The 57,671-nt window shown below is 33.8% G+C and carries 44 protein-coding genes, 4 tRNA genes and 1 pseudogene (2 of these 49 cut by a window edge); 11 read left to right on the top strand and 38 right to left on the bottom strand.

Going from position 1 to position 57,671, the window contains the following annotated elements:
• Positions 1-1,363 carry the 5' portion of an APC family permease gene (locus tag AC5ZCW_RS15720; protein ID WP_281631401.1) on the bottom strand. The gene continues 50 nt to the left of window position 1, outside the view, so only the first 1,363 of its 1,413 coding nucleotides appear in the window; it begins with the start codon at positions 1,361-1,363; its stop codon lies beyond the left edge, outside the window.
• 335 nt (positions 1,364-1,698) lie between these two features.
• Between AC5ZCW_RS15720 and AC5ZCW_RS15715 the strand changes: the two genes are divergently transcribed.
• The 4 genes from AC5ZCW_RS15715 (at position 1,699) to AC5ZCW_RS15700 (ending at position 5,168) form a co-directional block, all read left to right on the top strand.
• On the top strand, positions 1,699-2,085 hold the full coding sequence (locus AC5ZCW_RS15715; RefSeq protein WP_496120781.1) for a DUF5958 family protein: 387 nt from the start codon (positions 1,699-1,701) through the stop codon (positions 2,083-2,085).
• A 105-nt stretch (positions 2,086-2,190) separates the two neighbouring features.
• A complete protein-coding gene (locus AC5ZCW_RS15710) occupies positions 2,191-2,949 on the top strand; it encodes a methyltransferase domain-containing protein (protein ID WP_496120780.1) in 759 nt (252 codons plus the stop codon).
• A 415-nt stretch (positions 2,950-3,364) separates the two neighbouring features.
• Positions 3,365-4,789, top strand: coding sequence for a sensor histidine kinase (locus AC5ZCW_RS15705; protein WP_496120779.1), 1,425 nt, complete (start codon positions 3,365-3,367; stop codon positions 4,787-4,789).
• Complete coding sequence (locus AC5ZCW_RS15700; protein ID WP_343542694.1) at positions 4,779-5,168, top strand: response regulator; 390 nt, start codon at positions 4,779-4,781, stop codon at positions 5,166-5,168. Before AC5ZCW_RS15705 ends, AC5ZCW_RS15700 begins: the two co-directional genes overlap by 11 nt.
• On the opposite strand, the gene AC5ZCW_RS15695 is transcribed toward AC5ZCW_RS15700, so the two are convergent.
• A complete protein-coding gene (locus AC5ZCW_RS15695) occupies positions 5,165-6,322 on the bottom strand; it encodes a C40 family peptidase (RefSeq protein ID WP_496120778.1) in 1,158 nt (385 codons plus the stop codon). The two genes, AC5ZCW_RS15700 and AC5ZCW_RS15695, sit on opposite strands and share 4 nt — an antisense overlap.
• A 245-nt stretch (positions 6,323-6,567) precedes the next feature.
• Here AC5ZCW_RS15695 and AC5ZCW_RS15690 point away from each other — a divergent pair, with 245 nt between their 5' ends.
• Entirely contained in the window at positions 6,568-7,947 is a 1,380-nt protein-coding gene (locus tag AC5ZCW_RS15690; RefSeq protein ID WP_496120777.1) for a Kelch repeat-containing protein, read from the top strand.
• A gap of 70 nt (positions 7,948-8,017) precedes the next feature.
• Here the strand turns inward: AC5ZCW_RS15690 and AC5ZCW_RS15685 are convergent, their stop codons facing one another.
• From AC5ZCW_RS15685 to AC5ZCW_RS15670, 4 genes are all read right to left on the bottom strand, one after another.
• Positions 8,018-10,282, bottom strand: coding sequence for an aconitate hydratase (locus tag AC5ZCW_RS15685; RefSeq protein WP_177210632.1), 2,265 nt, complete (start codon positions 10,280-10,282; stop codon positions 8,018-8,020).
• 128 nt (positions 10,283-10,410) lie between these two features.
• On the bottom strand, positions 10,411-13,182 hold the full coding sequence (locus AC5ZCW_RS15680) for a bifunctional aconitate hydratase 2/2-methylisocitrate dehydratase (protein ID WP_496120776.1): 2,772 nt from the start codon (positions 13,180-13,182) through the stop codon (positions 10,411-10,413).
• Positions 13,183-13,562: 380 nt separating this feature from the next.
• Positions 13,563-14,516, bottom strand: coding sequence for an AAA family ATPase (locus AC5ZCW_RS15675; RefSeq protein WP_496120775.1), 954 nt, complete (start codon positions 14,514-14,516; stop codon positions 13,563-13,565).
• A gap of 78 nt (positions 14,517-14,594) precedes the next feature.
• Positions 14,595-16,025, bottom strand: coding sequence for a peptidylprolyl isomerase (locus AC5ZCW_RS15670; protein ID WP_496120774.1), 1,431 nt, complete (start codon positions 16,023-16,025; stop codon positions 14,595-14,597).
• 485 nt (positions 16,026-16,510) lie between these two features.
• Between AC5ZCW_RS15670 and AC5ZCW_RS15665 the strand changes: the two are divergent.
• Both AC5ZCW_RS15665 and AC5ZCW_RS15660 read left to right on the top strand, forming a co-directional pair.
• Positions 16,511-16,788 (top strand): annotated as a pseudogene (locus tag AC5ZCW_RS15665) (alpha-amylase domain-containing protein); the annotation flags it as partial.
• A gap of 148 nt (positions 16,789-16,936) precedes the next feature.
• Positions 16,937-18,529, top strand: coding sequence for a peptide chain release factor 3 (locus tag AC5ZCW_RS15660; RefSeq protein WP_496120773.1), 1,593 nt, complete (start codon positions 16,937-16,939; stop codon positions 18,527-18,529).
• A gap of 90 nt (positions 18,530-18,619) precedes the next feature.
• On the opposite strand, the gene AC5ZCW_RS15655 is transcribed toward AC5ZCW_RS15660, so the two are convergent.
• From AC5ZCW_RS15655 to AC5ZCW_RS15560, 20 genes are all read right to left on the bottom strand, one after another.
• Positions 18,620-19,354 (bottom strand): hypothetical protein, encoded by a 735-nt coding sequence (locus AC5ZCW_RS15655; RefSeq protein ID WP_496120772.1) that lies wholly within the window; start codon positions 19,352-19,354, stop codon positions 18,620-18,622.
• 351 nt (positions 19,355-19,705) lie between these two features.
• On the bottom strand, positions 19,706-20,017 hold the full coding sequence (locus tag AC5ZCW_RS15650) for a DUF3467 domain-containing protein (RefSeq protein ID WP_055094614.1): 312 nt from the start codon (positions 20,015-20,017) through the stop codon (positions 19,706-19,708).
• 10 nt (positions 20,018-20,027) lie between these two features.
• Positions 20,028-24,335, bottom strand: coding sequence for a DNA-directed RNA polymerase subunit beta' (gene rpoC / locus AC5ZCW_RS15645; RefSeq protein ID WP_343542712.1), 4,308 nt, complete (start codon positions 24,333-24,335; stop codon positions 20,028-20,030).
• 260 nt (positions 24,336-24,595) lie between these two features.
• On the bottom strand, positions 24,596-28,408 hold the full coding sequence (gene rpoB / locus AC5ZCW_RS15640; protein WP_177210640.1) for a DNA-directed RNA polymerase subunit beta: 3,813 nt from the start codon (positions 28,406-28,408) through the stop codon (positions 24,596-24,598).
• 265 nt (positions 28,409-28,673) lie between these two features.
• Positions 28,674-29,045, bottom strand: a complete 372-nt coding sequence (gene rplL, locus AC5ZCW_RS15635) for a 50S ribosomal protein L7/L12 (protein WP_008466917.1) — start codon at positions 29,043-29,045, stop codon at positions 28,674-28,676.
• Positions 29,046-29,137: 92 nt separating this feature from the next.
• Positions 29,138-29,641, bottom strand: a complete 504-nt coding sequence (gene rplJ, locus AC5ZCW_RS15630) for a 50S ribosomal protein L10 (protein WP_111422296.1) — start codon at positions 29,639-29,641, stop codon at positions 29,138-29,140.
• A 22-nt stretch (positions 29,642-29,663) separates the two neighbouring features.
• Positions 29,664-30,353: a 50S ribosomal protein L1 gene (gene rplA / locus AC5ZCW_RS15625; protein WP_025572415.1), complete on the bottom strand. Its 690-nt coding sequence runs from the start codon at positions 30,351-30,353 to the stop codon at positions 29,664-29,666.
• Between the two features lie 13 nt (positions 30,354-30,366).
• Positions 30,367-30,804, bottom strand: coding sequence for a 50S ribosomal protein L11 (gene rplK, locus AC5ZCW_RS15620; protein WP_008466923.1), 438 nt, complete (start codon positions 30,802-30,804; stop codon positions 30,367-30,369).
• Positions 30,805-30,871: 67 nt separating this feature from the next.
• Positions 30,872-31,423, bottom strand: coding sequence for a transcription termination/antitermination protein NusG (nusG, locus tag AC5ZCW_RS15615; RefSeq protein ID WP_008466925.1), 552 nt, complete (start codon positions 31,421-31,423; stop codon positions 30,872-30,874).
• Positions 31,424-31,433: 10 nt separating this feature from the next.
• Positions 31,434-31,631, bottom strand: a complete 198-nt coding sequence (gene secE / locus AC5ZCW_RS15610) for a preprotein translocase subunit SecE (protein ID WP_008466927.1) — start codon at positions 31,629-31,631, stop codon at positions 31,434-31,436.
• A gap of 18 nt (positions 31,632-31,649) precedes the next feature.
• Positions 31,650-31,720: transfer RNA gene (locus AC5ZCW_RS15605), tRNA-Trp, on the bottom strand.
• 56 nt (positions 31,721-31,776) lie between these two features.
• Positions 31,777-32,964: an elongation factor Tu gene (gene tuf / locus AC5ZCW_RS15600; RefSeq protein WP_109192121.1), complete on the bottom strand. Its 1,188-nt coding sequence runs from the start codon at positions 32,962-32,964 to the stop codon at positions 31,777-31,779.
• Between the two features lie 55 nt (positions 32,965-33,019).
• A tRNA-Thr gene (locus AC5ZCW_RS15595) sits at positions 33,020-33,091 on the bottom strand.
• A gap of 91 nt (positions 33,092-33,182) precedes the next feature.
• Positions 33,183-33,263: transfer RNA gene (locus AC5ZCW_RS15590), tRNA-Tyr, on the bottom strand.
• Positions 33,264-33,323: 60 nt separating this feature from the next.
• A tRNA-Thr gene (locus AC5ZCW_RS15585) sits at positions 33,324-33,397 on the bottom strand.
• A 91-nt stretch (positions 33,398-33,488) separates the two neighbouring features.
• Entirely contained in the window at positions 33,489-33,791 is a 303-nt protein-coding gene (hpf, locus tag AC5ZCW_RS15580; RefSeq protein WP_179001097.1) for a ribosome hibernation-promoting factor, HPF/YfiA family, read from the bottom strand.
• 32 nt (positions 33,792-33,823) lie between these two features.
• Entirely contained in the window at positions 33,824-34,717 is an 894-nt protein-coding gene (locus AC5ZCW_RS15575; protein WP_496120771.1) for a tyrosine-type recombinase/integrase, read from the bottom strand.
• Positions 34,718-34,807: 90 nt separating this feature from the next.
• Positions 34,808-35,002 carry a 30S ribosomal protein S21 gene (gene rpsU, locus AC5ZCW_RS15570; RefSeq protein WP_026730435.1) on the bottom strand — a complete coding sequence of 65 codons (195 nt, stop codon included), beginning with the start codon at positions 35,000-35,002 and terminating at the stop codon, positions 34,808-34,810.
• 146 nt (positions 35,003-35,148) lie between these two features.
• Positions 35,149-36,288: an acyl-CoA dehydrogenase family protein gene (locus AC5ZCW_RS15565; RefSeq protein ID WP_496120770.1), complete on the bottom strand. Its 1,140-nt coding sequence runs from the start codon at positions 36,286-36,288 to the stop codon at positions 35,149-35,151.
• A gap of 15 nt (positions 36,289-36,303) precedes the next feature.
• Positions 36,304-37,191 carry a helix-hairpin-helix domain-containing protein gene (locus AC5ZCW_RS15560; RefSeq protein WP_496120769.1) on the bottom strand — a complete coding sequence of 296 codons (888 nt, stop codon included), beginning with the start codon at positions 37,189-37,191 and terminating at the stop codon, positions 36,304-36,306.
• 263 nt (positions 37,192-37,454) lie between these two features.
• Between AC5ZCW_RS15560 and AC5ZCW_RS15555 the strand changes: the two genes are divergently transcribed.
• On the top strand, positions 37,455-38,921 hold the full coding sequence (locus tag AC5ZCW_RS15555) for an APC family permease (RefSeq protein ID WP_343542722.1): 1,467 nt from the start codon (positions 37,455-37,457) through the stop codon (positions 38,919-38,921).
• 49 nt (positions 38,922-38,970) lie between these two features.
• On the opposite strand, the gene AC5ZCW_RS15550 is transcribed toward AC5ZCW_RS15555, so the two are convergent.
• The 7 genes from AC5ZCW_RS15550 to AC5ZCW_RS15520 form a co-directional block, all read right to left on the bottom strand.
• Positions 38,971-39,198 carry a PspC family transcriptional regulator gene (locus tag AC5ZCW_RS15550; RefSeq protein WP_008466940.1) on the bottom strand — a complete coding sequence of 76 codons (228 nt, stop codon included), beginning with the start codon at positions 39,196-39,198 and terminating at the stop codon, positions 38,971-38,973.
• 86 nt (positions 39,199-39,284) lie between these two features.
• Positions 39,285-40,556, bottom strand: coding sequence for a DUF2851 family protein (locus AC5ZCW_RS15545; protein WP_496120768.1), 1,272 nt, complete (start codon positions 40,554-40,556; stop codon positions 39,285-39,287).
• A gap of 76 nt (positions 40,557-40,632) precedes the next feature.
• A complete protein-coding gene (locus AC5ZCW_RS15540; RefSeq protein WP_496120767.1) occupies positions 40,633-41,115 on the bottom strand; it encodes a 3'-5' exonuclease in 483 nt (160 codons plus the stop codon).
• A 78-nt stretch (positions 41,116-41,193) separates the two neighbouring features.
• Positions 41,194-42,555 carry a pyridoxal-phosphate dependent enzyme gene (locus AC5ZCW_RS15535; RefSeq protein WP_281631384.1) on the bottom strand — a complete coding sequence of 454 codons (1,362 nt, stop codon included), beginning with the start codon at positions 42,553-42,555 and terminating at the stop codon, positions 41,194-41,196.
• Between the two features lie 48 nt (positions 42,556-42,603).
• A complete protein-coding gene (locus AC5ZCW_RS15530) occupies positions 42,604-44,589 on the bottom strand; it encodes a putative porin (protein WP_343542731.1) in 1,986 nt (661 codons plus the stop codon).
• A gap of 250 nt (positions 44,590-44,839) precedes the next feature.
• On the bottom strand, positions 44,840-46,354 hold the full coding sequence (locus AC5ZCW_RS15525) for a SusD/RagB family nutrient-binding outer membrane lipoprotein (RefSeq protein ID WP_496120766.1): 1,515 nt from the start codon (positions 46,352-46,354) through the stop codon (positions 44,840-44,842).
• A 3-nt stretch (positions 46,355-46,357) separates the two neighbouring features.
• Entirely contained in the window at positions 46,358-49,642 is a 3,285-nt protein-coding gene (locus AC5ZCW_RS15520) for a SusC/RagA family TonB-linked outer membrane protein (protein ID WP_496120765.1), read from the bottom strand.
• Between the two features lie 651 nt (positions 49,643-50,293).
• On the opposite strand from AC5ZCW_RS15520, the gene rnhB reads away from it, so the two are divergent.
• On the top strand, positions 50,294-50,956 hold the full coding sequence (gene rnhB / locus AC5ZCW_RS15515) for a ribonuclease HII (RefSeq protein ID WP_343542738.1): 663 nt from the start codon (positions 50,294-50,296) through the stop codon (positions 50,954-50,956).
• 33 nt (positions 50,957-50,989) lie between these two features.
• On the opposite strand, the gene AC5ZCW_RS15510 is transcribed toward rnhB, so the two are convergent.
• The 5 genes from AC5ZCW_RS15510 to AC5ZCW_RS15490 form a co-directional block, all read right to left on the bottom strand.
• A complete protein-coding gene (locus AC5ZCW_RS15510) occupies positions 50,990-51,841 on the bottom strand; it encodes a nuclear transport factor 2 family protein (protein ID WP_496120764.1) in 852 nt (283 codons plus the stop codon).
• 305 nt (positions 51,842-52,146) lie between these two features.
• Positions 52,147-52,845 carry a lipoyl(octanoyl) transferase LipB gene (lipB, locus tag AC5ZCW_RS15505; RefSeq protein WP_496120763.1) on the bottom strand — a complete coding sequence of 233 codons (699 nt, stop codon included), beginning with the start codon at positions 52,843-52,845 and terminating at the stop codon, positions 52,147-52,149.
• Between the two features lie 5 nt (positions 52,846-52,850).
• Positions 52,851-53,600, bottom strand: coding sequence for a hypothetical protein (locus tag AC5ZCW_RS15500; RefSeq protein WP_343542742.1), 750 nt, complete (start codon positions 53,598-53,600; stop codon positions 52,851-52,853).
• 66 nt (positions 53,601-53,666) lie between these two features.
• Positions 53,667-54,470 carry a hypothetical protein gene (locus AC5ZCW_RS15495; RefSeq protein WP_496120762.1) on the bottom strand — a complete coding sequence of 268 codons (804 nt, stop codon included), beginning with the start codon at positions 54,468-54,470 and terminating at the stop codon, positions 53,667-53,669.
• A 58-nt stretch (positions 54,471-54,528) separates the two neighbouring features.
• Complete coding sequence (locus tag AC5ZCW_RS15490) at positions 54,529-55,254, bottom strand: hypothetical protein (protein ID WP_496120761.1); 726 nt, start codon at positions 55,252-55,254, stop codon at positions 54,529-54,531.
• A gap of 280 nt (positions 55,255-55,534) precedes the next feature.
• Between AC5ZCW_RS15490 and lysS the strand changes: the two genes are divergently transcribed.
• Positions 55,535-57,238, top strand: coding sequence for a lysine--tRNA ligase (lysS, locus tag AC5ZCW_RS15485; RefSeq protein WP_343542747.1), 1,704 nt, complete (start codon positions 55,535-55,537; stop codon positions 57,236-57,238).
• A gap of 388 nt (positions 57,239-57,626) precedes the next feature.
• Positions 57,627-57,671, top strand: partial view of a S1 family peptidase gene (locus tag AC5ZCW_RS15480; protein WP_496120760.1) — the 5' end (the start) only. Its footprint extends 1,101 nt past the window's final position; 45 of the gene's 1,146 nt are visible here — the first part of the coding sequence; its start codon is at positions 57,627-57,629; the stop codon falls past the right edge of the window.

Below are 57,671 nucleotides of genomic sequence, written 5' to 3'. Positions count from 1 at the left end.
TAATCAACACTCCCCAGCCGCAGGTTGAGAATTTTGTAATTAGTAACGCAATACAAATTGCCGACGCTACAACAATATATAGCATTGGTAAAAATGGATATCCAAATGCTTTATAAGGTCTTTCTGCATCTGGCATCTTTTTTCTTAGAATAAAAATTCCGTAGATGGTCAGAATATAAAAAATCAATACGATGATAATTACAAAATCAAGCAAATCACCATATTTGCCTGTCAAGCACAAAGCCGAAGCCCAAATACACTGCGCCCAAAGTGCCCAAGCAGGAACGCTCGAACTATTTAAAACAGCTGCTTTTTTGAAAAACAAACCATCTTTTGCCATCGTATAATATACTCTCGCACCAGCCATAATTAATCCGTTGTTGCACGCAAAAGTCGAAATCATAATCATAATTGCGATAATCAACGCTCCGACATTTCCAAAAATATAATCTGAAGCCACAACTGCAACACGATCAAACTTTGCTGTTGCTATTTCATCAAACGGAACTACGGCCAAATACATAAGATTTGTTACAACATATAGAGAGGTTACAATAAAAGTTCCTAGAAAAAGACTAAGACCTACATTTCGTTTAGGATTTTTAATTTCACCAGCGATAAAAGTCACACCGTTCCAAGCATCACTAGAAAATAAAGATCCAACCATTGCTGCTGAAATTCCAGAAATTAAGGCTGTTCCACTAATTGGCAACCATGATCCGCTTTCTTTGTCAAATGTTCTTGTGCTCCATCCGTCTGCCCAGTTTGCATCCCAAACAGAAGCTTTCGCAGCAAGGGTTAATCCGAAAACGACTAATCCAAGAAGCGATAAAATTTTAATTATCGTTAAAACGGTTTGCAGAATTTTTCCATTTTTCACTCCTCGACTATTGATAAAAGTTAGAATGATAATAGTTAAAATCGAAACTAGCTGAGCTGCATTCAGTTTAAAAGCTCCCAGTTCGTAAAGAATATTCTCATCACTCAAAGGTTCATACAAATAAGCTGCAAATTTAGAAAAAGCCACTCCTACTGCCGCAATAGTTCCAGTCTGAATAACTGCGAAAAAACTCCAGCCGTACAAAAAGGCAATTAGTTTATTATAGGCTTCTTTCAAGTAAACATATTGTCCACCAGCTTTTGGAAACATCGCACTCAATTCGCCATAGCTAACTGCTGCTACAACGGTAATAAATCCAGACAAAAGCCAGATTAGTGTAAGCCATCCTGCCGAGCCTACTTGTCGGGCAATATCGGCACTTACAATAAATATTCCGGATCCAATCATAGAGCCAACCACAAGCATGGTTCCGTCTAAGAGTCCGAGTTCTCTTTTAAAATGTTCTTGGTCGTTTTCTTGCATTTTTATTGGTTTAGGTTGGCTAAAGATATACTTTTTTCTGAAATCTTAATCTTTAAATTATAAATTCCATAAATTCTTAAAAAAGACCATATTTATCAAGATTTAACCCTAATCTTTATTAAAATCTTTTGGGCGTATACTTTTGGGTCGGACTATTCACTTTATCTTTTATGGTTCCTGATAGCTATCGGATTGCTACAAAAGGATGCTGTTGTCATCCCTAAAGCAAACAAAAAGTGCATTCAAAAACGATATATAAATCAACATTAGTAATTCCAACTTTTATATATTTGATTTCTACGAATTGCCTAATGAAAATAAAGAATTTGGAAAGAATGGAAGAAATAATCAATAAAATTGCTCAAGACAAAATGGATTTCAATATTGGTTTAGAACTATTATTGGATAAGAATAGTTTTGACAAGATTTTTGAAACACTTCAAGTTTACATTTTAAATTCTATTCCAAATAAAACTGATTATAATTCAGAAACTTATCAAAGAGCAATAAATAGTATTCCCCTAAAACCAACTTGCACGCCAATTGTAATTTTAAAAAGTTTCTCGACCAAAATTGCTTTCAATAAATTGGCTTCCTTGCCCGAAAATGAAAATAAAAAAGTAATAACCTCTTTACTTTGGATTTTTAAAATTACAGATACAGAAAGAAGAAATACAGAATGCAAAAACGGCTGCGGTCATTTTTGGCATGAATTAGAATAACTTTAAATGAGTTTTTCAATTTTAATTGTAAAACAACAGAATAATCTTTTTCCTTGGTTTTGAAGCATTAGAAATTTTCTTTAATTTTAAAAGAAAAAGAAAATCATGACCTGGGATCCGAAAAAATATAATGAGTTTAAAGAAGAACGTTCTAAACCTTTTGACGATCTAACAAGTCATATTATTGATAAACCCAATTTGAAAGTTATAGATCTCGGATGCGGAACGGGTGAACTTACTCAAAAATTGCATCAAAAACTAACCAATCCAACTGTTCTTGGTATTGATAATTCTGTCGAAATGCTGGCAAAAGCTCCAGTGCAAGAAAATCTTGAATTTAAAGAAAAAACGATTTTAGAACAAATCAACGACGAAACCAAATGGGATTTGATCTTTTCAAATGCGGCCTTACAATGGATTGATAATCATAATGAACTTTTTCCTCAAATTATCTCCCGAATAAATCCAGGCGGACAATTGGCAGTTCAGATGCCACAGCAAAATGAAAACATCTTGAATAAAATACTTTTACAGCTTGTTCAAGAAGAACCTTTTGCTACGTATCTCAAAGATTGGACACGCCCTTCTCCAATATTGACTTTAGATGATTACGCTAAAATTCTATTCGAAAATGGCGGTACCGATTTGGTTCTCTACGAGAAAGTTTATCCCTTAATTTCTAGTCAAAAGGACGATTTTTTTGACTTTATTTCCGGTTCGGCATTAACTGTTTATCAAGAAAGATTAAAGGAGCTGGAATTTGCAGCATTAACAGCTGAATTCAAAAAAAGAATAGATGCCTATTTTCCTGTCGTTCCATCTATTTACGCATTTAAAAGACTGATTATTTACGCTAAATTTTAATCATACAATCTAAACAAATTCATTACCAATCTTTAAACAAAAACGAGATTTACTGTTTTTTACATAGCGCCTTTTTTTATTGCTTTTTTATCTTCAAAATTGAAGTTAAAACTCTCTTTGTTTAGTTCAAAAACTGCTAAAATCTTGTCTTAATAAACAAAACATACTAATAACCAAATAATTAAACAAAACTAAACAAAATAGAAATATTTTTGTTTCAAGATGGCTTTTTACATAAAAATCATAAGATAAATTTTATTATATTTGAGATAATCATTTTAAAAGCATCTACAAACAGGAAAATACATTAACAAGTGTTTAATATTTAAAAAATAAATAATTGTCCCATTTTTTTATTTTTTTTGACAAAAACATGCAAAAGGCACTTTATTATCAACCTACTAATTTTAAGATTATGTCTAAACTGCAAGCTTTAAAAAACTTTCGTTTTCCAAATGTTTTTATCCTTATTTTAATCGTTTTTATTTCCTGTGCATTATTAATCTGCATCAACTTTTTTACCATTAAAATTTTATCTGCTAATAGAGCTTATGTCAACGGAGAATCGCATTATTCAAAAGGACAAAAAGATGCATCTAGACATTTAATCACTTATTTATTTACTAAAAATCATGCGCAATGGAAATTGTATCTTGAAGAATTAAAAGTGCCTCAAGGAGATGGCATTGCAAGAATTACACTTTTGAAAGCTGGAGATAATAAGATTGCAAGAAAGGGATTTCTGATTGGGAGAAATAACGAAGATGATCTTGATGACATTATCTGGTTATTTGACAACTTTAAAGATGTAAGTTTTTTATCTAAAGCGATCAAAGAATGGGGAAAAGGAGATAAATTAATTTTTGACTTATTTGTTATCGGACAGCAGATCAATGCCAAAATAGAGCGCAATTTATTAAACCCAGAAGATGAAAAAAAATACTTAAACGAAATTAGTACAATAAGTGACCAATTAACCATTAATCAGCGTAATTTCTCAAATACACTTGGCGAAGGAACTCGAAAAATAAAAGATCTACTCATTATTACAAACATCTTTTTCATTCTAATTATAATCTGCAGTGTTTGTTTGTATTATTCGATAATGGTCAAAAGGTTATTGATTTCAAAAAAAGAAACAGAAGTAAAAAATGAAAATCTTATTATAGTAAATCGCGAATTAGACCGATTTGTTTACAGTGCTTCGCACGACTTGAGATCTCCCATTACTTCATTAAAAGGCCTTATTGAAATAACTGCACTAGAAGACGATGTAGAACAAGTTCGAGATTATTTACAAATGATGCATCAAAGTCTTGCCAGACAAGATCAATTTATTAGCGACATTATTGATTATTCTAAAAACAAAAGAAAAGAAATAATAATGGAACCGGTAAGTCTTAAAGAGTTATGCAATGAAGCTATCCTGCAATTAATGCATATTGAAAATGCTAACAGGATTAAATTCACACAAGAACACTTAGTAGACCAAATTGAAAGCGATGGTCTTCGTTTAAAAATCATTATTAACAACCTCCTTTCAAATGCTATAAAATATGCAGATTGCAGCAAGCAAGAAATGTTTATTACCATAAGAACTTATTTTAGCGAAGGCTTAAATAAAATTGAAGTATCCGATAATGGAATCGGGATTCATGACGATCATAAAGCTAATATTTTTGACATGTATTTTGGAACTAACAAAAATAAAGGTTCCGGATTAGGCTTGTATATCGTAAAAGAAGCAGTTGAAAATATTAGAGGAGACATTTCCGTTTTTTCTGAAAGCAGAGTTGGAAGTAAATTTATAGTAACAATACCAAATTCATATGCCGTATAGATCTCAATTTGTAATTATAGAAGACAATCTGATTGATCAATTTGTCACTAAAAAACTGCTTAAAAAAGGGCTAGACATTAATCCTGTTTATATAGCCAATAATGGAAAAGAAGGAATGAACTGGTTACTAAAAAATCAGAATCAAAATCCATTAATTATCCTTTTAGACATTCAGATGCCTATTATGGACGGATTTGAATTTTTGAAAGAATTTGACCGGCTGCCAGAAGATATAAAACAAAATATTGAAATTTTTGTGCTTTCTTCGACCTTAGATAGTGATGAAATCAAGAAAGTAAAAGAAAATAAGTACGTCACTGATTTCTGGAATAAACCTTTTAGATTAGAAATATTGAAAAGTGTATTTCTAGAAGCTTAATTCAAAACGCGGTTTACTTGAGAAAATGTTCTTGTGTAATATGGTTCTTTTGTTGAAGAAATCATCACACCGCCGTGAGTAGATGAATGCACAAATTTAATTTCACCATCAACATTTTCAACAACCATACCTACGTGATTTATATGACGTCTACCATTGGTTCTAAAGAAAATTAAATCGCCTTTTTGCGCTTCGTCTGAAGTTACTTTTGTTCCTATTCTAGATTGCTCTATTGAACTTCTAGGAAGTTTAATATCAAAATTACCGAAAGTACAAAACATTAATCCTGAACAGTCAAACCCTGCTTTTGTTGTTCCGCCTGATCTATATCTCGTGCCTATATTTTCTGTTGCACTTGCGATAAGCTGATCAATTAACACCGAATAATTTCCTGTTCTCACAAGAGTTGAATCTCTTTTTATTTCCTGATTTGCAGTTGTTTCTGCTATTTGACTAGAAGAAACGTCAGTTTGCACGTTGGTCTCTTGCACTGTTTTTGCGGCTTGAATTGCATCTGCTTTTTCTTTTGGAATGCGAATTTTCAACAAATATCCAACAGGGACTTTACCTTTAATTGAAGGATTCTGGCGTTCTAACTCTGCAACTGTAATACCATATTCTTTAGAAATGCCATATTTCGTTTCTTTTGACTTCACTTCCCTAATAAGCTCTACATCTGTCGATACTACTTCAGCATTAGTTTCGATTGGTTTTTCATTTACTAAAGCTACATCCGAAGGAATAATAATCTGCTGTCCAATTTTCAGTCCTTCTGTTTCCAAAAGTGGATTTGCTTTCTTTAAATCATCAACAGAGACATTATATTTTTTAGAAATTCCCCAAAGTGTTTCTTTGGAAGCTACTTCATGAGTGCCAGAAGTATTAGAAGAGTTATTATTTACTGCAACTTCAATATTGTTAGTCTTTACTTTTGCAGTGGTTTTATTTTTATTCGGGATTAAAAGGGTTGAATTTAGTTTTAATATTTTAGGAGCATTGGGGTTTGCGTCTGCGATGTCTTTTACTTTTACTCCATATTTTTTAGCAACAACAGAAAGGTTATCTCCTTGTGAAATTTTGTGCTTAATAAAATTATCCTGCGCCAAAGCTCCTACACTGAAAAAAAACAATACTATTATTAACCTGTAAACCATACTCCTTATTTAAAAGTTTTTACCCTTTTTTTAATGTTATACCATAATTTGAACTCAAAAAAGACAAATATATTGCCTAAAAAGCGAATTTAACTTTTTAATGTAAAAAAACCTGTGTTTTTAACAATTATTTTACCTCGAATTAACAGTCTCTGCATAAAAATTAATCCAACTTTTTGAAAGGCAGTTTTTTACAAAACATATATTTTTTTATTAAATTTAACCTAATAAAAAACCTAGATATTTTGAAAAATCTATTCTATCTCATCATTTTCTTTCCTTTTATTACAAATGCGCAAATTATAAAGGGAATGGTACTCTCTAAAAAAAACAAAACAGCTTTAGAAGACACTAACATTACCAGCATATCAGGAAGTTTTGGAACTTTAACGAATAGCAATGGCGAATTTACCTTAAAATTGCCCTCTAATTTCAAAGATCAAGATAGTTTACAATTTTCGCATATTGGATTTATTACCACAAAAATTGCTTTAAGTGACTTAAAAAAAGTAGACTTCAAAATTTTTCTTCAAGAAACTATAGAAAATTTAAAAGGCTTAGTTATTACTAAAAATCGCAAATTAAGATTAAAATCTAAACTGAACACAACCAAATTAGCTCCTTTACAATATAGAATTACCTCTTTTGGATCAATTTTACAAGACAGCAAAATCTATATTATAGGCGGAGATGCAAGCTATAAAACAGATCCTTGGGAAAAAGTCAAACGAGAACGTCCAGATTTTACCCTGAAAGATTACCTCCGAGAAATTCGTAATAACCCAAATTATTTCTCTTATAAAGGAAGATTACTGGTATACGACATACAAAATAATTCTTGGGAAGAATCAAATCTACAATTCAAAAAAAGAGCCTATCATAATCTTAATTATTACAACGGTAAAATCTATATTTTAGGCGGAAAAAAAATTTCTGATAATGGAATTTTTGAATACCTACAAAATGAGATTGAGGTATTTGACACTAAAAAGCAAAGTATTACAATTGATAAAACAAATCCGCATCAAGCATCTAATGCTGCGGCATTTACCTACAATGACAATATAATTGTAATTGGAGGCTCAATAAAAATGAATGATAAAGACAAAAAGACATTTACAAATAAAGTACACCAATACAATATCACTTCTGGCTATTGGTATGAGCTTGCAAGTATGCCAGTAGCTAAAGAAACTTCGGGCGTTCTAATAGCTGATAAAATTTATTTAATTGGAGGAAACAATGACACCCCTTTATCTCAAATTGAAACCTTTGATCTAAAAACTGAAAAATGGCAGACTGAAGGAGAATTATTTACAGGATTAGAAAGACCAGCTGTAACCTTTCATGAAAATATAATTTATTTCTTTGAAAACAATCAGGTATATCTTTATGATATTAAAACAAAACAATTAAAGGAATATCTGGTTGATATTCAATTAAAAGGTTCTAGCATGCATTATTACAACAACAAATTATACATACTTGGCGGAACTCTTCAAGATGACTTCTCAAACACTCCTTCTCAAAATATTTACAGCATTGACATAGAAGAATTTGACAAAACACAACTCAATCACATCAAAGTTTTATCATCTGGCTTGAGCTTATCTACCGCAAACTAGTAAACCAAATTAATTATAATAAAAAATGCCCTGTAAAAACAGGGCATTTTTTATTATATAAATCTAAAAATTAAGCTTTTCCAGCTGCAATTAAGTTTAATGCAGAACCTGCAACAAACCATCCAATTTGCCCTTCATTATAGGTATGGTTAGCCAAAATAATATCTTTGGTGCCATCTGCGTGAACAAATTCTAATGTCAATGGCTTTCCTGGAGCAAATTCTGTTAAATCTAAGAAGTTAATAGTATCATCCTCTTGGATTTTATCATAATCAGCTTCGTTTGCAAATGTCAATCCTAAAAGACCTTGCTTTTTAAGGTTTGTTTCGTGGATACGCGCAAAAGATTTTACCAATACTGCTTTAACTCCTAAGAAACGAGGTTCCATTGCCGCATGTTCACGAGAAGAACCTTCTCCGTAGTTATGATCTCCAACTACGATAGACGGAACTCCAGCAGCTTTATACGCACGAGCAACCGCAGGAACAGCATCATATTGACCTGTCAATTGATTTTTAACTGAGTTTGTTTTTTGATTATAAGCATTTACCGCACCAATTAGCATATTATTAGAAATATTATCTAAATGTCCGCGGAAGCGCAACCATGGTCCAGCCATAGAAATATGATCGGTTGTACATTTTCCGAATGCTTTAATTAATAATTTAGCACCTGTGATGTTTTTACCATCCCACGCATCAAACGGAGCTAATAGCTGCAATCGCTCAGATGTTGGATTGACCACAACTTGCACATTTGAACCATCTGCTGCTGGAGCCTGAAATCCTGGATCTTCGGCGTAGAAACCTTTAGAAGGAAGCTCGTCTCCTGTTGGAGCATCAAGCATAACTTCTTCGCCATCTTCATTGATTAATGTATCTGTTAATGGATTAAAGCCTAAATCACCAGCAATCGCCATCGCTGTTACCAACTCTGGAGAACCTACAAAAGCTAATGTATTTGGATTACCATCTGCACGTTTTGAGAAGTTACGGTTAAAAGAGTGAACAATTGTATTTCTTTCTTCTTTTTCTGCCCCTTCTCTATCCCACATACCAATACATGGCCCGCAGGCATTAGCAAAAACAGTTGCACCAATTTTATGGAACGTATCAATAAATCCGTCTCTTTCAATAGTCGAACGAACTACTTCAGAACCTGGAGTAATAGTAAACTCGGCTTTTGTCTTTAAGTTTTTATCTGCAACCTGTCTAGCCAAAGAAGCTGCACGAGAAATATCTTCGTAAGAAGAGTTTGTACAAGACCCTATTAAACCAACTTGAATTTGTAATGGCCAGTTATTTTTGATTGCTTCTTCTTTCATTTTAGAAATTGGAGTAGCCAAATCTGGGGTAAAAGGTCCATTTAAATGCGGCTCTAATTTAGACAAATCAATTTCGATAACCTGATCGAAATATTTTTCAGGGTTTGCGTAAACTTCTGGATCTCCTGTTAAATATGGAGCAATTTTATCTGCAGCATCAGCAACATCGGCTCTATTTGTAGAACGCAGGTAACGCCCCATAGAAGCATCATATCCAAAAGTAGATGTTGTAGCTCCAATTTCGGCTCCCATATTACAAATAGTCCCTTTACCTGTACAAGACATAGAAGTTGCACCTTCTCCAAAATACTCGACTATAGCACCAGTTCCTCCTTTTACAGTCAAAATACCAGCCACCTTAAGAATAACGTCTTTTGGCGCTGTCCATCCTGATAATTTCCCTGTTAATTTAACTCCGATAAGTTTAGGAAATTTAAGTTCCCAAGCCATTCCAGACATAACATCTACAGCATCTGCTCCACCAACACCAATAGCCACCATACCTAAACCACCTGCATTTACAGTATGAGAATCGGTACCAATCATCATTCCGCCAGGGAAAGCATAATTTTCAAGTACCACTTGGTGAATAATTCCAGCTCCTGGCTTCCAAAAACCTATTCCGTATTTATTAGAAACAGAAGATAAGAAGTCGAAAACCTCGTTGCTTTGTGTTTTTGCTCTAGCCAAATCGGTTGCAGCATCTACTTTTGCCTGAATCAAGTGGTCACAGTGTACCGTTGTTGGTACTGCCACTTTAGATTTTCCTGCATGCATAAACTGCAACAATGCCATTTGTGCCGTTGCATCTTGACACGCCACACGATCTGGTGCGAAATCAACATAATCAACTCCTCTGCCAAACGCCTTTGTCGGATTTCCATCCCAAAGGTGGTTGTATAAAATTTTCTCTGTCAAAGTAAGTGGACGTCCAACAATCTCTCGTGCTTTATCAACACGATTTGGCATGTTTTCGTACACTTTTTTAATCATTTCGATATCAAAAGCCATAAGTTCTATATTATTTTTTGTTTTTTTTATTTTATTTTGAACATGACAAGTTACAAAAAATAGGAGAGTTAAAAAAGAAAAAGCCCGAGTTTATCGCTCGGGCTTTTGATATATTAATAATCGTAAGATTACATTACTAACGATTTATTAGAAGGTGCAAACTTAGTCAAGTTAATACCTTTAACCGCAGTTGTATATTCTGCTAATGTTGGGGTTCTACCCAAAATTGTAGACAAAACTACAACTGGTGTAGAAGAAAGCAATGACTCTCCTTTTTTACCTTCTTTGTCTTCTACAACTCTACCTTGGAATAGACGAGTTGAAGTTGCCATTACAGTATCTCCTTTAGCTGCTTTTTCTTGGTTACCCATACAAAGGTTACATCCTGGACGCTCTAAATACAACATGTTTTCGTATTCTGTACGCGCAGCACCTTTTGGAGCATTATCGTCGAATTCGAAACCTGAATATCTTTGTAGAACTTCCCAGTCACCTTCTGCTTTCAACTCATCAACAATGTTATAAGTTGGAGGAGCAACTACAAGAGGAGCATTAAATTCCACTTTTCCTGTTTGTGCTTCTACGTTTTTCAACATTTGAGCAAGGATTTTCATATCTCCTTTGTGAACCATACAAGATCCGATAAATCCAAGATCTACTTTTTTCTCTCCACCGTAAAAAGATAATGGTCTAATTGTATCGTGAGTATAACGTTTAGAAACATCAGCATTATTTACGTCTGGATCGGCGATCATTGGCTCAGCAATTTGATCCAAATCAACTACAACTTCAGCATAATATTTAGCATTTGCATCTGGAGTTAAAGCTGGTTTTTCAGCCGACTTAATTTCAGCAATTCTCTTATCAGCTTTGTTGATCAATCCTTGAAGAACGTGTTTATCGTTATCCATTCCTTTGTCGATCATGATTTGGATTCTGCCTTTAGCAATTTCCAATGATTCGATCAAAGTATCATCTTCAGAAATACAGATAGACGCTTTTGCCTTCATCTCTGCAGTCCAGTCTGTAAATGTAAAGGCTTGGTCAGCAGTTAATGTTCCAATGTGAACCTCAATGATTCTTCCTTGGAAAACATTTTCTCCTCCAAATTGGTGAAGCATTTGAGCTTGAGTAGCATGAACCACATCACGGAAGTCCATATACCCTTTCATATCACCTTTGAAAGTAACTTTTACAGATTCTGGAATTGGCATAGAAGCCTCACCAGTAGCTAATGCAAGAGCAACAGTTCCTGAGTCAGCACCAAAAGCAACACCTTTTGACATTCTTGTATGAGAGTCACCACCAATAATGATAGCCCACTCGTCAATAGTAATATCATTAAGTACTTTGTGGATTACGTCAGTCATTGAATGATAAACACCTTTTGGGTCACGAGCTGTGATCAAACCAAAATCGTTCATGAATTTCATCAATTTAGGAATATTTGCTTGCGCTTTTTTATCCCAAACTGAAGCAGTATGACATCCTGATTGGTAAGCCCCATCAACGATTGGCGAGATTACCGTCGCTGCCATAGATTCTAATTCCTGAGCAGTCATTAAACCTGTAGTATCTTGAGAACCTACAATGTTTACTTCTACACGAACGTCAGAACCAGCATGCAATACTTTTCCTGGAGCGATACCAACAGCATTTTTATTGAAGATTTTCTCAACAGCTGTAAGACCTTGTCCTTCGTGAGAAACCTCTTTTGAAGGCGCATACACTAAAGGAGCTTCAACATCTAAAACTTTCGCTGCTAATGTTTGAAGTTTTTTACCAAATACGATAGCGTAAGAACCACCTGCTTTGATAAATTCCATTTTTTGAGGAGTAAATGCTTTAGAAATGTCGATCAATTCTTGATCTCCATTATAAAGTTTTTTCTCTTTAATATTGATAGTCAAAACAGTTCCTGTAGCGACAGAATACGTTTGCTCAAGAATTGGTTCGTCGTTTTCGTTACGAATAACATTTCCTTCTGCATCAACTTTTTTAACCCAGTTTTTAAGATCTAAACCAATACCACCAGTAACATCTACAGTTGTTAGGAAAATTGGAGAAATTCCGTTTGTTCCACCAACAATTGGAGCAATATTTACGAATGGAATATAAGGACTTGCTTGTTTTCCTGTCCAAAGTGCCACGTTGTTTACACCTGACATTCTAGAAGAACCAACTCCCATTGTTCCTTTTTCAGCGATTAACATTACGCTTTTATCAGGATGTTGTGCCTGTAACGCTTTAATTTCTTGTTGCGCTTGAGGCGTAATCATACATTGTCCGTGAAGTTCACGATCTGAACGAGAGTGAGCTTGATTTCCTGGAGAAAGTAAATCTGTTGAAATATCACCTTCACCAGCAATAAAAGTAACCACTTTAATTTCGTCTGCTACTTCTGGAAGTTTTGTAAAAAACTCAGCTTGAGCATAACTTTCAAGGATTTCTTTTGCAATTGCATTATCATTTTTGAATGCCTCTACTAAACGATCTGTATCTGCTTCGTAAAGGAAAACTTGTGTTTTAAGAACATCTGCAGCTTGTTTTGCGATTGCTGCGTCATTTCCTAAAGCTAAATCTAACAATACCTCAATAGAAGGTCCACCCTTCATGTGCGATAATAATTCAAAAGCAAAAGTTGGAGTAATTTCTTTTACTATTGATTGACCTAAAATAATTTCTTTTAAAAACTTAGCTTTTTCACCTGCTGCACTTGTCGTACCTGGTAAAGTATTGTAAATAAAAAACTTAAGAGAGTCTTCGCGATATGCGTTATCAACATCTTTAATTTGAGAAATGATTTCGCTTAATAATTCAGCTCCGTCAATTGGTTTTGGGTGCAACCCTTGATTTTTTCTTTCTTCAATTTCTTGAAGGTAATCCTGATAAATATTCATAATAAAAGCGGATTTATTTTTTTGAGGCAAATTTAAGCATTAAAGACGATAATTAAAAAAAATTTAATAGAACTAGCCTTTTGAAAAATTATTATTGCTAAAAAACGATTTTCACTGCTTGTTTTTACCAAAAACTCAATTTTATATTAAAATAATGAATTATTAACATTTAAAAATCCTTTCTTTAACAAAGTCGAAATTTGATGTTATAAAGGAAGTGAGATTTTACCTCTATTTTCACAAAGAATCTTTCTAAATAAGCAATTATAACGTTATAGTTGGGATTTAAAACGTCATCTTGAAAAGCTTTTTCGAGTTTCTAAAAACAAAAAATCCTGACAATAAATTGTCAGGATTACTATAAATGCAAATTTTAGATTTTACATTAGTTTTTTAATAATTGCCTCTTCTGTTATACCTTCAGCATCTGCTTTATAATTCTTTATAATTCTATGACGAAGAATTCCTGTTGCTACTGCCTGTACATCTTCAATATCTGGCGAGAACTTACCATTAAAAGCTGCATGCGCTTTTGCTGCTAGAATTAAATTCTGTGAAGCTCTTGGCCCAGCTCCCCAATCTAAGTAATTTTTCACAAAGTCATTAGTCAAAGAATTGTCTGGACGAGTTTTACTCACCAGAGTTACGGCATATTCAATAACGTTATCTGCAACTGGAATTCTACGAATCAAGTGCTGAAAATCGATAATTTCCTGAGCATTAAATAACGGATTAATTTCTGTTTTAACATCAGAAGTTGTTCGTTTCACAACTTGAACTTCTTCTTCAAAAGTTGGGTATTCTAATTTAATAGCAAACATAAAACGGTCCAATTGCGCTTCCGGCAATGGATAAGTTCCTTCCTGTTCAATAGGGTTTTGAGTTGCCAAAACAAAATAAGGCAAATCTAATTTATGATGTTGTCCTGCAATCGTAACCGATCTTTCCTGCATAGCTTCAAGCAGAGCGGCTTGTGTTTTTGGAGGTGTTCTGTTTATCTCGTCAGCCAAAATAATATTAGAGAAAATTGGACCTTTAATGAACTTGAAATTCCTATTCTCATCCAAAATTTCGCTTCCTAAAATATCCGAAGGCATTAAATCTGGCGTAAACTGAATTCTCTTAAAATCTAGACCTAAAGCCTGAGACAGAGTATTTATCATTAAGGTTTTTGCCAAACCAGGAACTCCAATTAAAAGTGCGTGTCCCCCAGAAAATATACAAAGTAAAATTTGATCTACAACGGCATCTTGCCCTACAATGATTTTCGCTATTTCTTTTTTTAATTCGTTTCTTTTTTGAACTAAATTGTGAATTGCTGCTACGTCAGACATTTATGAATGTATTTAAAATTAAAAAGAGTTAATTCTATGAAATCATAAAACTAACTCTTTTTATTTATTTATTAAAACTTATTTTTTCAGCCAGTTGTTCGCAAAAGAACAATCTTTATATTCTCCAATGATCTTGATGTAAGTATCTTTAATTTTAGTATCAAACCATTTTGCAATTGCATTAATCTGTTTTTCTTTTAATGCCAATTCTTTAATCTTAGTATAATCCTTAGCATAATCAGCTGTATGCTCATCAATTCTGTTTGTAACCGTAATTAACTTATACGTTTTTTTACCTTTATCATCTGTATTTAAAAGTGGCTGAGAAACTTCATCTCCTTTTAAATTTGAAACTTGGCTATATAAAGTCGGATCCATTTTAGTCAACTCAAAACGAGTATCTTGTGTTGTTGGATTCACCAATGTTCCACCGTTTGTTCTAGTTTCCTTTTCGTCAGATTCTGTTCTTGCAGCTTCAGCAAAAGTCAATTCTTTATTAATGATTTTATTTCTAATATTGGTAATTCTTTCTTTTGCTTCTTTTAGAGCCGCTTCTGACACGGTTGGAGAAATCAAGATATGGCGAAGCTCAACTTCCTGTCCTTTAATTTTTTCCACCATTATAATATGGTATCCAAAAGTCGTTTCAAAAGGCTCCGAAATTTCTCCCGCCTGTAAACTAAAAGCGACATCTTTAAATTCTTTGACAAAAGGAGTTTTTCTTGTCATTTTATAATATCCTCCATTTGGAGAAGATCCTGGATCTTGAGAATATAAAACTGCCTTTGTAGCAAAACTAGACCCCTCAAGAACATCTTTTCTTATCGCATTTAATCTATCGATAACTTTCTGTTTGTCTTCTTTAGAAATTTTAGGCTCTACCACAATTTGCGCTACCTCCATTTCGGCACCAAAAGTTGGCAATTCATCTTTTGGAATTTTTTTGAAGAAATTACGAACTTCCTCTGGAGTGATCTCAACATCTTTAATAATCTTATCTCTCATCTCTGAAGCTAGCTTTTGCTCCTTCAAGATATCTGCAAAATAAGTTTTAAATTCTTCTACAGAACTTTTTTTATAGTATTCAACTACTTTATTGATATCACCAACTTGCTGTGTCATATAGTTTAGACGCTCGTCCATCATACTTCTAACTTCAGCATCACTCACAATAATACTATCTTGAATAGCTTGGTGAGCATATAATTTGTCTTCTAAAAGTTTACCAAGCATCTGGCATCTTGTAATATCTTTTATAGATCCGCCTTGAGCAGTAATTTCTAAAAATCCTTTATCGATATCGGAATCTAAAACAATATAATCTCCTACTGTCGCAATAATTCCATCGATTTTCAATTTTCCGCCAGAAGGAGCTTCAACTGGTTTTTGAGCTACAACATCAGGAATAATTTCTTGCGCTGTGATAATTGGAGTAAAAAAAAGAAAAAAACAAATTGTTAGTGCAAACTTGAAATCAATTGTTTTTAGCTGTAATTTTTTTAATAACATTATTTTAATTTTTATTTGAATGTAAGCCTGTTTTAGATAATCCCTCTCAAATTATGTATGCTCAACTTAAACATAAATAATTAAAGTATAGTTCTTTCGTAACTTATAACGAACAAAAATAACAATTCAATTACATAATCCAACTATCCGATATACTATTAACAAAAAATTATAGGATAGTTCGTTACACTCAAACAAAATGAGCCATTTTCATTTTCTTAATTTAATGAAAGACAAATTTTTAAGTTGGTTTCAAATTTTAAATTGAAGAGCTAAATAAACTCTTAATTATTAGCACTCTAAAAAAAGTTCTCAACACTACAACGTTTTTGCAACGAACATTCTTCTCGCAAAATAAATTTATATCAAAAAAAATTACTTTAGATAGGTAATTAATAATTTACAGTACAAAAAAACAATAACATCCATCTTTTTAGACCTAAATTTCATCAATTACAAAACTTACTATTTAACTAAACTAATTATGGGATTCGAATGTAAACGTTCTAAATGATTGGGTTAACTAAGTCAACAGTTCAGTATTTGACTTTGCTTGCTGCTACAAAATGAATGATTTTTTTGACGGAAATAATTTAGCAACTAAGACATTTAGCAATAAAGATGGATTCAGACCAACTTGGCAAATACTCAAATTAAAGATTTTACAGGAAACTCAACTTGGTACTCTACAACTCAAGCAGATAAATGGGTAAAAATACAATGTCCCTCAAAAGGATGTTCAATTTGGTCAATTAATCAGTAATTTTAAAAATGACTATTTATGGCTGTTGAAAAACAGCCATATTTTTTTCTAAAAAGCTACCTAATAATAAAGACTTCCCAAATTTAAGAAGTGAATATTTTTATAAAGCCGTATTTAATAGTACTTTTGCAACCTATTTATACGAAATATGAGCTTTTTAAAAGAAATACAACGCAGAAGAACATTTGGAATTATCTCGCATCCCGATGCTGGTAAAACTACATTAACCGAAAAATTACTGTTATTTGGAGGGGCTATTCAGGAAGCTGGAGCGGTAAAAAATAATAAAATTAAAAAAGGAGCAACGAGTGACTTTATGGAAATCGAACGCCAAAGAGGTATCTCGGTTTCTACTTCTGTACTTGCTTTTAATTATAAAGACAAAAAAATCAACATTCTTGATACTCCTGGACACAAGGATTTTGCAGAAGATACTTTTAGAACTTTAACCGCTGTTGATAGTGTAATTGTTGTAATTGACGTTGCAAAAGGGGTTGAGGAACAAACTGAAAAGTTGGTTGCTGTTTGTAGAATGCGTAACATTCCGATGATTGTTTTCATCAATAAATTAGATCGTGAAGGTAAAGATGCTTTTGATCTAATGGATGAAGTAGAACAAAAATTAGGTTTAAAAGTTACACCTCTAAGTTTCCCTATCGGAATGGGTTATGATTTCCAAGGAATTTACAATTTATGGGAAGAAAACATTAACCTTTTCAGTGGAGACAGCCGTAAAAATATCGAAGAAACAATTGCTTTTTCTGATGTTCAGAACAATCCGGAATTAGATAAAATTGTTGGTGAAAAAGCAGCTAATAAACTTCGTGAAGAATTAGAATTGATTGACGAAGTATATCCAAAGTTTGAACGTAAAGATTATTTAGATGGAAAAATTCAGCCCGTATTCTTTGGTTCTGCTTTGAATAATTTCGGGGTTCGTGAGTTGTTAGATTGTTTCATTACAATTGCGCCCTCTCCGAGACCAAAAGATTCTGAAACTCGTACAGTTGAACCTACTGAAGAGAAAATGACTGGATTTGTTTTCAAAATCCACGCTAATATGGATCCAAAACACCGTGACCGTTTAGCCTTCATCAAAATCGTTTCTGGAACTTTCGAAAGAAACAAACCATATTACCACGTTCGTCAAAAGAAAAATTTAAAATTCTCAAGTCCAAATGCCTTTTTCGCTGAGAAAAAAGAAATCGTTGATATTTCTTACCCAGGTGATATTGTAGGTTTGCACGATACAGGAAACTTTAAAATTGGAGATACTTTAACTGAAGGCGAAATCATGAGCTTTAAAGGTATTCCTAGTTTCTCTCCAGAGCACTTTAGATACATCAATAATGCTGATCCAATGAAAGCAAAACAATTGGAAAAAGGAGTTGACCAGTTAATGGATGAAGGAGTTGCTCAGTTGTTTACTTTAGAAATGAACAACCGTAAAGTTATCGGAACTGTTGGTGCACTTCAGTATGAGGTAATTCAATACCGTTTGGAGCACGAATATGGTGCAAAATGTACATACGAAAACTTCCCTGTACATAAAGCTTGCTGGGTAAAACCTGATGATGCTAAAAATGAAGAATTCAAAGAATTTAAACGTATTAAGCAAAAATTCTTGGCTCATGATAAATACGGGCAATTGGTTTTCTTAGCTGATTCTGATTTTACTATTCAGATGACACAAAGCAAATATCCAACTGTCAAATTGTATTTTACATCTGAGTTTGATTAAATAAACTTTCTTTAGATAAAAAAACAAAAAGGCTGTCAAATTTTATTTAGACAGCCTTTTATATTTACATCCCCCAATGTAAATTTAATATTACTCCGTATAATTAATTCCCAATCCGCCGGCAATATATATTCTGTTAAGTTCTTCTGAACCAACAATTATATTTTTCATTAAAACATTATTTTTAACTGATTTCACATCAAAGGATATCTCTTTTGAAAGGTAATAATCATTAGCCGTGATTGTAACCATTAACGTTTTACTATTCTTTAGAACCTTCGATTCTATAGAAAACTCTCCTGTTTTATAATTTACTTTTGCAGGATTTTGCGAGCCACTAAAAGCAATCATTAAATTAGAATAAGTTTCTCTGTCAAAAGGTTTATTGCTTTTTGCTTCTAATAATTTTCCTTTAATTATTATTGAAACTTCTTCATTTTGAGTTTGGCTGTAAGCTACTTTACCTACTTTATATGCATTTGGTTTCGAACAGCTAATTTCTGTTTTAATAGGTTCTTTTTCTTGTGCTGCAAGATTTGATGCCAACAAAACAGATGCAGTAATTGTCGCATACTTTAAAGTATTGATTTTAGAAGTTTCATTGTATATAAATTCTTCCTCCAATTGCGTCGTTTTCAATCGTGCGCAGATATTTTTATCCTTATTTTCATTAATAAACTTGGCTACTTCAGAACTTGTCTTTTTACTCAAATCGATAACATTCTTCAAACATGAATTACAGAATGAACCATGAGAGTTTGGAATCATTTTGTCAAAATTTTCAGAACAAGGAGTTGCAATTTCTAGGGTGAATTTCTTTTTCATACTCTATTGTATATAAGTTATAAACTTTCGAGAAGCTTCTTATTTATATAGAGTATTGATTTTATAAAAAGGTTGGGAGAACAAAAAAAAAATTTAATGCTCATTATAAAGATCTCATTTTTAAACATAAAAAAAGCGCTAATATTTAAATTAGCGCTTTTTTATAATTTGAATTAATCAACCTTACTAAGTCATTATATTTCAAAATTTAATCTTTTTTAGGCTATAGCAAGTTAAATAAATACTTTCTTGAAAAGAAAATTACCCGACTAAAGTAAATTAAATCCGATAAAATGCTTTTTTTTTCATAAGCCCTAAAAAAAGCCCCTTAAAAAAGGGGCTTTTAAAAATTTATGCTTGTCCAGTTGGACCAAAATTAAGCGGAATTGGCGCTTGTTCCGTTTCTTTGATTTCGCCATGAGCTGCCTCAAATCTATGGATATTTTCACCTATTGCTTTTAATAATCTTTTAGCATGTTGTGGTGTCAAGACAATTCTTGACTTTACCTTGGCTTTAGGAATACCTGGCATAATGCTTACAAAATCTAAAACAAACTCTGATGATGAGTGATTGATAATTGCAAGATTAGAATAAATTCCTTCTGCAATAGTTTCGTCCAACTCAATATTAATTTGCTCTTGTTGTTGTTTCGGATTACTCATAGTTTCCTAATTAATAAATGTATTCTTCTTTATTAGCCATCATTTCGTTGTAATCGTCTTTAGATCCTACGATAGTGTTATCGTACTCTCTCATACCAGTTCCCGCAGGAATTCTGTGTCCAACAATTACATTTTCTTTTAATCCTTCTAGATCATCTACTTTACCAGCTACTGCAGCTTCGTTAAGTACTTTCGTTGTCTCCTGGAATGAAGCCGCAGAAATAAATGATTTAGTTTGTAACGAAGCTCTTGTAATACCTTGTAAAACTGGCGTTGCAGTTGCAGTAATTACGTCTCTTGCTACAACAAGATTTTTATCTGTACGTTTCAATAATGAATTTTCATCACGTAACTCACGAGGTGTAATGATCTGACCAGGTTTTAATACTGAAGAATCTCCAGCATCTTCTACCACTTTCATACCATATAATTTATCGTTTTGAACAATAAAGTCTTTAGTATGAATTAATTGATCTTCTAAGAATAAAGTATCTCCTGGATCCTCAACTCTTACTTTACGCATCATTTGACGAATTACAACCTCAAAGTGCTTATCATTAATTTTTACCCCTTGCAAACGGTAAACCTCTTGAATTTCATTTACCAAGTACTGTTGAACAGCAGCTGGACCTTGAATTCTTAAGATATCATCTGGTGTAATAGCACCATCAGACAATGGAACTCCCGCTCTTACGAAGTCATTCTCTTGCACTAAGATTTGGCTAGAAAGTTTAACTAAATACTTTTTAATCTCACCAAATTTAGACTCAATAACGATCTCACGGTTACCTCTTTTGATTTTACCGAAAGATACAACTCCATCAATTTCAGATACAACTGCTGGGTTTGAAGGGTTACGAGCCTCAAGAAGCTCAGTAATTCTTGGTAAACCTCCCGTGATATCGCCTGCTTTAGAAGAACGACGTGGGATTTTTACTAATACTTTACCTGCTTTAATTTTCTCACCGTTTTCAACCATTAAGTGTGCACCTACTGGTAAGTTGTAAGAACGAATCAATTCTCCTTCTTTACCATAAACTAATAAAGTTGGGATTAATTTTTTGTTTCTAGCCTCAGAAATTACTTTTTCTTGGAAACCAGTCTGCTCATCGATCTCAACCATGAACGATTGTCCTTGCTCTAAATCCTCGTAAGCAATCTTACCAGTAAACTCAGAAACAATTACACCGTTATATGGATCCCATTTACAGATTACAGTTCCTTTTGCTACAGTTTCTCCATCTCCAACGAAGATACTAGAACCGTAAGGAATGTTATGTGTATTTAAAACAATTCCAGTTTTCTCGTCAACTAATTTCAATTCAGTTGAACGTGAAACTACGATATCAACAGAGTTTCCTTCTCCGTCTTCTCCTTTAACTGTTTTTAAATCTTCAATTTCAAGTCTACCTGCGAATCTTGTAACGATACTAGACTCTTCAGAGATACCTCCAGCAACCCCTCCAACGTGGAACGTACGAAGTGTTAACTGTGTACCTGGCTCTCCAATAGACTGAGCTGCAATAACTCCGACAGCTTCACCTCTTTGTGTCATCTTACCAGTAGCTAAGTTTCTACCGTAACATTTCGCACAAATACCTTTTAAAGCTTCACAAGTTAATGGAGATCTAACTTCTACTTTCTCAATTGGAGAAGCTTCGATAGTTCTCATAATTGCTTCAGTAATTTGTTCTCCAGATTTAACCATTACTTCGTTAGTAAGAGGATTGATAACGTCTTGTAATGCAACACGTCCTAAAATTCTCTCTCCTAAAGATTCAACGATTTCCTCATTTTTCTTCAATGCCGCAACTTCAACACCTCTTAAAGTTCCACAATCTTCGATGTTAACAATAACATCTTGAGAAACGTCATGAAGCCTTCTTGTTAAGTAACCAGCATCGGCCGTTTTAAGAGCCGTATCCGCAAGACCTTTACGAGCACCGTGAGTAGAAATGAAGTACTCAAGGATCGAAAGACCTTCCTTAAAGTTAGAAAGAATCGGGTTTTCAATAATCTCACCACCACCAGCAGTAGATTTTTTAGGCTTAGCCATCAAACCACGCATACCAGTTAACTGACGAATCTGTTCCTTAGAACCCCTCGCCCCAGAGTCAAGCATCATATATACAGAGTTGAAACCTTGTTGGTCTTCTCTAATATTTTTCATTGCCAATTCTGTTAACTGAGCATTTGCTGAAGTCCATACGTCAATAACTTGGTTGTAACGCTCGTTATTTGTGATAAGACCCATGTTATAGTTAGTTGAGATACCTTCAACTTGCTCTCTAGCATCTGCAATTAACTTCGTTTTTTGTTCTGGGATTCTAATATCACCTAAAGAGAATGATAAACCTCCTCTAAATGCGAATTTATAACCCATATCTTTCATATTATCCAAGAAAGCTGCCGTTGTAGGTACATCAGTCACACTTAAAATGTGTCCGATAATATCTCTAAGGTTTTTCTTAGTCAATACGTCGTTGATATATCCAGCTGCTTCAGGTACTACTTCGTTAAATAATACACGTCCTGCAGTTGTTTGAATGATTTTGTACACTAATTCTCCAGCGTCATTAAAATCTTTTGCTCTAATTTTCACACGAGCATTCAATTCTAATCTTCCTTCGTTTAATGCAATGTTTACTTCTTCAGCAGAATAGAAAGTCAAATCTTGACCTAAAATTTTGTGATCTTCTGTAGAAATACGCTCTTTGGTCATATAATATAGACCCAAGACCATGTCCTGAGAAGGTACAGTAATTGGAGCACCATTTGCAGGGTTCAAGATATTGTGAGAAGCCAACATTAATAATTGTGCCTCTAAAATAGCTTCTGGTCCTAATGGTAAGTGAACCGCCATCTGGTCACCATCGAAATCGGCGTTGAAAGCCGTACATACTAATGGGTGTAACTGGATCGCTTTTCCTTCAATTAATTTTGGCTGGAAAGCCTGAATACCAAGTCTGTGCAAAGTAGGAGCACGGTTCAGTAATACTGGGTGTCCTTTAATTACGTTTTCTAAGATATCCCAAACTACCGGCTCTTTTTTGTCAATGATTTTCTTAGCAGATTTTACTGTTTTTACAATACCTCTTTCAATCAATTTACGGATAACGAAAGGTTTGTATAATTCAGAAGCCATATCTTTTGGCAATCCGCACTCGTATAATTTTAACTCTGGACCAACGACAATTACCGAACGAGCAGAATAATCCACACGTTTTCCAAGTAAGTTTTGACGGAAACGTCCTTGCTTACCTTTTAATGAGTCAGATAATGATTTTAATGGTCTGTTAGATTCTGTTTTAACAGCAGAAGCTTTACGTGTGTTATCGAATAATGAATCTACAGATTCTTGTAACATACGTTTCTCGTTTCTTAAGATAACTTCTGGAGCTTTAATCTCCATTAATCTTTTCAAACGGTTATTACGGATGATTACACGACGATATAAGTCGTTCAAATCTGAAGTTGCAAAACGACCTCCATCAAGCGGCACAAGCGGACGTAATTCTGGTGGAATAACTGGAACCACTTTCATGATCATCCACTCAGGACGATTTTCGCGGTTTTCGTTAGACTCACGGAAAGACTCAACAACTTGTAATCTTTTTAAAGCTTCAGTTTTTCTTTGTTTAGAAGTCTCGTTGTTAGCGCTGTGTCTTAATTCATAAGATAAAGCATCTAGGTCAATACGAGCTAATAAATCCATAATACACTCTGCTCCCATTTTGGCAACAAATTTATTTGGATCTAAATCATCTAAATATTGGTTTTCTTGCGGAAGAGTATCTAAAATGTTTAGGTATTCTTCTTCAGTTAAGAAATCAAGTCTTTGTAAAGATTCTCCATCTGCATTTTTAGCAATACCAGCTTGGATTACTACGTATCTTTCGTAGTAAATGATCATATCTAATTTCTTAGATGGAAGACCAAGGATATAACCAATTTTGTTTGGAAGAGAACGGAAATACCAGATATGAGCAATTGGCACAACAAGGTTGATGTGTCCTACTCTATCACGACGTACTTTTTTCTCGGTAACTTCAACACCACAACGGTCACAGATGATACCTTTGTAACGAATTCTTTTATACTTACCACAAGCACATTCGAAATCTTTTACTGGTCCGAAGATTCTTTCGCAGAAAAGTCCGTCACGCTCTGGTTTGTGAGTTCTATAGTTAATAGTTTCTGGCTTTAAAACCTCTCCTCTTGATTCTTTCAAGATAGATTCTGGTGAAGCCAATCCAATAGAAATTTTGTTAAATCTTTTTACTGGATTCTTATCTTTATTGTTTCTGTTATTCATCATAGTTTTTACTATTGATTTATTTGCAATTAAAAAATTGAATTTAGATTTATAATCTACTCTTAAAAAAATTAAGAGTTAATCATTCAGCTACTACCTCGGGTTACTTCTCTAAACCTCAAATTCTTATTTGAAGTGCTAGTTATAAAATGCCTTGCATTGTTATAAAAAATCGGAACGGGTTACGGGTATAAATCTTTAAAAACTTATTATAAATGAGTAATCAGTCCCGATTAAAATCGGGACTGATTCCAAAACTTTTATTATTCTTCCAAACGAAGATCTAAACCTAGACCTTTCAATTCGTGCATTAATACATTGAATGATTCTGGTAAACCTGGTTCTGGCATAGTTTCACCCTTAACGATAGCCTCATAAGTTTTAGCTCTACCAATAACGTCATCAGACTTAACAGTTAAGATTTCACGTAGTGTACTAGAAGCTCCATAAGCCTCAAGTGCCCAAACCTCCATCTCTCCAAAACGCTGACCTCCAAATTGAGCCTTACCTCCAAGTGGTTGTTGCGTAATCAATGAGTATGGTCCGATAGAACGTGCGTGCATCTTATCATCAACCATGTGTCCTAATTTAAGCATGTAAATTACACCCACAGTTGCTTTTTGTGCAAAACGCTCTCCAGTTCCACCATCATAAAGATATGTATGTCCGAAACGTGGTACGTTAGCCTCATCAGTCAAAGCGTTGATCTCGTCAAGAGAAGCACCGTCGAAGATTGGAGTAGCAAATTTTCTACCCAAGTTCATACCAGCCCATCCAAGAACAGTCTCATAAATCTGACCAATGTTCATACGTGAAGGTACCCCAAGTGGATTCAATACGATATCTACTGGTGTTCCATCTTCTAAGAATGGCATATCTTCGTGACGAACGATTCTTGCAACAATACCTTTGTTACCGTGACGTCCTGCCATTTTATCACCCACTTTTAACTTACGTTTTTTAGCGATATAGATTTTAGCTAATTTCAAGATTCCAGATGGTAATTCATCTCCAACTGTAATAGTGAATTTCTCTCTTCTTAAAGCTCCTTGTAAGTCGTTAAGCTTAATTTTATAGTTATGAATCAAATCATTAACCATTTTATTTGTAGCATCATCAGCAACCCATTGACCTTTGCTTAAGTGAGCAAAATCTTCTACTGCGTAAAGCATTTTTTGAGTATATTTTTTACCTTTTGGTAAAACTTCTTCACCCAAATCATTCATTACACCTTGAGATGTTTTTCCGTTAACGATCAAGAATAATTTCTCAACCAATCTGTCTTTTAATTCAACAAATTTAGTTTCGAATTCCATTTCTAACGCGCCTAAAGCATCTTTATCCTGAGTACGTTTACGTTTATCTTTTACGGCTCTTGCAAATAATTTTTTGTCAAGAACTACACCATGTAAAGATGGAGAAGCTTTTAATGAAGCATCTTTTACATCACCTGCTTTATCCCCGAAGATTGCACGAAGCAATTTCTCCTCTGGAGTAGGATCTGATTCCCCTTTTGGTGTAATTTTTCCGATCAAAATGTCGCCAGGTTTAACCTCTGCTCCAATTCTAATCATACCGTTTTCATCTAAATCTTTAGTAGCTTCTTCAGAAACGTTAGGAATATCGTTTGTTAACTCTTCGTTTCCTAACTTAGTATCTCTAACCTCTAATGAATAATCATCAACGTGGATAGAAGTAAAAATATCATCACGAACTACTTTTTCAGAAATTACAATCGCATCCTCGAAGTTGTACCCTTTCCATGGCATGAACGCAACTTTTAAGTTTCTACCTAAAGCTAATTCTCCATTTTGAGTAGCATATCCTTCAGACAATACTTGTCCAGGAACAACTCTATCACCTCTTCTTACGATAGGTTTCAAGTTGATACTTGTACCTTGATTGGTTTTTCTAAATTTAATTAAGTTGTACGTTTTCTCATCAGCATCAAAACTTACCATTCTCTCGTCTTCTGTACGATCGTATTTAATAGTAATGATGTTAGCATCTACGTATTCAACAGTACCATGCCCTTCAGCATTGATCAATACTCTTGAATCTGAAGCTACCTGACGCTCTAAACCTGTACCAACAATCGGTGCTTCAGGACGGATCAAAGGAACTGCCTGACGCATCATGTTAGATCCCATCAACGCACGGTTCGCATCATCATGCTCCAAGAAAGGAATCAATGATGCAGAAATCGAAGCGATCTGGTTTGGTGCAACGTCTGTATAATGAACTACTGATGGCTCAACAACCGGGAAGTCACCTTCCTCACGAGCAATAACATTGCTAGCTGTAATTTTACCAGTTTCGTCCATTTCAATGTTTGCCTGAGCAATCATTTTACCTTCTTCTTCTTCAGCACTTAAGTAAACTGGAGTACTTTCTAAATCAACTACACCATTTGTTACTTTACGGTATGGAGTTTCGATGAATCCCATTCCGTTTACTTTTGCATAAACACCAAGAGATGAAATCAAACCAATGTTTGGTCCCTCAGGAGTTTCAATCGGACATAAACGACCATAGTGAGTATAGTGAACGTCACGAACCTCGAAACCAGCTCTCTCTCTCGAAAGTCCACCTGGTCCAAGTGCAGAAAGTCTTCTTTTGTGTGTAATCTCAGCTAATGGATTCGTTTGATCCATAAATTGAGATAACTGGTTAGTACCAAAGAAAGAGTTAATAACTGATGATAATGTTTTAGCATTAATCAAATCAATTGGTGTAAACACCTCGTTATCTCTAACGTTCATTCTCTCACGAATAGTTCTAGCCATACGTGCTAAACCAACACCGAATTGTTGAGACAATTGTTCTCCAACTGTTCTAACACGACGGTTTGATAAGTGATCAATATCATCAATCTCTGCTTTAGAGTTGATCAACTCGATCAAATATTTTACGATTGTAATGATATCTTCTTTAGTAAGCACTTGCTTATCCATAGGGATATCTAAATCTAATTTTTTGTTCATTCTGTAACGACCAACTTCACCTAAGTTATAACGTTGATCAGAGAAGAACAATTTATCTATAATACCACGAGCAGTTTCCTCATCAGGCGGTTCAGCGTTACGCAACTGACGGTAAATATGCTCTACAGCTTCTTTTTCAGAGTTTGTTGGATCTTTTTGTAACGTGTTGTGGATAATAGCATAATCTGCTTGGTTGTTATCCTCTTTGTGTAACAAAATAGATTTTACGTTAGAATCGATAATCTCTTCAACATTATCTTTGTCGATAATTGTATCACGATCAAGGATGATTTCGTTACGTTCGATAGAAACTACCTCTCCAGTATCCTCATCTACGAAATCCTCATGCCATGTATTCAATACACGCGCAGCAAGTCTTCTTCCAATATATTTCTTAATACCTGTTTTAGAAACTTTAATTTCTTCAGCTAAGTCGAAAATTTCAAGGATATCCTTATCTCTTTCGAAACCGATAGCACGGAATAAAGTTGTTACAGGTAATTTTTTCTTTCTATCGATATACGCGTACATTACGCTGTTAATATCTGTAGAGAATTCTATCCAAGATCCTTTAAAAGGAATTACTCTTGCAGAATAAAGTTTAGTTCCATTTGCGTGGAATGACTGTCCAAAGAAAACCCCTGGAGAACGGTGTAATTGAGATACTACAACACGCTCGGCACCATTAATAACAAAAGTACCACTAGGAGTCATGTAAGGTATTGTTCCAAGATAAACATCTTGCACAATTGTTTCAAAATCTTCGTGTTCTGGATCTGTACAGTATAGTTTTAACCTAGCTTTTAAAGGCACACTATAAGTAAGACCTCTCTCTATACATTCTTGAATTGTATAACGTGGAGGATCAACAAAATAATCTAGGAATTCCAATACAAAGTTGTTTCTTGTATCTGTAATTGGGAAGTTTTCCATGAAGGTGTTGTATAACCCTTCGTTGCCTCTTTCGTCAGATTTCGTTTCTAATTGAAAGAAATCTTTAAAAGATTTAACCTGAACATCTAAGAAATCTGGATAGTCAGGGATATTTTTTGTAGAGGCAAAATTCAATCTTTCAGTCTGATTTGTTATCATCAATGGACAAAATTTTGATTAAAAAAAAGTAATTTTTGTTTGTGTAAAAACACACTGTTTAATCTATACTTTCTTATTATAATCAATACATCTTTAAAAATAAACTATAAAAAAAAGCCGATTTTCTTTCTTCGTATTGATCTAAAACTTTTTCGTATTTTAAACTATGGGATAATAAAACTTAATATATTTTATTATACGAAAAATGGTTTAGGCCTTTGAGTGTTAACTCAAGACCTAAACCTAGTTCTTAAACTGAGTTTAATTATTTAAGCTCAACAGTAGCTCCAGCCTCTTCTAAAGATTTTTTAAGACCTTCAGCCTCTTCTTTAGAAACACCTTCTTTAACGTTGCTTGGTGCACCGTCAACTACATCTTTAGCTTCTTTAAGACCTAAACCAGTTAATTCTTTAACTAATTTTACAACAGCTAATTTAGAAGCTCCTGCATCTTTCAATACAACTGTAAATTCAGTTTGTGCTTCTTCAGCAGCACCGTCTCCTCCACCAGCAGCAACTACTACAGCAGCAGCAGCAGGCTCGATTCCGTACTCATCTTTTAATATTGTTGCTAATTCGTTAACTTCTTTAACTGTTAAGTTAACTAATTGTTCTGCGAATTGTTTCAAATCTGCCATTTTTTCTATCGTTTAAAATGATTTGTGTAAAAAATATAATTTAATTATTGTGCGCTAATTAAGCAGTAAGGAAGCAAACCCCCTTACGATAATTACTCTGCTCCTTCTTCTTCGCTTCCAGCGAATTTGTTTTGTAAAGCAGAAATAATTCTTTGAGCTGGAGATTGTAATAATCCAATGATTTCTCCAATAAGCTCTTCTTTAGATTTAATTGTAGCTAATGCATCTAATTGGTTGTCCCCAATATATACTTCAGAGTTGATGTAAGCCCCTTTTAAAACTGGTTTATCAGATTTCTTACGGAAATCTTTGATAATTTTTCCAGGTGCGTTAGCAACATCAGAAATAAATATAGCACTGTTACCACTTAAAACTGTAGGTAAATCACCATAATCATTAGAAGAAGCTTCCATTGCTTTTGCAAGCAAAGTGTTCTTTACAACCTCTAATTTGATACCTGCTTTAAAACAAGCTCTACGTAAGTTTGAAGTTGTCTCTGCGTTTAAACCAGAAATATCAGATACATAAATGATATTTGTACCAGCTAACTGCGCAGTTAAATTTTCAATCGCGATTGATTTTTCTTCTCTAGTCATACTAAAAATTTTTAACTACCAATTATACTGCTTTTGGGTCTAATGCGATAGCAGGACTCATTGTGCTTGTAAGGTGAATACCTTTAATGTATGTACCTTTAGCAGCAGTTGGTTTAAGTTTTATTAATGTTTGAATAATTTCGTGTGCGTTGTCAACAATCTGCTCAGCTCCAAAAGAAACTTTACCGATTCCTGCGTGTACGATACCAGTTTTATCAACTTTAAAGTCAATTTTACCAGCTTTAACCTCTTGAACAGCTTTTGCAACATCCATAGTTACAGTACCTGTTTTAGGGTTTGGCATTAAACCTCTAGGACCTAAAATACGACCTAATGGACCTAATTTACCCATTACAGCAGGCATAGTGATGATAACATCAACATCTGTCCAACCGTCTTTAATTTTTTGTAAGTAATCGTCAAGACCAACGTGATCTGCTCCAGCCTCTCTTGCTTCAGCCTCTTTATCTGGAGTAACCAACGCTAATACTTTAACGTCTTTTCCTGTTCCGTGAGGTAAAGTTACCACACCTCTTACCATTTGATTCGCTTTTCTTGGATCAACACCCAAACGAACTGCGATATCAACAGACTCATCAAATTTTGCAGAAGCAACAACTTTAATTAATGCAGCAGCATCTTTTAAAGAGTATAATTTGTTCTTTTCAATTTTTGAAGCAGCCTCTTTTTGCTTTTTTGTTAATTTTGCCATTTCTTTTTCTTAATTAAAAAGGAGCATCTCCTGATACAGTTATACCCATAGATCTAGCTGTTCCAGCAACCATACTCATAGCTTTCTCAATTGTGAAAGCATTTAAGTCTGGCATTTTGTCTTCAGCGATAGTTCTAATTTGTTCCCAAGTAACGCTAGCTACTTTTTTACGATTAGGCTCACCAGAACCAGATTTTAGCTTTGCAGCTTCCATTAACTGAACTGCTGCTGGAGGAGTCTTAACAACAAAATCAAATGATTTGTCTTTGTACACAGTGATTTGCACTGGACAAATTTTGCCAGGTTTATCTTGAGTTCTAGCATTAAATTGCTTACAAAACTCCATGATATTAACCCCAGCAGCTCCTAAAGCAGGTCCAACCGGTGGCGACGGGTTCGCAGCACCTCCCTTAACTTGTAGTTTAACTACCTTACTAATTTCTTTAGCCATTTTTAAAAAATTTAACACTGTAATCAATGGAAGCGATTACAATGGTTTATTATAGTGTAACAAAAAATTATACTTTTTCTACTTGCATAAAACTTAATTCTAATGGAGTTTTTCTTCCGAAAATCTTAACCATTACCTCAAGCTTACGCTTTTCTTCATTGATTTTCTCAACAGATCCATTAAATCCATTGAAAGGTCCATCAATAACCTTAACCGTTTCCCCAACACTAAATGGAATAGAACGAGTATCTGTATTTACAGCTAACTCATCTACTTTACCTAACATACGGTTTACTTCAGAAAGTCTTAAAGGAACAGGTTCTCCACCCTTAGTTTCTCCCAAAAATCCAATAACACTAGTAATTGACTTAATAATATGAGGGATCTCACCAACTAAGTTAGCTTCAATCATAACATATCCAGGAAAGTAAACTTTATCCTTAGATGATTTTTTCCCATCTTTTACAGTAACCACTTTTTCAGTAGGAACTAAAACTTGAGAAACATAATCCTCCATACCTAATCTCGCAATCTCAGTCTCGATATAAGCTTTCACTTTATTTTCTTGACCACTAACCGCTCTAACTACGTACCATTTTTTCACATTATTATCTGCCATCACAAAAAAATTATCCTTTTAACCAGTTAAAAAATCCAGCCAAAGCTTTTGCAAAAAATTCGTCTACTCCCCATGTTGCCAAAGCGAATAAAATCGAAAATACAGCCACAACAATTGTCAATTTTTGAACTTCAGCCCAAGCTGGCCAAGTAACATTTGACTTTAACTCTTCGAAAGCCTCTGATAAATAATTAGTAACTTTTGTCATTTGATATATTTTTTATTGCACGGGCGGAGGGATTCGAACCCCCATCAACGGTTTTGGAGACCGCTATTCTACCCTTGAACTACGCCCGTAATTAAAGCCAGTGATTTCAAATTAAGAAATCACTGGCTTTTATTTATTTATAGAATTACTCTACGATTTCAGTAACCTGACCAGCACCAACTGTTCTACCACCTTCACGGATAGCGAAACGTAAACCTACGTTCATAGCGATTGGGCTTAATAAAGCAACTTCAATAGTTAAGTTATCACCTGGCATTACCATCTCTACACCTGCTGGTAAAGTAATAACTCCTGTCACGTCAGTTGTACGTACGTAAAACTGTGGACGATAGTTATTATGGAATGGAGTGTGACGTCCACCTTCTTCTTTTTTCAAGATATAAACCTCAGCTTTGAATTTAGCGTGTGGTTTTACTGAACCTGGCTTAATAATAACCATACCTCTTTTGATATCAGCTTTATCAATACCTCTTAACAATAAACCTACGTTATCTCCAGCTTCACCTCTATCAAGGATTTTACGGAACATCTCAACCCCTGTAATAGTAGAAGTTAATTTTTCAGCTCCCATACCAATGATTTCAACAGGATCTCCAGTGTTAGCAACTCCAGTTTCGATACGACCTGTAGCAACAGTTCCACGACCTGTAATTGTAAATACGTCCTCAACTGGCATCAAGAATGGTTTAGCAACGTCACGTACTGGCTCTTCGATCCAGTTGTCAACAGCTTCCATTAATTCGATAATTTTAGGTACCCAGTTTGGATCATTGTTTAATCCTCCTAAAGCAGAACCTTGAACTACAGGACCATTATCTCCATCATATTCGTAGAAAGATAATAAATCTCTAATTTCCATTTCAACAAGCTCTAATAACTCAGCATCATCAACCATATCCACTTTGTTCATGAAAACAACGATTCTTGGAATACCAACCTGACGACCTAAAAGAATGTGCTCACGAGTTTGTGGCATTGGACCATCTGTAGCAGCAACTACTAAGATAGCTCCGTCCATTTGAGCAGCACCAGTAACCATGTTCTTTACGTAATCCGCGTGACCTGGACAGTCAACGTGAGCGTAGTGACGGTTAGCAGTTTCGTACTCTACGTGTGATGTATTAATAGTAATACCTCTTTCTTTCTCCTCTGGAGCGTTATCGATTTGATCAAACGATTTTGCTTGACAGTAACCAGCATCTGACAATACTTTTGTAATTGCAGCAGTTAATGTAGTTTTTCCGTGATCTACGTGTCCAATTGTACCTATGTTTAAGTGCGGTTTGGAACGATTAAAATTCTCCTTTGCCATTTTACTTAATTTTTAATCTTAGTTATATATTAATTTTCAATTTCCTACTTACTTGAGCCAATGTCGGGATTTGAACCCGAGACCTCTTCCTTACCAAGGAAGCACTCTACCCCTGAGCTACACCGGCAGAGAGTTCTGATTTGAGATTTCCGAATCCAAACCTCAGATTTTCAACAATCTAAAATCCAAGACCCAAAATCTTAACCTCTTTTTTGTTGTGGGGAGAGCAGGATTCGAACCTGCGAAGTTCACACAGCAGATTTACAGTCTGCCCTCGTTGGCCGCTTGAGTATCTCCCCTAATTTTAAAATTCCATCATTTTAAAGAACCAAATTCCAAATCGCATTTGAAATTTTCTGAGCCGATAGAGGGACTCGAACCCACGACCTGCTGATTACAAATCAGCTGCTCTAGCCAGCTGAGCTACATCGGCGAATGCATTAAAAAAGTCCGCTATTTCTAACGGACTGCAAATGTAGCTATTTTATCTTTTAATCAAAACATTTTTTCAAAAAAAATTTCAATTAAATATGCGCTCTTATTTTTTCCTTCCTTTTTACAAGCAAACGTTCTAACGACTCTGCAGAAAGCTCAACGGCTTCTTCAAATGTTTTACACTGTTTTTTTACCAAAAAATCATCACCAGGAACATTAATCTTTATCTCCACCACCTTATTCTCTTTATCACTTGTTCTTTCAACTTTTAAAAAAACATCTGATGAAACCACTCGATCGTAGTATTTCTCTAGCTTACCCATTCTTTCTTGGATAAAATCGACCAACTTTCTGTCGACAGCAAAATTAACTGCATGAACATCTACCTTCATAATAAAAAATTTAGGATTAACATTTAGAATTACTATTTACTTCTTGGATGCGCACCTTTATATACTTTTTTAAGTTCCGCCAGACTATTATGTGTATAAACCTGTGTAGATGCCAAACTAGAATGCCCTAATAACTCTTTAACTGAATTCAAATCTGCCCCATTATTCAATAGGTGAGTTGCAAAAGTATGCCTAAGCACATGCGGACTTTTTTTTACCTTTTCTGAGACCCTACTAAAGTATGAATTTATTAAACGATAAACAAAAGATTCGCTCAATTTTAACCCTTTTTTCGAAACAAAAAAATAGTCCGAATCAACCAAATTTTCCAAACCATCCCTTTCCTTTATATATAAATCAATCTGATCAGCAATAATTGGTAAAATCGGAATAATGCGCTCTTTATTTCTTTTCCCTAAAACCTTAATTGCATTACTTGAACGATCAACATTTTTAATCATCAAATGAATTAATTCCGCACGACGCATTCCTGTAACATAAAACATCTCCACAATAAGCCTATCCCGAATCTCTTCAAAACCAACAGAGACATCTATAACCTCAAGCAGATCTTTAAGCTCTTTTTCCGAAAAAGGAACCTGAATCACTTTCGGAGTTTTCAATGACCTATGCTTCAACATGGGACTAACCTCTATTTGTTTTGATTTTAAAAGAAACTTATAAAAAGCTTTCAAAGAAGCCATTTTTCTATTAACAGAAACATTTGAAATATCCTGATCAACTAAAAAAACAATCCAGCTTCTCACCTGACCATAATTTACCAAATCAATACTTTCCTGATCAAAAGACTCCTTCACAAAAGACTCAAAAGACATTATATCATTCAAGTAAGCCCCAACCGTATGCGAAGAATATTTTTTTTCCAGCAAAAGATAATCCGAAAAAGCCTCTTTATTCGTTTTCATAAAATCTAAAAATTAAGCATAAAAAAAACCGTTAGCATCAAAATTAAAACATTTTGACCACTAACGGTAATTATTTTCTAAAAGCTGATATTAACTTTCTAAACTATCTTTCAAGCCTTGAATGTAAGCCGCTTTTTGGATTTGAGCTCTTTTGATAACAGAAGGCTTAATAAAAGCAGTACGTGCTCTTAATTGACGAACAGTTCCTGTTTTATCAAATTTTCTTTTATAGCGCTTTAATGCTCTATCGATATTTTCTCCGTCTTTAATTGGTATAATTAACATAATATAGACACCTCCTCTCGTTAAGGCTGCAAATGTATGTATTAATTATTAATTATGAGTTATAAATTTTGAATTATTTTTCATTTAAGGCTTAAAACCGGAAAGAAAACCATTCCTCATGCACTGCATTTACCTTTTAAACGCTGTTATTTCAACAGATTTCTAGAAATAACCAACTTTTGAATTTCAGTTGTTCCTTCTCCTATAGTACATAATTTAGAATCTCTGTAGAACTTTTCTACAGGAAAATCTTTAGTATAGCCATAACCTCCATGAATCTGAACCGCATCATTTGCAATTTTTACACATGCTTCAGAAGCATACATTTTTGCCATAGCTCCAGCGGTAGTTACTTGTTTATGCTGTTGTTTTAAAAAAGCAGCTTTATGCAGCAATAATTCCGAAGCTTCAATCTCTGTCGCCATATCAGCCAATTTAAAAGAGATTCCCTGAAAATTACTAATAGGTTGGCCAAACTGATGTCTTTCTTTTGAATATTTCAATGCCGCTTCATACGCTCCTTTTGCAATTCCTAAAGAAAGAGCTCCGATAGAGATTCTTCCGCCATCAAGAATTTTCATAGCCTGAACAAAACCTTCACCTACTTCTCCTAATCTATTTGAATCAGGAACGCGGCAGCTGTCAAAAACCAATTCAGCAGTTTCACTTGCCCTCATTCCTAATTTATTTTCTTTTTTGCCAGACGAAAAACCTTTCATCCCTTTTTCAAATACAAAAGCTGTCATTCCTTTAGAATCACCTTTTTCACCAGTACGAACTATTACAACAGCAATATCTCCAGATATACCATGCGTAATAAAGTTTTTTGCCCCATTTACAATCCAATGGTCACCATCTTTAACAGCGGTTGTATTCATTCCTCCAGCATCAGAACCAGTATTATGCTCGGTTAGACCCCACGCTCCTATATGTTCAGCTGTAGCCAGTTTCGGAAGCCATTTTTTCTTTTGCTCTTCATTTCCAAAAGTTAAGATATGATTGGTGCATAAAGAGTTATGCGCCGCAACCGACAATCCTATTGACGGATCTACCTTAGAAATTTCTTCAATTATTGTAACATATTCATGATAACCTAGACCCGAACCGCCATATTCCTCTGGAACCAAAACTCCCATGAAGCCCATCTCGCCAAGTTGCTTAAATAACTTAATTGGAAAAATTTGCGCTTCGTCCCATTCCATTATATGAGGTCTAATATTCTTTTCTGCAAAGTCTTTTATAGACTGTGCAATCATTAGTTGTGTTTCGTTGTAATCAAAGTTCATGAGTTAGTTTCTTTTTTAGAACTCCAAATATAAACTAATTATTTTTGCTTTTTCAACAGGAAAATCTTTAATTTTTGCTAAATCCTCAATATTTTTAAAATCCCCATTCATACTTCGGTAAGTCACTATTTGTTTTGCAAGACCATATCTAAAGTATGAAAACTGAGCCAACTCCTTTAATGACGCCTCATTTACGTTTATTTTCTTCAAGGTCGAAGGAATCACAGCTTTAAAATGCCCATTTAATTCATTTATAACTTCTGGCGAAAGTCCCCAAATCTCTTTCATCTGCTCCATTGACACAAACGCCCCTATGATTTCTTTCTGCTTTAAGATTCTAGACGACAACCCTTCTCCAATTCCGTAGATTTTCATCAAATCTTCTTGCGTTGCCAGATTAATATCCAATATTTCAAGTTTTTCTTTTTTTGGAAAACTCTTAATACTGAATTTTTTTTTCTCAGCAGTATAATTACTTTTATTTTGTTTCCAATCTGGAAATTTAAACAAAGGAGATATTTTATTTAACAAGGAATCAGAAATACCAGTAACTTTTTGAAACTCTTCCGCTGAGTTTACATATTTATTCTCTTTTCGAAATGCCATTAAACGATCGATTTCTTGTACCGACATTCCAAGCTTGTATCCTTTATAATCAGAAATAAAATTAGGGTTGAAAAGATAGTTAGATGGCTTCGTATTTTTATTTGTTAATTTCTCCTGATCAATCTCTGATTGTAAAGCAAGCCATTCTTCTTTCCCTTGGCTTTTAGTTTCAGAAATATTAAAATCAGATAAAAAATAAAACAACTGCAAAACTATCATTATAATGAAGAGCATAAAAATGCCTATCCGTTGCTGTTTTGTAAAATAAAAATAACTATTTAAAAACTTAAAATTCATCGCAAAAAGTGTCTTTAAAAAATAAAACAAGAAAAATCCTTCAAATTTATCAAGAAAATAAGTAAGAAAAGTAGTTTTTAAAAAATTATCGAATCTCTTATAAAAGACCAATTAATTTAATGAATATCAATACTTAGAGAAAGTTTCTTACGACTACTGTAAAAAAATCAAAGATTTTATAACTTAAAAGATGATAATTGTTTTTATTTTTTACAAAAAACAATACATTTGGCACTTAATAACAAATAAACCAATAAAATAATATGTCAATTTGGAGAGTAAAACCTATATCTGCCTTTGAGGCCGATATGAAAAAAAGTGATTTAAAGAGAGTCCTAGGAAAATGGAGTCTTACTGCCATTGGTGTTGGTGCCATTATCGGTGGGGGAATTTTTGTACTTACAGGTACTGGGGCTTATTATCATGCAGGACCAGCATTAGCTATTTCGTTTATCATAGCAGGTATTGCTTGTGTTTTTGCGGCTCTTTGCTATTCTGAATTTGCTTCTATTTTACCTGTGGAAGGATCAGCTTATGCTTATGCTTACGGTACTATTGGAGAAGTTTTTGCCTGGATCATTGGTTGGGGACTAATACTTGAATATGCAATGGGATCGATGACTGTAGCGGTTTCCTGGTCCGGATATTTTAATAAATTGCTCAAAATATTTCACATTCACCTTCCTGATTGGTTAACTACAGATCCTGCAAGCTACACTGGAGAAGGTTTTTCTATGAATCTTCCAGCTTTCTTGATCGTTCTTTTAGTTATTTCATTACTTATTAAAGGAACAAAAAGTGCTGCTAAAGCCAATAATGCAATTGTTATCCTTAAAGTATCTGCTGTAATCTTTGTAATTATTGCTGGTCTTTTCTTTATTAATACAGCAAACTGGAGCCCGTTTATTCCTGAAGCAACTCAGATCATTGAAAAAGAAACTACACACAATGCCTATGGAATTGGAGGTATTATCTCTGGAGCAGCAGCTATTTTCTTTGCTTATGTTGGTTTCGATGCCGTTTCTACACAAGCTGGAGAAGCTATTAATCCTAAAAAAGATGTTCCTTTTGCAATTATTGCTTCTTTATTAATTTGTACTACATTATATATTCTTGTTTCTTTAGTATTAACAGGAATGATGAATTACCAAGACTTTAACCCACTAGGAAAATATCCTGAAGCTATCAAAGCTCCTGTTGCTTATGCATTTGATATTGCAGGACAAGGCTGGGCTGGCTCTATTATTACTGTTGCTGCAACTATTGGTTTGGTTTCAGTATTAATGGTAATGATCATGGGACAATCTAGAATTTTCCTTGGAATGTCTAAAGATGGTTTAATTCCTTCTGTTTTCTCTAAAGTAAACCCTATTTCTGGAACTCCAAAAACGAACTTAATGATTCTTGGAGCCATTATTGCAACTGTTGCTGCTTTTACACCAATCAACAAATTGGCTGACATGACAAGTTTTGGTACTTTGTTTGCCTTTACAATGGTTTGTATTGCCGTGTGGATTTTAAGAGTAAAACAACCAGGATTAACCAGAACATTTAAAGTTCCTGCTTTACCAGTTATTGCGGTATTAGGAATTGCAATCAATTCTTATTTAATTTTTAATTTAAGTAAAGATGCACAGTTATTATCTTTTGGATGGCTTATTGTTGGTATAATTGTATACTTTGGATACAGCAAGAAAAGATCAAAACTTAACAATCCTACTGAGGAATAATAAATACAACTTCATAAAAAAAGCTCCAAATTAAAATTTGGAGCTTTTTTTATAAATCAAATACTGATGTTCTTTTTGAGCGAATTAAATCTTTTAGGCGAATCCAGAAAGCGAGAGTCAAGTAGACTCCAAATCCTAATCCGGCTGTAACAAAAGAAATGTATATAAAAAATAAACGAACGCTAGTAACACGCATTCCGAGTTTATCTGCTAGTCTTGAAGAAACATGAAAACCATATTTTTCAAAAAAGAATTTAAGTTTTAAAATTGCTGACATTTTCTGATTTTAGATTTTATATTTCCTTCGACTTCGCCTAGGATGACAAAAATACAAATTATCTCATTACCCCATTTTCTATTTCTCTAATTATTTTTAAGCAGCTCTAATCCGATAGCACACTTAAGACATGCCTTATGATCACAATATTCATTTTTAAGCTCTAGCAATCCCTGACTTTCAAATGCTGATTGAGGCTTTATTCCAAACGAATTAAACTTATCAATAATAACATTTTTCTCAGAAGCCATTTCATTCATAAAATCAATCAAATCTTCGATTATTAATTCTCCTCTAATATTGGAATAAGCAAATTGAAGCGGAATTATAGTATTGATAATCAATAAATCTACAAACGATTTTGAAAGCATTTTGGATTTCTTCGGACTTTCTTTATCAAACTGATAATGATTCTGCCAATAAGAACTTGCAGAAACACTCAATAGATGATATACTTCTTCAACAGATTTTAAATCAATTATTTTTGAAAACAGGTTTTGATGTTTATAATATAAAGATGCCAATTGAGAAAGCCTTATCGTTGGAAAATTATCTGGACGAAGTTTAAAAAACTGAAGAGGATCTGTATAAGTCTTTTCTATTTGATATTTATGTCGTAAATAAAAATAGCGAAATTGTAAATCTTTATAATAAACATCCTCTTTCTCTGCTTCTAACAATCCTGAAGTTCCAAAAAGCAACGCTTCTAGATTTTCGGCTTCAAAACTTTCTTTTCTTATTACTGAAAACGGAATTGCTTTTGAAATCTGCAGAAAGGAATTTCCATTGGTATTTAAACCAAAATTCCTTGCTAGAAGACAAAATAAGACCGCTTCCCAATCCTGATTGGTTTCTTCTAATAATTGATAAATAAATTTAGATTTTCGCTCTAATCGCTCAAAAAACAATCTTTCTTGCCAATTCGTAATTACAAATTTGTCAATTGCTTTTAATTGTCTTTCACAAGAAATCCATGTTTTTGGAGCAAATAATGCATTATAATTTTCGATTATTTCTTTTGGGATATAATCTTTAAGAACCAAAACAGGAATCTCAGTGTTATTCTCTCTAAAAATAGCTGTATCATTCTCCCATACTACATGAAGAATGACATTTTTATAAGCTGGATCTTTTTCGTGGTTATGCAAATACCAATCTGAAGATTTTAAATGGATCTCTACATTGCCAGCCCATTTTTGGTTTCCGATTTCTATATGTGCATTAAAAAAATCAGGCCCAGCAAGCTCTAAATAATCGCCAGTCTTAAGAATAGTAATTGGCTCACCTTGAGCTGATTTTAAATTCAAGCTGTCAAATTTCTTGAATCTCCATACATAATGAAGGAAGTCTTCTTTCATTTTAGATTTTATAATGAATTACAAAATCTAAAATAACAAAAATTTAATATTATTCTTACAAATAAGATAAATTTATTTAACGAAGCATGTACAATTTAGCGCAGGCCCTAGCATCTGACAATGCCTCATGGTGATTGAGCCGAATATCCATTTCGCGGCAGCAATCACTTAATTTGGTAGGTTTTATGCCTTTTGCTTTATAAATCTTTACCGTGCATTCCCATTTTGCAGCGATATTCAAATCCTCATAGTTTAAACCATGAAGCAACATTGTTTTCATTAAAACATTACGGTCAAAGCTTTCATTATGCGCCACTACAACTCTATTTTTTAGCCTTCTCTCTATCTCAGGATATATCTGAAAGAACGATTTTGCATTGACAGTATCTTTAGGATAAATTCCGTGAACGCGAATTGTAAACGGATTATATACATTATTAGGCGGTTTTATTAAAGATACATACTCGTCAATAATAATTCCGTTTTCGACTGTAACAATACCAACTGAGCATGGATGATATCCCGTTGCAGTTTCAAAATCAATAGCTGTAAAATTCATATTTTATTTTTAAAAGGCAAATCCATAAATCCAATTGTTTTACAATAAGATTTATGGATTATTTTTATTTGCAATGGCTTATTTTATTGAACCAATAATATCATATTTAGTAATAATATGGTGATGTCCGTTTCCTAAATCGACCAAAACAGCATCATTTTCTTTGCTGAAAAGTTTTGAAACTTCTTCGATTGGCGTTCCTAATTTTACGATTGGGAAAGGTTTCCCCATTACCTCTTTAATTGGTTTTTCGGCAACGTTTTTATCAGCAACATAACTTCTAAATAAATCGGTTTCATCTACAGAACCCACAAATCCATTGATATCAACCACCGGAATCTGCGAAATTTTATATTTACGCATACGCTCAATTGCATGAGAAACTAATTCTTCTGTACGCACAACAATTAACTCTTTATCAATATGATCCTTAATAACGTCTTCTGCTTTTGTTATGTTTTCTTCCAAGAATCCACGTTCACGCATCCAGTCATCGTTGAACATTTTACCTACATATCGGCTTCCAGAATCGTGAAATAATACCACAACAACATCTTCTGGCTTAAAGTGCTCTTTCAGCTGTAACAAGCCTTTTATACAAGCTCCTGCTGAATTTCCAACAAAAATACCTTCTTCAAGAGCAATCTTTCTGGTATAAACTGCTGCATCTTTATCAGTTACTTTTGTAAAACCGTCAATTAAAGAAAAATCAACATTTTTTGGCAAAATATCTTCTCCAATACCTTCAGTAATATAAGAGTAGATTTCGTTCTCATCGAAGATTCCTGTTTCATGGTATTTTTTGAAAACAGAACCATAAGTATCGATTCCCCAGATTTTGATATTTGGGTTTTGCTCTTTCAAGTATTTTCCAACTCCAGAAATAGTTCCGCCTGTTCCTACTCCAACAACAAAATGCGTAATTTTTCCTTCCGTCTGTTTCCAGATTTCAGGTCCAGTCTGTTCGTAATGCGCCAACGAATTTGACATGTTATCGTACTGATTTACATACCAAGAATTTGGTGTTTCTTCTGCTAAACGTTTTGAAACAGAATAATAAGAACGTGGATCTGTAGGTTCAACATCTGTAGGGCAAACAACAACTTTTGCACCAACAGCGCGAAGGATATCCATTTTCTCTTTTGACTGTTTGTCTGAGATTACACAAATTAATTTGTATCCTTTTACGATTGCAACAAGCGCAAGTCCCATTCCTGTATTTCCAGAAGTTCCTTCTATAATAGTTCCTCCTGGTTTAAGTCTGCCATCTGCCTCTGCATCTTCAATCATTTTTACCGCCATTCTGTCTTTTACAGAATTACCAGGATTAAAGGTTTCGACTTTTGCCAATACTAACGCATCAATTTCAGCAACAATTTTGTTGAGTTTTACCAATGGCGTGTTACCAATTGTTTCTAAAATGTTATTTGAAAAGTCCATTTTTATTTAAGTTTTATTAAGTGGTTCTAAATAAAAAACAAGCCAGTTTTATTGGAAGAAATTCCAAACCAGACCAAAACGCAACACAAAATCACGATACGGATTATGAGGCGCCGCATAATAATTGCTTTGTGTAAATAAAGCATTAAAATGTTCTGCTTTTAAGTAAAAACGAGTCTGACGTATTCTGGCATTTACAAAGAAATCGAATGTTGCAAAACCTCCAATTTTCTTATCCTGCTGTACAAAAAATTCTGCAATTACAGGGTTATAATCATCTCCGTAGTATTTTGTCATATAATTAAATACAAGCCCTGTTTGCATAAACAATGCTTTTTTAAAGAAATGATTTGAATAATAGAATGTATTTCTAGTTACAAAATCAGGCACATTTAAAATTAAATCTGACTGGTCTACTTTCTGATACAAAAGTGTATTATCTAGTGCAAAAGGCCCAAATTTAAACTCTCGGCTTGCTTTTATTTCTAGATAGTTAATCGCGTTACCGTACTGCATTGGCTTAACAATCTGCTCACTCGCAGCTTTTTCTGCAGTTGTGGCCATATCCGTAAAATACAAATGATCATTTAAAACCGTATACTGAACCTGCCCTGTTAACCAAGGCGTTGTAATCTCTGCGCTTAACGAATTAATTTTTTCGTTTTTAAAATTATTAGACCAATTGTAAGAAACCCAGCTACTTTGGTACAAATTATAATTGTTGTTTGGCAGTTTATTGATGTTGCGGTATCTAAAATCAAATTTGATTTTTTCGCTCATATCATATCGCAACTTAGCATCTAAATCTGAAAGCGATTCATTGGTTATTGATCTTGAATATAAAAATCGACCATTCCATTTGTTTTTCTGATATTCATACTGAGCACCGAAATTATTAAACTGTAAAAACAAATTATCTGGAACCGCATTTCCTGCAGCATCAACAATAATTCGGTTGTACTTATAATTGGATCTGTAATCGTCTATAAAAAATATAAATTTCCCTAAAAGCGAATTCTCATAAGCTGCTCCTACCTTATTATACAGTCTTTCATATTTAGTCTGATCGTTAATATTACTAGCTGCATAAGATTCTCCAAATCGCTGTATACGTGTGGTAGAACCGTCGTTGGCTGTTATCGTTGAGATTACCGTTGGCTGCTTATATTCATAATCTTTATATTCGTAGTTAAACTGATGCGTTATGTATAAATTATTGCTTCCATCGGTTGGGTTCACTCTAAATGCGTGATCAAAAAACAATCTTCTTCCTTTTAAAAAGGATTCCGCATCAGTCAAATAAACCTGTAATCGCTGTCTATTTTTATAATCTTTATTATCGCTTTCAAAATCAGCATCGTTTGTAATACCGCCATTTTCTTCATTCATTATGTCCTGATTCGTAAAATGTGCATTTATCGCATAACGTTTGTCGGTTGTCGCATAACTGGTTGTAATTCTTAAATTTCCAGCACTAACCAATTGGTTATTATAATCCCCTTCAGATCTTAGTCCTTTATAAGCAATAGAGAAATTAAGATTTTTAGAAGCATTTAATGTGATAAAAGAATCTACATTTTGTCCTTTTTTTATTGTTGTATTAAAAAACAACTCTGTAAAAGGTGTTGCAACAGAGTAATATCTAATTTGATCTGCCTGCATATAAATAGAGTGTTTTCCTTTAAAACCAATTTCAGGATAAGGCGAGAAGCTATTCAAACTATATTGAAGTGTATTTAATGGCTGTCCAATATTAGAAAACTCCTGAAGTCCGAAAAGATCTTTTCTTAGATGATTCTGTCTGTAAGCACTTTTAATAGTAAGTGAAGTATCAGCATAAATGGTATCGTGTTCTAAGGTCACAATTTTATACTGATCTATTGTAGCTATTTTTTGCTTTTTCTTTTTTACGGAATCATTAATACTTGAATATTCCGTATTCATATCTAAATTATTTTTTGGAGCAGTTTTTTTTTCTTGCGAAAACAATAAAGTTGGAACAACTAATAGATATAGAAAAATGAATATTCTCATTTGATGGCTTTATATAAATTTATTTTGACAAAATTTGCTAGGCAAAGGTAAGATAAAAACGTATAAACGAAAAAACATAATATATAATATAGGAGTAGAATCGTTTCAGTCTTTTGCAAACGAAAACCCCGTATACAAAAGTATACGGGGCTTTCAAAAAAAAATCAAAATATTTATTTTTCTTATTCCCAAGCTGGGTATAATTCATTTTGAATCATCAACTTCATTGATATCAGGTATATTCTAAAAATTAGAATTTATCCCAGAACAATTTAGTGTTTAATAAATCTCCACCAATATCAGAAGCTGCTTTAGTATAATTTGCTTTATTGATACTTGCTTCTGCACCTGGATAAGTATATCTAACAGGCACTGTGAAAATAAGTTTGTTTATAGCTGCTTGAGGCGCTTTTAAAACTGGGAAATCCAATCTTCTGTAAGATGTCCATGCTTCGTATCCTCTGTTATAAAGAGCAAACCATGCTTGAGTACCAATTTTTTCTTTATACGTTGCTCCACTTAATGGATTGTTGTAATCTACTTTTGGGCTCGCAATATAAGCATCAATAGCAGCAGTATTAGTAACTCCCCAGTCTGCCATAGAAGCTCTAATACCAGCATCGTAGTATACTTTTGCTTGAGCAGAACCACCTGGAATTAAGCTTTTCTCTGCAGCTTCTGCTAATAAGAAATTCAACTCCGCAAAATCAAAGATAGTTCCAGGAAAAGCCGGATTGTTTAATGTCGAAGTTATTTGTGAGTAAGTCGTATAAACATTTGCTGAACCGTACGTTCCACCAACAAATGTTCTTCCTGCAGGAATAACTGGAGCTGGAGAAGTTAGATTCGTAAAAAATTTAGGCATCCTTGGGTCACCACCTGGAACAATAGCGTCCATAGCAGAAACAAAAGGCTCAGCAGGAATAAAATCAAATCTTTGGCTAGTTACTAAATCAGCGTACAACGGATTTTGGTTTCCTGATGTAGTCAAATAAGTCAATTTTGTATTATCATTGTTATTAGCCAAAGCACCAGAAGCAAGAGCTGCCTGAACTTGAGCAGTTGCATAAGCCGGATCAATATCAGACATATTAACAGCCATTCTAATTATCAATGAATTAGCAAATTTTGCCCATTTTGCTGTACTTGCAGCATTACCTTGATAGATAATATCTGCCGCACCAAAGTTAGCTGCTGCACTATTTGTTTTTAAGATCGCAACATCTGCATTTAATCTTTTAATAAGATCCTGATAGATCGTTTTTGCATCATCATAAGCTGGCAAAGGATATTTCTCAATATCAATTGCTTGCGAATAAGGAATATTTCCAAAAGTATCTACCAATACACTATAAGCGTAAGCTTCTAAAATATCAATAAGCGCTAATTTATTTTGCTTAACTGCTTCGTCAGCAGGAGTTGCAGTAGTTGTTGCAGCGATCATAACTCTTGAATCGTGAAAATCAGCTAGAACATCTCTGTACAAAACCAAAAAGTGCGTATCAGGAATTTTTCTGTTTGTAATGTTGTACTGACTTTCATCTGGATAAGTGGTCTCTGCCCATTGTTGTGCAAATAATCTAAAAACATTATTATTCACACTAGTGCTAACCATTTGATCGACTAATTTTTTCTCAGCATTTGTAAACAAATATTCCGCTTTGGTTGTTGTTGGTCTTTTCGGATCAACATTCATATCTGTAATGTCCTGGCTGCACGAAACCATCATCCCTACCACAGACATTAATAAAAGTACTTTTTTCATGATTTAAAATTTTAATGTTAGGTTACAACCAATGTTTCTTGTTGTCGGAAGTGAACCTCCTGAATAACCTGATGATAAGTTACCTGAACTTAGACCACTTTCTGGATCTGCATCTGGAAGATTTTTACTGATGATCCATAAGTTAGAACCTACTAAAGAAAGACGTAAATCATTTAAACCTGCTTTAGCTATAAATTGTTTAGGGAAACTATAAGTAATGCTTACCTCTCTTAATTTTACATAACTTGCATCATAAACAAATGCTTTTTGTGGATTATTATTGTAACCATAGATACTTCCAGCTACCTCAGGACTTGGTGTTCTTGTAGTGTTTGGAGTACCATCTTCATTAACTCCTGGTAAAATAACACCTCCGCCGTTAGCCAATGTATTTCTTACAGGGTTTCCAAGTTCGTTGTTTCCTGCTGTAGAAGTGTACAAACCAGAGCTTTGTCCATAATATTGGTCAAGAGAGAAAATATCTCCTCCTTTTTGAACATCGATTAAGAAACCTAGAGATACTTGTTTGTATGTAAATTTATTACGGAAGCCACCAATCCAGTCTGGAGTTACATTACCAATTACATTAGTAGCAGTTGCAGTTTGTAAATACACACCATTTTTAGTTACTCTTTGTCCGTCTTTGTAGATATAATCTTTCCCAAGGATATCTCCATAAGCATGCCCTTTTGTACCAACGATACTAACACCTCCTTGGAATGTACCAATTGTTAAAACATCTACACCTGGAGCTAAAGCTACAACCGTATTCTCATTTTTAGACCAGTTTACACCTAAATCCCACTGGAAATCTTTTGTTTTAACAGGAACCGCGTTGAATATCACCTCAATACCTTTATTTTCTACCGATCCTGCATTTACATATTTAGAAGAGTACCCTGTTGCAGTAGAATAATCTACAGGAAATATTTGATCTGCACTTAAACTTTTATAAACACTTGCCTCAAAACCTATTCTTCTGTCAAGGAATTGCAGCTCTAAACCAAGTTCTTTAGATGTGGTTTTTACAGGGTGCAAATCTAGGTTATTACCAGTGTTTGGTCTTGAATAAAGTTGGTTTGAACCAAATGGGTTAAATTTAGTAAATACATCTTGTAAGGCATAAAGATCAATACCTCCTTGTGGATTCTCAGCATAACTCGCTCTAAATTTACCAAAAGTCAACCATGGCGCATTAATATGTTTTGTAAAAACATAACTCGCAGAAGCAGAGTATGTATTAACGTCATTATTACCTTTTGGCAACATCGAGAATGCATCATTACGTACAGTTCCTTCTACATAAAGGAAATCTCTAAATCCTACTGAAGCAGATGCATAAACACTGTTTACCGCCGAATTATCTTCAACCTCAACCGGGAATGGAGAAGGATTTACCGAATTTGATAATGAATAGATTCCTGGAATAATTAATCCTCCATCTGTAGAAGCCAATGTAGAGCTACGTCTAGTTCTTAATGCATTGTATCCAGCTAAACCTGTCAATGAAAAATCTTCAGTAAGTTTTTTATTGAAGTTTAAGGTAAACTGATAGTTTTGCTCAGAAAACATACCTGAATATTTTTGGTATCCTGAGCCAACAGCTAAACGGTTGATACCAAATGTACCTGCCAAAGATCCTACCGCTTTTCTCTCTTCACGTAATTCTGAATAAGAATCTGTACTTACTTTTCCTGTAGCGTTTAACCAATCTGTAAATTTATAGTCAAACTGTCCATAACCAATGAAACGATTTCTTTCGTCTGTCTGGTAATTTCTATATCTTGTAAAATATGGGTTATCCCAATATTTAGGACTTGTATTTCCGTTCGCAGGATCAGCCATATTCCATGAAATATTTTGCCCTCCTGAATTATTAAAAGCTTCTTTCTGAGATTGAATATCTACGTTAGTTCCCCACCATTGACGGAATAAACCTGCAACGTTATCACCACCGTAACCAGTAGTATTTCTACCCGTAGTACTTTGTGCTAAATAATTTGCAAAAATACTTACAGATAATTTATCTGTCATTTTGTGGTTGAATTTAATACTTGCATTATTTTTCTTCAATTCACTATTTGGCAAAATACCAGTCTCTTTATAGTTGTTGTAATTAACAACAAAGTTGTTTTTATCCGTACTACCTTCAAAAGAGATTGTGTTATTGAATGTTTGAGCTGTTTGAAAAAATGTAATTGGACCATTTTTAGCAGCTACCCATGGAGATTTTTGTCCAAATTTTGAAGAATATGGAGTATAAGATTCCCATGTATAAACAGAAAGATTTGGATCAAACGCAACACCGTAAGAAGCATCATCTGTAGTGCTTACCACTTGGTTACCATTTTTATCTATAACAAAAAATGCACCTGTTGGCCCAACTGGAGTTCCAGTAGGAGTTCCATCAGGCTTATAAGTTGGCCCATAACCTTGTCCGTACTTGTTTTGGTAAACAGGGAAAGTTTTTTTATCAACTGAACCAACACCAAACTCACTAGATACAGTAACTCCCATACCTTTTTGAGCTTTTCCTTTTTTAGTAGTAATCATAATTACACCATTACCAGCTTGAAACCCGTATAATGCAGATGCCGCAGCACCTTTCAATACATTTAATGTTTCGATATCATCAGAATTAATATCCATACCAGCATTACCATAATCATAGGTATTACGAGCTCCTTGTGTTTGTGAACCTTGGCTTGAGTTTATGTTACTATTGTTAATAGGCATACCATCAATAACAATAAGCATCTGGTTATTTCCTGTAAGACTTTTAACACCTCTTGAAACTACGCTTGTAGATCCTCCAAAGTTCGTATTTTTTCTAATGTATACCCCAGCAGATTTCCCAGAAAGGTCGTTAAGGAAGTTTGCGCTTGCAGTCCCTCCAACTAAATCCTCTCCTTTTATTTCCTGAGTAGCGTATCCAAGAGCTTTTTTCTCTCTCTTAATACCAAGAGCTGTAACCACAACACTTTCTAATTCTGTAGTATTACTAGTTAATTTTACACTTAATGATGTAGAACTAGCTGCAACTTCTTGCGTTTTCATTCCAATGTAAGTAAAAATCAAGACTTCGCTTGACGATGCTTTGATAGAGAATTTTCCATCAAAATCTGTTTGCGTTCCGCTTTTAGTTCCTTTAACTAATACACTCACACCTGGAAGAGGCATTCCTGCATTATCGGAAACCACACCCGAAACAGTTCTTTCTTGCGCAAAGGTTAGTTGCGTAATCAGCGCCACCAGAAGCACTAAGAATCCATTTAACTTTAGTTTCATTTTTAAAAATTTTGAATTAGTAAGTCGCAAACATCTTAATATTTTCTTAAAACAACAATGCGATTCGCTAACGCAGCTTAACTTTTTTTTAATATTTTTTTAACATCTAATCATTTTAAAACATTTAATTATCACAAAATTAACCTTATACGTAATTTTATTCATAAAATACTGTAATTTTACCAACCAATATATTAACATTTATTTAACATTTAAAGCAAGAATTACCTCAATAAAAAGAGAAAAAAAAGCAAAACAGGAAGAGGTATTATCTTACATTTTAACCAAATAAATAAAACATTCTGCGTTGAAAATGTTTTATTTGACAAATTTTCACATTACACTCACTCCTTAAATTGTAATAAATTGTAAATCAATTCTTCTAAGTTTTATAAAACTATTTTAAAATCAATTTAAAAAAAATTCGTAATTATGCATTTTGCAAAAAAAATCATAAAAACCAACGGTTTTCTTCTGTTTTTATTAAAGACTGCCCTTTTTAGTCAATTTGAAAAACTACGGAATTTGATCACTTTTAACTTGCCTTATAACCATTCCAAAAGACACAAATTTTCATTAGGTTTTGATTTGAATCCATTAATGATTTTTAGGAAAAAAAACACCATATTTGCTTTTAAAAAAAACTAAAAAATGCTCGAAAAAAATTTCTCAGGATTTATTTTAGAAACCGGAACTGATGAAGCCGGCAGAGGATGTCTGGCTGGACCAGTTACTGCTGCTGCTATAATTTTACCCGAACATTTTGAAAATAAAATTCTAAATGACAGCAAGCAATTGTCTGAGAAAACTAGAGCACTTTTAAGACCAATTATCGAAGAGGAGGCAGTTTGTTTTGCCGTTACACATTTATTTCCGGATGAGATAGACGAAATAAACATTCTAAATGCATCAATGAAAGGAATGCAAGAATGCATTTTAAAATTAAAACATGTTCCTGAATATATTATTGTTGACGGAAATCGCTCTTTAAACGCTAAACTGGGGCTTAAAAATACTTTTGGAAAACAATTTACTCAAGATGAAATTGCGCTTCTAAAATCGATTCCTAATCAAAGTATTATAAAGGGAGATGGAAAGTACCTAAGCATTGCTGCTGCATCTGTTCTTGCAAAAACATATCGTGACGAATATATGGATAAAATTCACGAAGAATTTCCAATGTACAACTGGAAAAAAAATAAAGGATATCCGACCAAAGAGCATCGTGAGGCAATTAAAGAATTTGGAACTACAAAATATCATAGAATGAGTTTTAGGCTTTTGCCTGAGCAATTAGAACTCGATTTGTTTTAATAAAAAAACGACCTATTTCTAGGTCGCTTTTTATTACTTTTTGCTTTTTAAAAACTCGGCAAATGTTTTTGTGTCATAGTAAAAAGGTCTTACAGAAGTAATTTTACCATCCTTTAAGTCGAAATGTTCTGAAATCGGAACAGACATCGTTTTGCCAGATTTTTTAGATTTACAGCTTATTGTGAAATAAATAATTACCTCATTTTTAGACGCATCACTAAAATAAGTCGGTTCTTTTTCTATCTGCAAATCAAAAAATTCCGTCGATTTCGCAAACATTTTTGTCCATTCACTAAAACCTGTATATGTTCCTCCATAGGGTAAACCAATTGCCTGATTGTAAACCGCACCATCTGCCACAACAGTAGCCAACGCATCAAAATCTCTTGTTTTAAAAAGACTTTCGTAATATTTTGTTACAATTTTTAAATTATCAGCTTCTAGATTTTTTAAAATATCAGCTTCAGACAAAGTCGCTCCTTTATCCCAAAAACCAATAATTTTACTTACCTGACCTTTACCGTTTAAACGTGCAAAGTCACGCCCGGCCATTATAAGATTATTTTTAGAATCGAGAACTTTCCATTCCCAGGTTACATAATTGTCTTTTACAATTTTGGGTCCCGATGTTAATACCGCATCTGAATTTTTCTTGTAAAATTCATTGATAACATTATTAAACGCTGCGATTCCTTTTATAGAGGCCGAAGGATCTTCAAAAGTACTATCTTCTAACCAAATCGATTTAATCATCTTTAATCTGGTATCGCTGTTTTTTTCTTGCCACACCTTTTCGTAAACTGCAACTGGATATAGTTTATCTTTCTTTTGGGCAAAAAGACCGTTAAGCGCAAAAAGTAAACAGAATAAGTAGATTTTTCTCATAAGCAATCAGGAATAAAATGAAATTTAAATTTAATAGCATAAAACCAAATTTAGCATAAATAGCTAAGAGAATTACAAGAAGTCTAGAATTTGCCATCCCTTCAAAATCTTAGCTTTTGAGAAATGGTTTTTCAGTTTTTTGAATATAAATTTAAGAAAAAAACAGTTTGTATTTAAAAAATAAGCTTCAAATCCTGATTCAAGACTTCCATGATTATGCACAAATACAGTCTAATTTATCCCTCAAAATAAAAACCCGTTTCAAACAGAATGTCTGAAACGGGTTTTAATATTATTAGCAGTTTTTAAACAAATTCAGCTTCGAACAGCTCAGTTAAATGTTTGATAATTTTAGATTTCACTTCTTCTTCATCTACTTTCTCCACCCCAAGTTCAACATGTAAGGAAGTAACTCCTTTTCCGCGAATACCACATGGAATAATATTATCAAAATAACCCAAATCGACATTTGCATTTAACGCAAAACCGTGCATCGTAACCCAACGTGAAGCGCGAACGCCCATTGCGCAAATCTTACGGGCAAACGGAGTTCCTGCACCAAGCCAAACACCAGTTTCCCCTTCACTTCTACCCGATTCTAAACCATATTCTGCCAAAGTCAAAATAATTGATTCTTCTAGCAAACGAAGGTATTTATGAATATCGGTAAAGAAGTTTTCTAAATCAAGAATCGGATAACCTACAATCTGTCCAGGTCCATGATACGTAATATCGCCACCACGATTGATTTTATAAAAAGTAGCGCCTTTGGCTTCTAACTGTTTTTCATTTAATAATAAATTCTCGAGATCACCGCTTTTTCCTAAAGTATAAACATGAGGATGCTCAACAAAAAGTAAATAATTTGGTGTTGGCAGATCTAATTCTTCTCTTCTGTTTTTGATTTTTAAATCGACTATGTCTTTGAAAAGTTCTTCCTGATATTCCCAAGTCGATTTATAGTCTTTCTTGCCCAGATCCTGAAGTTGGATTTTTTTGTTCATTTTAATTATTTTTCAAACTCAACATCAAAGTTCAGTTTGTCGGGATTCTCCATATAATCCGTAAAAGAGTATTGAATTGTAATTGATTTTCGATCGTCGCTAAACAAAGCACTTGGATTAGAGACTTTCTTAATCTTTTTTGGAAAATGATATTTTACAATATAGCTAGAAGAAGCAAACATCATTTTTGTCATATCTGCAGCTGTATCTTTTGCTTTTGCTGCCAATTTTTGCTGATCGATTACTGCTTTTCTTGTAAATTTCTTTCCGTCATAAGTATAACTTAATTTACTACCGTTATCCCCTACACCGCTTCCAAGAGGCGTGCTTGCGCCTCCTTCTACTTTTTGAAGCGTACTTAAAGTCTGTAAAACGTCCTGAAGTTCATTCACGTTTTTAAAATCAGTTCCTAAAGTCATTAAAAACTGCTTTTTTTCTGAACTCATCTTAGTCGATACAACGAAGTTTTCTAGTTTTTTCAGTTCTTTCTGCGTTTCTGGAGACAACTTAGCAATGCTATCTTTTTTCTCTTCAAATACTTGTTTGAAAGTAAAAGTAGTATCTATATCTTTCTTAGCACTTTCTCCCATCTGACCCGCAATTTGATCTCCAGCCATTTCCATTAAGGCAGAACCATCCATATCTACCGAAAATTTTCCGGTTCCATTATCGTTGATATAAATGTTTTCAGTAAAAGTACAGCTGGTTAACGTGGCTATTAAAAAAGAAAAACTAAGTAATTTATATAATTTCATCGCGGTATATTTTTATCAAAGATACAAAGACTATTTTTAAAAAAGCATTTTATTGAAAACAGCCTTTTATTGCTCAAATTCGACTTTAAAACCAAAATCGACACTGCTTTCCTGCATATTATCTAAGGGAATTTCGACAGTAAAACTTTTTCGATCAGACGCTATTACAGCATTTTTTATCGAAACAGTTTTAATCTTTTTAGGAAACTGATATTCGGCAATGTACTTACACTCCTTAAGCATTTCATCCATCTTTTTTGAGAACGGATCATCGCTTTTTTCTTTCTTAGCTTCTTTTTTATTTTTAAGTTTCTTATCGTCTTTAGAAGGTGTTACTGACTTAATAAAAACCTTGCCATCATAAAAAATGGTGGTATTAGATTTTTCTTCAGGTTTTGGAGCAGCACTTAACGCTCCTAATCTTTTTTTATCAGTAGCAGCCAGCGCTTCTAAACTTTCGGCAGGTGTTGCAATAGTTTTAAAATCTGTTCCGCTAGGAAAATCAATTGACATGGTATATTCGAATTGCTTTTTCTCGTCGTTTACTTTCATGCTAACTTTAAAATTCTCCAAAATTTTAAGCTTCTCTTTTTCTTTCTCCAGCATCGCAATTTTTTCTTTATCTGCATCTGGCAATTTAGAAATACTGTCACTTAACTTGTTAAGCATATCTTTAAAGGTAAAAGTAGTGTCCACGACTTTGTTGACTTTAGTCGAATCACTTTTTTTCATTCCCATTTTATACATCGGAGACATATCAAAACCGTACGAAAAAGTGCCAGAACCATCTTCGTTCATAGTCATCTTTTCCTTAAGGATACAGCTCGTAAAACAAAATGCAATAAAAAAGCAAAGTAGAATTCTTTTCATAATTTAGGTTTAAGTTATGCAAGCGAAGATACTTTCTTTTAAAAAATTTTTGAAGTTTTTATTCTAAAACTACTTCTAGATTTGTCATTTCAGGATTTCCATAAAAAGCAGAAAGCGGAAATTCTATAATCAGCCCTTTTTTATCGGAACTAATTAAAGCTTTAGGATTAGAAACGGATTTTATATTTCTTGGAAAATGGTATTTCAAATTATAGGTTTGCATTAAACTTGAATTACCGTATCGCTCTAAAAATTTCTCAGATTCTTGTTTCGCTTTTTCTAATTCCTCTTTATTTATAATGACAACTGATCGTTTAAAAACTTTTCCATCAAAATCATATCCAATTCTATAATAATGATTTTCTGCTGTGAGAGCGTAATTATGCTGAATATCTGATGCGTAATTTTCGGTCTTATATAAATCGGGAATTTCTGAAACTGTTTTAAAATGAAGTGAAAGTTCGTTTTTATATTCTTTTTCAAAGGAGCTCTTTTTTAAATGTACTTTTACTTTGGCATATTTTTGAAATAACCGCTGCTCTTCAGCTGTATACTTTACGAAGTTTTCGTTGTATTTATTGATATAATCTTGAAAGATATAGGTTGTATCTTGAAAAACATTTTCTTTAGAATACTCTTCTCCTGCTATTTGCATATAACTGTTTTCGTCTCGAATCTGTTCTATTTCTATGGTACCACTTCCGTCTGAATTTATGGTAATTCTTTCGGTAATTTGACAGCTTGCAAAGAAAAACAGAATTAATAAGCTTAATAAATATTTCATTTTTTTTGAGAAGATTCTGAGATTGTGAGTTGCTAATATAGTGCATTTTTTATTTAATTTCTTACAAAATAAAGGTCTTGTAAAAACAAAATGGTGTAATCTAGCCCCGATAGAAGCAGTATCCTTTTTCTTTCGCCATGGCGAGGAAAAGATACAAGCAGATAGCAGGACTAAAGTTGATTGAAACCCAATAAATTGCTGCTTCAAAAAATCTAAAAACTGCATTAAAAAATCTACATTCTTTTGTTTATCTTTGCACACTTAAAAAACAGAGCACAAAATGGCATTATCAGAACAAGAAATCATCAGAAGAGAAAAACTTCAAAACTTACGCAATCTGGGAATCAATCCTTATCCAGCTAATCTTTTTCCTGTAAATCATACTTCGAAGCAGATAAAGGAAACTTTTGAGGAAGGTAAGAAGGTTATCGTTGCTGGACGTTTGATGAGTGTTCGTGATCAGGGTAAAGCTTGTTTTGCTGAATTACAAGACAGCGAAGGTCGTATTCAATTGTACGTAAATCGCGATGTTTTATGCGAGGGTGACGACAAAACTTTATACAACCAAGTATTTAAAAAATTAACCGATTTAGGTGATTTTATTGGTATTGAAGGTGAATTATTCACTACGCAAGTTGGTGCAAAATGTATTCGCGTAACTGGTTTTACTTTCTTGAGTAAAACATTACGTCCGTTACCTTTACCAAAAGTGGACGAAGAAGGAAATGTTCACGATGCTTTCAACGACGCTGAATTGCGTTACAGAATGCGTTATGTAGATTTAACTGTAAATCCACAAGTTAAAGAGACTTTTATTAAACGTACTAAATTGTTCAGTGCGATGCGTGGTTATTTTAACGATGCAGGATATCTTGAAGTTGACACTCCAGTTTTACAATCAATTCCTGGTGGTGCTTCGGCAAGACCATTTATTACGCACCATAACTCGCTTGATATTCCGCTTTACATGCGTATTGCGAATGAATTATACTTAAAAAGATTAATTGTTGGTGGATTTGAAGGTGTTTATGAGTTTTCTAGAAACTTCCGTAACGAAGGTATGGACAGAACCCATAATCCTGAGTTTACGGCAATGGAAATATATGTAGCCTACAAAGACTACAACTGGATGATGGAATTTGCTGAAGGTTTATTAGAGCATTGTGCAATTGCTGTAAATGGCACAAGCGAAGTTACTTTTGGCGAGCACAAAATCAACTTTAAAGCGCCTTATGCACGCGTTACAATGACAGATTCAATCAAACATTTTACTGGTTTTGATATCTCTGGAAAAACAGAACAAGAATTGTTTGAAGCAGCAAGAGGAATGGGAATCGAGGTTGACGAAACAATGGGTAAAGGAAAATTGATTGATGAGATTTTTGGAGCAAAATGTGAAGGAAATTATATTCAGCCAACTTTCATTACTGATTATCCAAAAGAAATGTCGCCGCTTTGTAAAGAGCACCGCGATAATCCAGATTTGACTGAACGTTTTGAATTAATGGTTTGCGGAAAAGAAATCGCAAATGCTTATTCTGAATTAAATGACCCAATTGACCAAAGAGAGCGTTTTGAAGATCAAATGCGTTTGGCTGCAAAAGGTGATGATGAAGCAAACGGAATTATCGACGAAGATTTCTTAAGAGCTCTTGAGTACGGTATGCCTCCTACTTCTGGAATGGGAATTGGAATGGACCGTTTGATTATGTATTTAACAAACAATGCTTCTATTCAAGAAGTTTTATTGTTCCCTCAAATGCGTCCTGAGAAAAAACAAGCTCAAATCGAACTTTCTGACGAAGAAAAATTCATCATTGACTTGCTTACCAAAAATGAAAATAGAATGGATTTAACGCAGCTAAAAATTACAGCTAACTTAAGCGGTAAAAAATGGGATGCTTCTATGAAAAACTTATCTAGACACGGTTTGACTAAAGTTGTCGTTGACGGCGAGTTTAAATTTGTGGAATTGGTGGGGTAAATTTTAAAAAATCCAATTTTGGAAATTCCAAATTGATTTACATACTTCAAACCCGACAGGTTTTAAAAACCTGTCGGGTTTATTTTTTTTTAAACTAATACTTCTTCCCATCAATATTTTAAAGCCAAAATCAAAATTGCGATTAAAAAACTGAAAAACAATACGTTACTTCCCTTAAATTGTTTTACAAGAAAATACTTTCACAATCCTAGCTATAAAATTCAAAAACAAAACAAAATTCGGTTGGCATTGAATATGCAATTGATTTTGTTTTTGCTTTTTTTTAGCAAACAAATTACTACATTTGAAGAAAAAATAGACTTTGTATAAAGTCTATTTTTTTTTAACCCAAACCTATTCAATTAACATTTTTCAACCAATATTTTAAATGAAAATTAGAAAAATCGCCCCAAACGAAGATTTGGAAACAACA

Source organism: Flavobacterium sp. PLA-DH12, assembly GCF_059511845.1.
This window is presented reverse-complemented; position numbering and strand designations above follow the sequence as displayed.

Excerpts from the sequence above, each read along its gene's own strand:
- AC5ZCW_RS15715 (WP_496120781.1), top strand. The coding sequence starts at position 1,699 with ATGGAAGAAATAATCAATAAAATTGCTCAAGACAAAATGGATTTCAAT.
- AC5ZCW_RS15710 (WP_496120780.1), top strand. The coding sequence starts at position 2,191 with ATGACCTGGGATCCGAAAAAATATAATGAGTTTAAAGAAGAACGTTCT.
- AC5ZCW_RS15705 (WP_496120779.1), top strand. The coding sequence starts at position 3,365 with ATGTCTAAACTGCAAGCTTTAAAAAACTTTCGTTTTCCAAATGTTTTT.
- AC5ZCW_RS15700 (WP_343542694.1), top strand. The coding sequence starts at position 4,779 with ATGCCGTATAGATCTCAATTTGTAATTATAGAAGACAATCTGATTGAT.
- AC5ZCW_RS15695 (WP_496120778.1), bottom strand. The coding sequence starts at position 6,322 with ATGGTTTACAGGTTAATAATAGTATTGTTTTTTTTCAGTGTAGGAGCT.
- AC5ZCW_RS15685 (WP_177210632.1), bottom strand. The coding sequence starts at position 10,282 with ATGGCTTTTGATATCGAAATGATTAAAAAAGTGTACGAAAACATGCCA.
- AC5ZCW_RS15680 (WP_496120776.1), bottom strand. The coding sequence starts at position 13,182 with ATGAATATTTATCAGGATTACCTTCAAGAAATTGAAGAAAGAAAAAAT.
- AC5ZCW_RS15675 (WP_496120775.1), bottom strand. The coding sequence starts at position 14,516 with ATGTCTGACGTAGCAGCAATTCACAATTTAGTTCAAAAAAGAAACGAA.
- AC5ZCW_RS15670 (WP_496120774.1), bottom strand. The coding sequence starts at position 16,025 with ATGTTATTAAAAAAATTACAGCTAAAAACAATTGATTTCAAGTTTGCA.
- AC5ZCW_RS15660 (WP_496120773.1), top strand. The coding sequence starts at position 16,937 with ATGAGCTTTTTAAAAGAAATACAACGCAGAAGAACATTTGGAATTATC.
- AC5ZCW_RS15655 (WP_496120772.1), bottom strand. The coding sequence starts at position 19,354 with ATGAAAAAGAAATTCACCCTAGAAATTGCAACTCCTTGTTCTGAAAAT.
- AC5ZCW_RS15650 (WP_055094614.1), bottom strand. The coding sequence starts at position 20,017 with ATGAGTAATCCGAAACAACAACAAGAGCAAATTAATATTGAGTTGGAC.
- rpoC (WP_343542712.1), bottom strand. The coding sequence starts at position 24,335 with ATGATGAATAACAGAAACAATAAAGATAAGAATCCAGTAAAAAGATTT.
- rpoB (WP_177210640.1), bottom strand. The coding sequence starts at position 28,408 with ATGATAACAAATCAGACTGAAAGATTGAATTTTGCCTCTACAAAAAAT.
- rplL (WP_008466917.1), bottom strand. The coding sequence starts at position 29,045 with ATGGCAGATTTGAAACAATTCGCAGAACAATTAGTTAACTTAACAGTT.
- rplJ (WP_111422296.1), bottom strand. The coding sequence starts at position 29,641 with ATGACTAGAGAAGAAAAATCAATCGCGATTGAAAATTTAACTGCGCAG.
- rplA (WP_025572415.1), bottom strand. The coding sequence starts at position 30,353 with ATGGCAAAATTAACAAAAAAGCAAAAAGAGGCTGCTTCAAAAATTGAA.
- rplK (WP_008466923.1), bottom strand. The coding sequence starts at position 30,804 with ATGGCTAAAGAAATTAGTAAGGTAGTTAAACTACAAGTTAAGGGAGGT.
- nusG (WP_008466925.1), bottom strand. The coding sequence starts at position 31,423 with ATGGCAGATAATAATGTGAAAAAATGGTACGTAGTTAGAGCGGTTAGT.
- secE (WP_008466927.1), bottom strand. The coding sequence starts at position 31,631 with ATGACAAAAGTTACTAATTATTTATCAGAGGCTTTCGAAGAGTTAAAG.
- tuf (WP_109192121.1), bottom strand. The coding sequence starts at position 32,964 with ATGGCAAAGGAGAATTTTAATCGTTCCAAACCGCACTTAAACATAGGT.
- hpf (WP_179001097.1), bottom strand. The coding sequence starts at position 33,791 with ATGAAGGTAGATGTTCATGCAGTTAATTTTGCTGTCGACAGAAAGTTG.
- AC5ZCW_RS15575 (WP_496120771.1), bottom strand. The coding sequence starts at position 34,717 with ATGAAAACGAATAAAGAGGCTTTTTCGGATTATCTTTTGCTGGAAAAA.
- rpsU (WP_026730435.1), bottom strand. The coding sequence starts at position 35,002 with ATGTTAATTATACCAATTAAAGACGGAGAAAATATCGATAGAGCATTA.
- AC5ZCW_RS15565 (WP_496120770.1), bottom strand. The coding sequence starts at position 36,288 with ATGAACTTTGATTACAACGAAACACAACTAATGATTGCACAGTCTATA.
- AC5ZCW_RS15560 (WP_496120769.1), bottom strand. The coding sequence starts at position 37,191 with ATGAATTTTAAGTTTTTAAATAGTTATTTTTATTTTACAAAACAGCAA.
- AC5ZCW_RS15555 (WP_343542722.1), top strand. The coding sequence starts at position 37,455 with ATGTCAATTTGGAGAGTAAAACCTATATCTGCCTTTGAGGCCGATATG.
- AC5ZCW_RS15550 (WP_008466940.1), bottom strand. The coding sequence starts at position 39,198 with ATGTCAGCAATTTTAAAACTTAAATTCTTTTTTGAAAAATATGGTTTT.
- AC5ZCW_RS15545 (WP_496120768.1), bottom strand. The coding sequence starts at position 40,556 with ATGAAAGAAGACTTCCTTCATTATGTATGGAGATTCAAGAAATTTGAC.
- AC5ZCW_RS15540 (WP_496120767.1), bottom strand. The coding sequence starts at position 41,115 with ATGAATTTTACAGCTATTGATTTTGAAACTGCAACGGGATATCATCCA.
- AC5ZCW_RS15535 (WP_281631384.1), bottom strand. The coding sequence starts at position 42,555 with ATGGACTTTTCAAATAACATTTTAGAAACAATTGGTAACACGCCATTG.
- AC5ZCW_RS15530 (WP_343542731.1), bottom strand. The coding sequence starts at position 44,589 with ATGAGAATATTCATTTTTCTATATCTATTAGTTGTTCCAACTTTATTG.
- AC5ZCW_RS15525 (WP_496120766.1), bottom strand. The coding sequence starts at position 46,354 with ATGAAAAAAGTACTTTTATTAATGTCTGTGGTAGGGATGATGGTTTCG.
- AC5ZCW_RS15520 (WP_496120765.1), bottom strand. The coding sequence starts at position 49,642 with ATGAAACTAAAGTTAAATGGATTCTTAGTGCTTCTGGTGGCGCTGATT.
- rnhB (WP_343542738.1), top strand. The coding sequence starts at position 50,294 with ATGCTCGAAAAAAATTTCTCAGGATTTATTTTAGAAACCGGAACTGAT.
- AC5ZCW_RS15510 (WP_496120764.1), bottom strand. The coding sequence starts at position 51,841 with ATGAGAAAAATCTACTTATTCTGTTTACTTTTTGCGCTTAACGGTCTT.
- lipB (WP_496120763.1), bottom strand. The coding sequence starts at position 52,845 with ATGAACAAAAAAATCCAACTTCAGGATCTGGGCAAGAAAGACTATAAA.
- AC5ZCW_RS15500 (WP_343542742.1), bottom strand. The coding sequence starts at position 53,600 with ATGAAATTATATAAATTACTTAGTTTTTCTTTTTTAATAGCCACGTTA.
- AC5ZCW_RS15495 (WP_496120762.1), bottom strand. The coding sequence starts at position 54,470 with ATGAAAAGAATTCTACTTTGCTTTTTTATTGCATTTTGTTTTACGAGC.
- AC5ZCW_RS15490 (WP_496120761.1), bottom strand. The coding sequence starts at position 55,254 with ATGAAATATTTATTAAGCTTATTAATTCTGTTTTTCTTTGCAAGCTGT.
- lysS (WP_343542747.1), top strand. The coding sequence starts at position 55,535 with ATGGCATTATCAGAACAAGAAATCATCAGAAGAGAAAAACTTCAAAAC.